The organism is Streptomyces cyslabdanicus (assembly GCF_052663305.1).
Genome location: NZ_JBQRUW010000022.1, coordinates 115120 through 168852 on the forward strand (window position 1 = coordinate 115120; position 53733 = coordinate 168852).

At 70.9% G+C, this 53733-nt stretch carries 58 protein-coding genes, 1 pseudogene and 1 riboswitch (2 of these 60 cut by a window edge); of the genes and pseudogenes, 28 read left to right on the forward strand and 31 right to left on the reverse strand.

Annotated elements, in window-relative coordinates; genetic code table 11:
• The 4 genes from ACTYVM_RS14520 to ACTYVM_RS14535 form a co-directional block, all read left to right on the forward strand.
• On the forward strand, positions 1-535 hold the 3' end of the coding sequence (locus ACTYVM_RS14520; protein WP_445526355.1) for a multifunctional oxoglutarate decarboxylase/oxoglutarate dehydrogenase thiamine pyrophosphate-binding subunit/dihydrolipoyllysine-residue succinyltransferase subunit. The gene continues 3257 nt to the left of window position 1, outside the view; the window shows 535 of its 3792 coding nt (coding positions 3258-3792); its start codon lies off the left edge, out of view; its stop codon occupies positions 533-535.
• Between the two features lie 86 nt (positions 536-621).
• On the forward strand, positions 622-804 hold the full coding sequence (locus tag ACTYVM_RS14525) for a DUF6104 family protein (RefSeq protein ID WP_005312030.1): 183 nt from the start codon (positions 622-624) through the stop codon (positions 802-804).
• A 181-nt stretch (positions 805-985) separates the two neighbouring features.
• A complete protein-coding gene (locus tag ACTYVM_RS14530; protein WP_445526356.1) occupies positions 986-1846 on the forward strand; it encodes a DUF4097 family beta strand repeat-containing protein in 861 nt (286 codons plus the stop codon).
• A 1-nt stretch (position 1847) separates the two neighbouring features.
• Positions 1848-2858 carry a PadR family transcriptional regulator gene (locus ACTYVM_RS14535; protein WP_445526357.1) on the forward strand — a complete coding sequence of 337 codons (1011 nt, stop codon included), beginning with the start codon at positions 1848-1850 and terminating at the stop codon, positions 2856-2858.
• Positions 2859-2894: 36 nt separating this feature from the next.
• On the opposite strand, the gene ACTYVM_RS14540 is transcribed toward ACTYVM_RS14535, so the two are convergent.
• From ACTYVM_RS14540 to ACTYVM_RS14555, 4 genes are all read right to left on the reverse strand, one after another.
• Positions 2895-3461 carry a Clp protease N-terminal domain-containing protein gene (locus ACTYVM_RS14540; protein ID WP_445526358.1) on the reverse strand — a complete coding sequence of 189 codons (567 nt, stop codon included), beginning with the start codon at positions 3459-3461 and terminating at the stop codon, positions 2895-2897.
• Positions 3461-3670 carry a helix-turn-helix domain-containing protein gene (locus tag ACTYVM_RS14545; RefSeq protein ID WP_400029066.1) on the reverse strand — a complete coding sequence of 70 codons (210 nt, stop codon included), beginning with the start codon at positions 3668-3670 and terminating at the stop codon, positions 3461-3463. The genes ACTYVM_RS14540 and ACTYVM_RS14545 overlap by 1 nt, the downstream gene beginning before the upstream one ends.
• A 64-nt stretch (positions 3671-3734) precedes the next feature.
• On the reverse strand, positions 3735-4700 hold the full coding sequence (locus ACTYVM_RS14550; protein ID WP_400029065.1) for a zinc-binding dehydrogenase: 966 nt from the start codon (positions 4698-4700) through the stop codon (positions 3735-3737).
• Between the two features lie 144 nt (positions 4701-4844).
• Positions 4845-6068, reverse strand: coding sequence for an NAD(P)-dependent malic enzyme (locus tag ACTYVM_RS14555; protein ID WP_445526359.1), 1224 nt, complete (start codon positions 6066-6068; stop codon positions 4845-4847).
• Between the two features lie 547 nt (positions 6069-6615).
• Between ACTYVM_RS14555 and ACTYVM_RS14560 the strand changes: the two genes are divergently transcribed.
• Genes ACTYVM_RS14560 through ACTYVM_RS14570 form a run of 3 tightly spaced genes read left to right on the forward strand, consistent with a single transcriptional unit; the run spans position 6616 to position 9361 of the window.
• A complete protein-coding gene (locus ACTYVM_RS14560; RefSeq protein ID WP_445526360.1) occupies positions 6616-7575 on the forward strand; it encodes an ABC transporter substrate-binding protein in 960 nt (319 codons plus the stop codon).
• Positions 7576-7622: 47 nt separating this feature from the next.
• Positions 7623-8558: an amino acid ABC transporter permease gene (locus ACTYVM_RS14565; RefSeq protein ID WP_445526361.1), complete on the forward strand. Its 936-nt coding sequence runs from the start codon at positions 7623-7625 to the stop codon at positions 8556-8558.
• Positions 8559-8608: 50 nt separating this feature from the next.
• Positions 8609-9361 (forward strand): amino acid ABC transporter ATP-binding protein, encoded by a 753-nt coding sequence (locus tag ACTYVM_RS14570; RefSeq protein WP_445526436.1) that lies wholly within the window; start codon positions 8609-8611, stop codon positions 9359-9361.
• Positions 9362-9450: 89 nt separating this feature from the next.
• On the opposite strand, the gene ACTYVM_RS14575 is transcribed toward ACTYVM_RS14570, so the two are convergent.
• Complete coding sequence (locus ACTYVM_RS14575) at positions 9451-10227, reverse strand: class I SAM-dependent methyltransferase (RefSeq protein ID WP_445526362.1); 777 nt, start codon at positions 10225-10227, stop codon at positions 9451-9453.
• 99 nt (positions 10228-10326) lie between these two features.
• On the opposite strand from ACTYVM_RS14575, the gene ACTYVM_RS14580 reads away from it, so the two are divergent.
• Positions 10327-10956: a CGNR zinc finger domain-containing protein gene (locus ACTYVM_RS14580; protein ID WP_400029060.1), complete on the forward strand. Its 630-nt coding sequence runs from the start codon at positions 10327-10329 to the stop codon at positions 10954-10956.
• On the opposite strand, the gene sodX is transcribed toward ACTYVM_RS14580, so the two are convergent.
• A complete protein-coding gene (gene sodX / locus ACTYVM_RS14585) occupies positions 10860-11294 on the reverse strand; it encodes a nickel-type superoxide dismutase maturation protease (RefSeq protein WP_445526363.1) in 435 nt (144 codons plus the stop codon). The genes ACTYVM_RS14580 and sodX overlap by 97 nt on opposite strands.
• Positions 11295-11440: 146 nt before the next feature.
• Between sodX and sodN the strand changes: the two genes are divergently transcribed.
• On the forward strand, positions 11441-11836 hold the full coding sequence (gene sodN / locus ACTYVM_RS14590; RefSeq protein WP_020136639.1) for a superoxide dismutase, Ni: 396 nt from the start codon (positions 11441-11443) through the stop codon (positions 11834-11836).
• A 179-nt stretch (positions 11837-12015) separates the two neighbouring features.
• Here the strand turns inward: sodN and ACTYVM_RS14595 are convergent, their stop codons facing one another.
• Entirely contained in the window at positions 12016-12540 is a 525-nt protein-coding gene (locus ACTYVM_RS14595) for a GNAT family N-acetyltransferase (protein ID WP_445526364.1), read from the reverse strand.
• Positions 12541-12732: 192 nt separating this feature from the next.
• Between ACTYVM_RS14595 and ACTYVM_RS14600 the strand changes: the two genes are divergently transcribed.
• On the forward strand, positions 12733-13284 hold the full coding sequence (locus ACTYVM_RS14600; RefSeq protein WP_445526365.1) for an NUDIX domain-containing protein: 552 nt from the start codon (positions 12733-12735) through the stop codon (positions 13282-13284).
• 210 nt (positions 13285-13494) lie between these two features.
• Here the strand turns inward: ACTYVM_RS14600 and ACTYVM_RS14605 are convergent, their stop codons facing one another.
• Entirely contained in the window at positions 13495-13707 is a 213-nt protein-coding gene (locus ACTYVM_RS14605; protein ID WP_445526366.1) for a hypothetical protein, read from the reverse strand.
• A gap of 56 nt (positions 13708-13763) precedes the next feature.
• Positions 13764-13991, reverse strand: a complete 228-nt coding sequence (locus ACTYVM_RS14610) for a class I SAM-dependent methyltransferase (RefSeq protein WP_445526437.1) — start codon at positions 13989-13991, stop codon at positions 13764-13766.
• Between ACTYVM_RS14610 and ACTYVM_RS14615 the strand changes: the two genes are divergently transcribed.
• Complete coding sequence (locus ACTYVM_RS14615) at positions 13935-14186, forward strand: hypothetical protein (RefSeq protein WP_445526440.1); 252 nt, start codon at positions 13935-13937, stop codon at positions 14184-14186. The two genes, ACTYVM_RS14610 and ACTYVM_RS14615, sit on opposite strands and share 57 nt — an antisense overlap.
• A gap of 159 nt (positions 14187-14345) precedes the next feature.
• Here the strand turns inward: ACTYVM_RS14615 and ACTYVM_RS14620 are convergent, their stop codons facing one another.
• On the reverse strand, positions 14346-15245 hold the full coding sequence (locus ACTYVM_RS14620) for an NmrA/HSCARG family protein (protein WP_445526367.1): 900 nt from the start codon (positions 15243-15245) through the stop codon (positions 14346-14348).
• Here ACTYVM_RS14620 and ACTYVM_RS14625 point away from each other — a divergent pair.
• The 3 genes from ACTYVM_RS14625 (at position 15236) to ACTYVM_RS14635 (ending at position 17158) form a co-directional block, all read left to right on the forward strand.
• Complete coding sequence (locus ACTYVM_RS14625; RefSeq protein WP_445526368.1) at positions 15236-15913, forward strand: TetR/AcrR family transcriptional regulator; 678 nt, start codon at positions 15236-15238, stop codon at positions 15911-15913. The two genes, ACTYVM_RS14620 and ACTYVM_RS14625, sit on opposite strands and share 10 nt — an antisense overlap.
• A 238-nt stretch (positions 15914-16151) precedes the next feature.
• The gene (locus ACTYVM_RS14630) at positions 16152-16559 is read left to right on the forward strand and encodes a helix-turn-helix transcriptional regulator (protein ID WP_445526438.1); all 408 of its coding nucleotides are present in this window, start codon (positions 16152-16154) and stop codon (positions 16557-16559) included.
• A gap of 173 nt (positions 16560-16732) precedes the next feature.
• Entirely contained in the window at positions 16733-17158 is a 426-nt protein-coding gene (locus tag ACTYVM_RS14635) for a VOC family protein (protein ID WP_445526369.1), read from the forward strand.
• A 37-nt stretch (positions 17159-17195) separates the two neighbouring features.
• Here the strand turns inward: ACTYVM_RS14635 and ACTYVM_RS14640 are convergent, their stop codons facing one another.
• The 3 genes from ACTYVM_RS14640 to ACTYVM_RS14650 all read right to left on the reverse strand — a co-directional run bounded on the left by ACTYVM_RS14640 (position 17196) and on the right by ACTYVM_RS14650 (position 20730).
• On the reverse strand, positions 17196-17846 hold the full coding sequence (locus tag ACTYVM_RS14640; protein ID WP_445526370.1) for a GNAT family N-acetyltransferase: 651 nt from the start codon (positions 17844-17846) through the stop codon (positions 17196-17198).
• Positions 17847-18033: 187 nt separating this feature from the next.
• Entirely contained in the window at positions 18034-19185 is a 1152-nt protein-coding gene (locus tag ACTYVM_RS14645) for a family 2 encapsulin nanocompartment cargo protein polyprenyl transferase (RefSeq protein ID WP_445526371.1), read from the reverse strand.
• A gap of 138 nt (positions 19186-19323) precedes the next feature.
• Positions 19324-20730, reverse strand: coding sequence for a family 2B encapsulin nanocompartment shell protein (locus ACTYVM_RS14650; protein WP_445526372.1), 1407 nt, complete (start codon positions 20728-20730; stop codon positions 19324-19326).
• Between the two features lie 222 nt (positions 20731-20952).
• Between ACTYVM_RS14650 and ACTYVM_RS14655 the strand changes: the two genes are divergently transcribed.
• Entirely contained in the window at positions 20953-21870 is a 918-nt protein-coding gene (locus tag ACTYVM_RS14655; RefSeq protein WP_445526373.1) for a 1-aminocyclopropane-1-carboxylate deaminase/D-cysteine desulfhydrase, read from the forward strand.
• 12 nt (positions 21871-21882) lie between these two features.
• Here the strand turns inward: ACTYVM_RS14655 and ACTYVM_RS14660 are convergent, their stop codons facing one another.
• Positions 21883-23478: a Na+/H+ antiporter gene (locus ACTYVM_RS14660; protein WP_445526374.1), complete on the reverse strand. Its 1596-nt coding sequence runs from the start codon at positions 23476-23478 to the stop codon at positions 21883-21885.
• A gap of 76 nt (positions 23479-23554) precedes the next feature.
• On the opposite strand from ACTYVM_RS14660, the gene ACTYVM_RS14665 reads away from it, so the two are divergent.
• From ACTYVM_RS14665 to ACTYVM_RS14675, 3 genes are all read left to right on the forward strand, one after another.
• Positions 23555-23815 carry a UBP-type zinc finger domain-containing protein gene (locus ACTYVM_RS14665; RefSeq protein ID WP_445526375.1) on the forward strand — a complete coding sequence of 87 codons (261 nt, stop codon included), beginning with the start codon at positions 23555-23557 and terminating at the stop codon, positions 23813-23815.
• Between the two features lie 259 nt (positions 23816-24074).
• Positions 24075-24491 (forward strand): ATP-binding protein, encoded by a 417-nt coding sequence (locus ACTYVM_RS14670; protein WP_400029052.1) that lies wholly within the window; start codon positions 24075-24077, stop codon positions 24489-24491.
• Positions 24488-25627, forward strand: a complete 1140-nt coding sequence (locus tag ACTYVM_RS14675; RefSeq protein WP_445526376.1) for an RNA polymerase sigma factor SigF — start codon at positions 24488-24490, stop codon at positions 25625-25627. Before ACTYVM_RS14670 ends, ACTYVM_RS14675 begins: the two co-directional genes overlap by 4 nt.
• Before the next feature lie 85 nt (positions 25628-25712).
• On the opposite strand, the gene ACTYVM_RS14680 is transcribed toward ACTYVM_RS14675, so the two are convergent.
• Positions 25713-26180, reverse strand: a complete 468-nt coding sequence (locus ACTYVM_RS14680; protein ID WP_445526377.1) for a hypothetical protein — start codon at positions 26178-26180, stop codon at positions 25713-25715.
• A 116-nt stretch (positions 26181-26296) separates the two neighbouring features.
• On the opposite strand from ACTYVM_RS14680, the gene ACTYVM_RS14685 reads away from it, so the two are divergent.
• Together ACTYVM_RS14685 and ACTYVM_RS14690 are read left to right on the forward strand one after the other, a co-directional pair.
• Positions 26297-27265 (forward strand): diacylglycerol/lipid kinase family protein, encoded by a 969-nt coding sequence (locus tag ACTYVM_RS14685; RefSeq protein ID WP_445526378.1) that lies wholly within the window; start codon positions 26297-26299, stop codon positions 27263-27265.
• A 316-nt stretch (positions 27266-27581) separates the two neighbouring features.
• Positions 27582-27839, forward strand: a complete 258-nt coding sequence (locus tag ACTYVM_RS14690) for a WhiB family transcriptional regulator (protein WP_016639615.1) — start codon at positions 27582-27584, stop codon at positions 27837-27839.
• Between the two features lie 182 nt (positions 27840-28021).
• Here the strand turns inward: ACTYVM_RS14690 and ACTYVM_RS14695 are convergent, their stop codons facing one another.
• Positions 28022-29488, reverse strand: coding sequence for a sensor histidine kinase (locus tag ACTYVM_RS14695; protein ID WP_445526439.1), 1467 nt, complete (start codon positions 29486-29488; stop codon positions 28022-28024).
• Between the two features lie 619 nt (positions 29489-30107).
• On the opposite strand from ACTYVM_RS14695, the gene nagB reads away from it, so the two are divergent.
• Complete coding sequence (gene nagB / locus ACTYVM_RS14700) at positions 30108-30893, forward strand: glucosamine-6-phosphate deaminase (protein WP_445526379.1); 786 nt, start codon at positions 30108-30110, stop codon at positions 30891-30893.
• 387 nt (positions 30894-31280) lie between these two features.
• Here nagB and ACTYVM_RS14705 read toward each other — a convergent pair whose 3' ends face one another.
• The 4 genes from ACTYVM_RS14705 to ACTYVM_RS14720 form a co-directional block, all read right to left on the reverse strand.
• Positions 31281-32771, reverse strand: coding sequence for a glycoside hydrolase family 3 protein (locus ACTYVM_RS14705; RefSeq protein ID WP_445526380.1), 1491 nt, complete (start codon positions 32769-32771; stop codon positions 31281-31283).
• Between the two features lie 9 nt (positions 32772-32780).
• A complete protein-coding gene (locus tag ACTYVM_RS14710) occupies positions 32781-33632 on the reverse strand; it encodes a carbohydrate ABC transporter permease (RefSeq protein ID WP_445526381.1) in 852 nt (283 codons plus the stop codon).
• Positions 33629-34615: a carbohydrate ABC transporter permease gene (locus ACTYVM_RS14715; protein ID WP_445526382.1), complete on the reverse strand. Its 987-nt coding sequence runs from the start codon at positions 34613-34615 to the stop codon at positions 33629-33631. The genes ACTYVM_RS14710 and ACTYVM_RS14715 overlap by 4 nt, the downstream gene beginning before the upstream one ends.
• 123 nt (positions 34616-34738) lie before the next feature.
• A complete protein-coding gene (locus ACTYVM_RS14720) occupies positions 34739-36025 on the reverse strand; it encodes an extracellular solute-binding protein (RefSeq protein ID WP_445526383.1) in 1287 nt (428 codons plus the stop codon).
• A 464-nt stretch (positions 36026-36489) separates the two neighbouring features.
• Here ACTYVM_RS14720 and ACTYVM_RS14725 point away from each other — a divergent pair, with 464 nt between their 5' ends.
• The 6 genes from ACTYVM_RS14725 to ACTYVM_RS14750 all read left to right on the forward strand — a co-directional run bounded on the left by ACTYVM_RS14725 (position 36490) and on the right by ACTYVM_RS14750 (position 43587).
• Positions 36490-37254 (forward strand): GntR family transcriptional regulator, encoded by a 765-nt coding sequence (locus ACTYVM_RS14725; protein WP_445526384.1) that lies wholly within the window; start codon positions 36490-36492, stop codon positions 37252-37254.
• A gap of 138 nt (positions 37255-37392) precedes the next feature.
• A complete protein-coding gene (locus ACTYVM_RS14730; RefSeq protein WP_445526385.1) occupies positions 37393-37692 on the forward strand; it encodes a DUF3311 domain-containing protein in 300 nt (99 codons plus the stop codon).
• Positions 37689-39299: a monocarboxylate uptake permease MctP gene (gene mctP, locus ACTYVM_RS14735; protein WP_445526386.1), complete on the forward strand. Its 1611-nt coding sequence runs from the start codon at positions 37689-37691 to the stop codon at positions 39297-39299. The genes ACTYVM_RS14730 and mctP overlap by 4 nt, the downstream gene beginning before the upstream one ends.
• 74 nt (positions 39300-39373) lie before the next feature.
• Positions 39374-39886, forward strand: a complete 513-nt coding sequence (locus tag ACTYVM_RS14740) for a GNAT family N-acetyltransferase (protein ID WP_445526387.1) — start codon at positions 39374-39376, stop codon at positions 39884-39886.
• A 62-nt stretch (positions 39887-39948) separates the two neighbouring features.
• Positions 39949-40084: riboswitch (cobalamin riboswitch) on the forward strand.
• Positions 40085-40207: 123 nt separating this feature from the next.
• A complete protein-coding gene (locus ACTYVM_RS14745; protein ID WP_445526388.1) occupies positions 40208-42574 on the forward strand; it encodes a ribonucleoside-diphosphate reductase subunit alpha in 2367 nt (788 codons plus the stop codon).
• Positions 42574-43587: a ribonucleotide-diphosphate reductase subunit beta gene (locus ACTYVM_RS14750; RefSeq protein WP_445526389.1), complete on the forward strand. Its 1014-nt coding sequence runs from the start codon at positions 42574-42576 to the stop codon at positions 43585-43587. The genes ACTYVM_RS14745 and ACTYVM_RS14750 overlap by 1 nt, the downstream gene beginning before the upstream one ends.
• Here ACTYVM_RS14750 and ACTYVM_RS14755 read toward each other — a convergent pair.
• A complete protein-coding gene (locus ACTYVM_RS14755; protein WP_445526390.1) occupies positions 43500-43754 on the reverse strand; it encodes a hypothetical protein in 255 nt (84 codons plus the stop codon). The genes ACTYVM_RS14750 and ACTYVM_RS14755 overlap by 88 nt on opposite strands.
• A 93-nt stretch (positions 43755-43847) precedes the next feature.
• Between ACTYVM_RS14755 and ACTYVM_RS14760 the strand changes: the two genes are divergently transcribed.
• Entirely contained in the window at positions 43848-44813 is a 966-nt protein-coding gene (locus ACTYVM_RS14760) for a helix-turn-helix domain-containing protein (protein ID WP_445526391.1), read from the forward strand.
• A 21-nt stretch (positions 44814-44834) separates the two neighbouring features.
• Here the strand turns inward: ACTYVM_RS14760 and ACTYVM_RS14765 are convergent, their stop codons facing one another.
• From ACTYVM_RS14765 to ACTYVM_RS14810, 10 genes and pseudogenes are all read right to left on the reverse strand, one after another.
• The gene (locus tag ACTYVM_RS14765) at positions 44835-46208 is read right to left on the reverse strand and encodes a bifunctional albaflavenone monooxygenase/terpene synthase (protein ID WP_445526392.1); all 1374 of its coding nucleotides are present in this window, start codon (positions 46206-46208) and stop codon (positions 44835-44837) included.
• Positions 46205-47290: a terpene synthase family protein gene (locus tag ACTYVM_RS14770; RefSeq protein ID WP_445526393.1), complete on the reverse strand. Its 1086-nt coding sequence runs from the start codon at positions 47288-47290 to the stop codon at positions 46205-46207. Before ACTYVM_RS14770 ends, ACTYVM_RS14765 begins: the two co-directional genes overlap by 4 nt.
• Before the next feature lie 291 nt (positions 47291-47581).
• On the reverse strand, positions 47582-48232 hold the full coding sequence (gene def, locus ACTYVM_RS14775) for a peptide deformylase (RefSeq protein WP_400029034.1): 651 nt from the start codon (positions 48230-48232) through the stop codon (positions 47582-47584).
• 141 nt (positions 48233-48373) lie between these two features.
• Positions 48374-49354, reverse strand: coding sequence for a tetratricopeptide repeat protein (locus tag ACTYVM_RS14780; protein WP_445526394.1), 981 nt, complete (start codon positions 49352-49354; stop codon positions 48374-48376).
• 93 nt (positions 49355-49447) lie between these two features.
• A pseudogene (locus ACTYVM_RS14785) lies at positions 49448-50514 on the reverse strand (metal-dependent phosphohydrolase).
• Positions 50511-50945, reverse strand: coding sequence for a hypothetical protein (locus ACTYVM_RS14790; RefSeq protein WP_445526395.1), 435 nt, complete (start codon positions 50943-50945; stop codon positions 50511-50513). The pseudogene ACTYVM_RS14785 and the gene ACTYVM_RS14790 overlap by 4 nt, the downstream one beginning before the upstream one ends.
• Before the next feature lie 216 nt (positions 50946-51161).
• Entirely contained in the window at positions 51162-51473 is a 312-nt protein-coding gene (gene rsrA / locus ACTYVM_RS14795; protein ID WP_400029030.1) for a mycothiol system anti-sigma-R factor, read from the reverse strand.
• A complete protein-coding gene (gene sigR, locus ACTYVM_RS14800) occupies positions 51470-52159 on the reverse strand; it encodes an RNA polymerase sigma factor SigR (RefSeq protein ID WP_400029029.1) in 690 nt (229 codons plus the stop codon). The genes rsrA and sigR overlap by 4 nt, the downstream gene beginning before the upstream one ends.
• A gap of 255 nt (positions 52160-52414) precedes the next feature.
• Positions 52415-53086: an alpha/beta hydrolase family protein gene (locus tag ACTYVM_RS14805; RefSeq protein WP_445526396.1), complete on the reverse strand. Its 672-nt coding sequence runs from the start codon at positions 53084-53086 to the stop codon at positions 52415-52417.
• A 1-nt stretch (position 53087) separates the two neighbouring features.
• Positions 53088-53733, reverse strand: partial view of an SOS response-associated peptidase gene (locus tag ACTYVM_RS14810; protein WP_445526397.1) — the 3' portion only. 170 nt of this gene lie beyond the right edge of the window; the window shows 646 of its 816 coding nt (coding positions 171-816); its start codon lies beyond the right edge, outside the window; the stop codon is at positions 53088-53090.

Below are 53733 nucleotides of genomic sequence, written 5' to 3' on the forward strand. Positions count from 1 at the left end.
GTGGCAGGTGCACAACCCGCACCACAAGCCGCTGGTCGTCTTCACCCCGAAGTCGATGCTGCGCCTGAAGGCCGCGGCCTCGAAGGCGGAGGAGTTCACCACGGGCCAGTTCCGTCCGGTCATCGGCGACGCGTCGGTGGACCCGGCGGCGGTCAGGAAGGTCGTCTTCACCGCGGGCAAGGTCTACTACGACCTCGACGCCGAGCGCCGCAAGCGGGGCGTGACGGACACGGCGATCATTCGCCTCGAGCGCCTGTACCCGCTCCCGGGTGCCGAGCTCCAGGCGGAGATCGCCAAGTACCCGAACGCGGAGAAGTACCTGTGGGCCCAGGAGGAGCCGGCGAACCAGGGCGCGTGGCCGTTCATCGCCCTGAACCTCATCGACCACCTGGACCTGGCGGTCGGCGCTGACATCCCGGCCGGCGAGCGCCTGCGCCGCATCTCCCGCCCGCACGGCTCCTCCCCGGCCGTCGGTTCCGCGAAGCGGCACCAGGCGGAGCAGGAGCAGCTGGTGCGCGAGGTGTTCGAGGCGTAACCGCTCCCGCGCGTCTTACCTGACCGGGCCGCACCCCCTGACCGGGGGTGCGGCCCGGCCGTTTCGGCACACCTATCCTTGACGGCATGTACTTCACAGACCGTGGCATCGAAGAGCTGGAGAAGCGGCGGGGCGAGGAGGAGGTCACCTTCGAGTGGCTGGCCGAGCAGCTGCGGACCTTCGTCGACCTGAATCCGGACTTCGAGGTGCCGGTGGAGCGGCTGGCGACCTGGCTGGCCCGGCTGGACGACGAGGACGACGAGGAATAGGGATCCGCAGGGATCGGCAGCCGTTCGGTGCGGGGCGCCCCTCAGGGGCGCCCACTCGCGTTTTCGGGGGCCATCCCGCGCCTCACCGGAACGTGTGCCTTGACTTCCCGCGAGCGCGATATATCGTGTTTGACAGACGACGCGATATGGCGTGTCGCGTCCAGTCCGGGAGGTCTGCACCATGTCCGAGTGGTCCGTCGGTGAGCCCAGGAAGCTCACCTTCGACGAGTCCGTGACCGTGCTCAACATCCGCATCGTGCACGGCACGGTGAACGTCGTGGGCGCCGACGAGGGTCCGGCCCGCCTGGAGGTCTCCGAGATCGAGGGGCCACCCCTGGTGGTCACCCAGCAGGGCGGGACGCTGACGGTGGCGTACGAGGACCTGCCCTGGAAGGGCTTCCTCAAGTGGCTGGACCCCAAGGGCTGGCGGCGCAGCGCCGTGGTGTCCGTGGCCGTTCCGGCGAGCGCCCGCGTGGAGCTCGGAGTGGTCGGCGCCGGCGCGATGGTCTCCGGGATCGACGGACGCGCCGAGGTCAAGGGCGTCTCCGGGGACACCACCCTGGTGGGTCTCACGGGCCCGGTGCGCGCGGACACCGTGTCGGGGAACGTGGAGGCGCAGGCGCTCTCCGGTGACCTGCGGTTCAACTCGGTCTCCGGCGACCTGACGGTGGTCGACGGCGCCGGTCCCTCGGTGCGGGCGGACTCGGTGAGCGGGTCGATGATCGTCGACCTCGACCCGGCGGGCGGCCCCACCGACGTCAGCCTGACCAACGTCTCCGGCGAGATCGCCATCCGGCTCCCGCACCCGGCGGACGCGCAGGTGGACGCGAACACCGCGAGCGGGACGGTGTCCAACGCCTTCGAGGACCTCAAGGTCAGCGGCCAGTGGGGCGCCAAGCGGATCACCGGCCGCCTCGGTGCGGGCAACGGCCGGCTGAAGGCGACCACCGTCTCCGGCTCCATCGCGCTGCTGCGACGCCCGCCGGCCGAGGACTCCCCCGGCGGCACCGCAGAGGGCGCGAACAACGGGAAGGTGCTCTGAGATGGCTCCCGTCTTCGCGCACGGCCGCCTGCGCCTGTACCTGCTCAAGCTGCTCGACGAGGCCCCGCGCCACGGCTACGAGGTGATCCGGCTGCTGGAGGAGCGCTTCCAGGGCCTGTACGCCCCGTCGGCGGGCACCGTGTATCCGCGGCTGGCCAAGCTGGAGGCCGAGGGCCTGGTCACGCACACCACCGAGGGCGGCCGCAAGGTGTACGCGATCACGGACGCGGGCCGCGCCGAACTGGCCGACCGCAGTGGTGAACTGGCCGACCTGGAGCTGGAGATCCGCGAGTCCGTCGCCGAACTCGCCTCGGAGATCCGCGCCGACGTGCGCGGCGCCGCGGGCGATCTGCGGCGCGAGATGCGGGCAGCGGCGTCCCGGGCCCGGGAGGGCGCCGGAGCCCAGGGCGAGCACGGCAAGGCCGACGACAAGGAGGCCTGGCAGGCCGCCAAGGAGGAGATGCGGCGCGTCAAGCAGGAGTGGAAGGAGCAGGCGCGGCGCGCGAAGGAGGAGAGCCGCAGGGCGCGCCACGAGGCCCAGCGGGCCCAGCGGCAGGCCAAGGAGGCGCAGGAGCGGGCGCGGGCCCAGACGCAGGAGGAGGTGCAGCGCATCGCCAAGCGGATCCAGGACCAGGTGCAGGACCACTTCGACCGGGGCGACTGGCCCACGGGGGTGCGCGAGGGCCTGACCGAACTGGCCAAGGAGTTCGGCGAGTTCGGCAAGGACTACGCCTTCGGCCGCACCGCGCCCCGGCCCGAGCACTCCACGCCCCCCGAGTACTCCACCACCCCGGAGGACTTCCCGGCCGGCTACGAACCGGCCTGGGCGCACGAGGACCTCACCGGCGACCCGGCCCGCGATCTGGACCGCATCCTGGACCGCTTCCGCGACGACATCCGCGACTCGGCCCGGGACCACGGCGTCTCCGCCGACCAGCTCCGTGAGGCCCGCCGCCATCTGTCCACGGCGGCGGCCCACATCGCCTCGCTCCTGCACCGCCCGAAGGTCTGACGGCCCCCGCCCGTCGGCCCCGCGGGCGGCCATCGCTCAACTTGCCGCCCGCGCCTCGCCCCCGCCGTACAGCACGCGGGTCACCGACTCGTAGGTCACACCGTGGTCGGCGAGGGCCTCGGCGGGCACGCCGGGGCGGACGGTCAGGGCGAGGAGGATGTGCTCGTCGCCGATGTGCCGGTCGCGGTGGGCCACCGCCGTGCGCAGGGCCTTCTCGAGCGTCTCCTTGGCACTCCGGCCGAAGGCGCGGCGGCCGGGCCAGGCGCCCTTGCCCTGCCGGTCACCGGACATCGCCCCGACGCCGTGAGCCTCCTCCACCCGGGAGACGATCTCCGAGACGTCGATGCCCAGGCCCGCGAGGGCGTCGGCCTCGGCCCGGGACAGGCCTGCGCGCCGCCGCGCGTCGTGCAGCGCCTGCCGCACGGGCTCCCCGTGCTCGTCGAGCCCCAGCGCCGCCAGCGCGAAGGACCCGCGGCTGCCCTCGCGGTCGAGCAGGGCGAGCAGAAGGTGCTCGGCGTCCACGCTCTGCGCTCCCGCGTCGTCGGCGTACTCCACCGCGCCCCGCACCACGGCCCGGGCGTCCTTCGTGAACCGTTCGAACATCACTGCCTCCCGTACTTCTTGTGCACGGCCTGCCTGCTGACGCCGAGTTGGGCGGCGATCTCCTGCCACGACCAGCCCTGGTTGCGCGCGCTGCGCACCTGTACCGCCTCCAGCTGCTCGAGCAGCCGTCGCAGCGCGGCCACGGCCCGCAGCCCGACCCGGGGATCGCGGTCGCCCGCGCGCTCGGCGAGATCCGTTGCTTCGGTCATGCAGTCAACCTACATTGACATGCAGCACACGTCAACCACAGTTGACAGGCCGGAGCGGCGGGAGTCAGGAGGTGGTGAGCACGACCTTGCCGAAGTGGCTGCCCGACTCCAGCCGTTGGAAGCCCTCGCGGGCCCGGTCGAGCGGCAGCACCTCGTCGATGACGGGACGGACCCCGGTGGCGGCGCAGAAGGACAGCAGGTCCTCCAGCTCGTCCTTGGTGCCCATGGTCGAGCCGACGACCTTCAGCTCCAGGAAGAAGATGCGCGTCAGCTCGGCATGGGACGGCCGGTCGCCGCTCGTGGCCCCGGAGATGACGATCGTGCCGCCGGGCCGCAGCGACTTGACCGAGTGCGACCAGGTGGCCGCGCCGACGGTCTCGATCACCGCGTCCACCCGCTGCGGCAGCCGCGCCCCCGGCTCCAGCGCCTCCACCGCGCCGAGCTCCACCGCACGCCTGCGCTTGGCCTCGTCCCGGCTGGTGGCGAACATCCGCAGCCCGGCCGCCCTGCCGAGCACGATCGCGGCCGTGGCGACACCGCCGCCGGCGCCCTGGACGAGGACGGAGTCGCCGGGACGCACCCCGGCGTTGGTGAAGAGCATGCGGTACGCCGTGAGCCACGCCGTGGGCAGACAGGCGGCCTCCTCGAAGGAGAGCTCCTTCGGCTTGGGCAGGACGTTCCAGGTCGGCACGGCCACCTGCTCGGCAAAGGTGCCCTGGTAGCGCTCGGTGAGGATGGAGCGGGGCTCCCCGGGCCGGACCCCGTACCCGCTCTGTCCGATCACGGAGTGCAGGACGACCTCGTTACCGTCCTCGTCGACGCCGGCGGCGTCGCAGCCGAGGATCATGGGCAGCTTGTCCTCGGACAGGCCCACCCCCCTCAGCGACCAGAGGTCGTGGTGGTTCAGTGAGGCGGCCCTGACGTCGACCGTGCTCCAGCCGGGACGGGCCTCGGGGGCGGGGCGCTCCCCCGTCTCCAGGCCGCTCAGCGGCTGGTCGCGGTCGATTCGGGCGGCGTAGACAGCGAACATGACCTTGACCATAGGGGTGCGCCCCGGCCGGCGGAACCACGCGCCCCTGTGACACTCACCCTCTTGCGGGGCGGGAGAACGCGAACGACGCGGGACAAGACGAACGGCCCCGTCCTCAGTGGACGGGGCCGTTCGGGGGTCGGCTCAGCGACGCGCCACGCCCTCGGCGCGGGCCGCGGCGGCCACCGCCGCGGTCACGGCCGGGGCCACCCGCTCGTCGAACGGCGAGGGGATCACGTAGTCCGCGGCGAGGTCGTCCCCGACGACCCCGGCCAGCGCGTCGGCCGCCGCGAGCTTCATGCCCTCGGTGATCCGGGACGCCCGCACCTGGAGCGCGCCCGCGAAGATGCCCGGGAAGGCCAGGACGTTGTTGATCTGGTTGGGGAAGTCCGAGCGCCCGGTCGCCACGACCGCCGCGTACTTGTGAGCGACCTCGGGGTGCACCTCGGGGTTCGGGTTGGCCATGGCGAACACGAAGGCGCCCTCGGCCATCGACGCCACGGCCGCCTCCGGCACCGTGCCGCCGGAGACGCCGATGAAGACGTCGGCGCCGGCCAGCGCGTCCTCCAGGGAACCGCTGACGCCGGCCCTGTTGGTGAACTCGGCCAGTTCGCGCTTGACCTGCGTCAGGTCCGTGCGGTCGGCCGACACCACGCCCTTGCGGTCCGCGACCGCGACATCGCCGATACCGGCCCCGACCAGCATCTTGGCGATGGCCACTCCGGCCGCGCCCGCGCCGGAGATGACGGCCCGCAGGTCCCCGATCGCCCGCCCGCTCAGCCGCGCCGCGTTGCGCAGCGCCGCGAGGGTCACGACCGCCGTGCCGTGCTGGTCGTCGTGGAAGACCGGGATGTCCAGACGCTCCTGGAGCCTGCGCTCGATCTCGAAGCACCGGGGGGCCGAGATGTCCTCCAGGTTGACCCCGCCGAAGGACGGCGCGAGGCGCACCACGGTCTCGACGATCTCGTCGACGCCGGTGCAGTCCAGCGCGATCGGCACCGCGTCCACGCCACCGAACTGCTTGAACAGGATCGCCTTGCCCTCCATCACCGGGAGGGAGGCTTCGGGGCCGATGTCACCGAGCCCCAGCACTGCCGTGCCGTCGGTCACGACGGCGACCACGGACGACTTCCACGTGTAGTCGTGGACCAGCTCCGGCTGCTCCGCGATGGCGGAGCACACGCGCGCGACGCCGGGCGTGTACGCCAGGGACAGGTCGTCCTTGTCGCGGACGGGCACAGTGGCCTGCACGGCCATCTTGCCGCCGCGGTGCAGCGCGAAGGCCGGATCGAAGGCGTCGAGCGGCTCAGCTCCGCCGTCCTGATCCGTACTGCTGTCGCTGCGAGGATTGACGATCTCCGCTGCCACTTCGTTTTACCCCTTAAGTGTTCATGGTTTGAGGGTTGCCGCTCCTGGTGAAGAGCGGGCGGGACCGCGCACGGACCGTGAGTGATGCCTTCGGCCACTTGCGCGACGGGCGCGCCGCACACGCGCTCCGAGCCCCGGATGAGGGGTGTGAAGAACCTTCTTACCGGACGATCGGCGTCAACGACGAGTCCATAACGTCAAGGTCACATGACGGGGACGCGGCACTTGGCCCAATATGGGGACAACTCGTCGCCGAGTGTCCGACACAGTCGCAACTGCACTCAAACACGATGCCCCGCCGGACCGCATCCTGAGACGAGCCGAAGGTTTTCCGGCCGCAAAAAGGCATTCCCGCAGATGGTCCGGCTTCGCCGGAGCCGCTTCACGCTGTTCGGGGGTCACCCGTTATCCGATTTTGACATGGCGACTCCCCTGAATGGCGCAGCCCGAATGGCAAGATGCGGTCAATCACACGAGGTCGCAACACCCGAAGGTGTGTGTCCTCGTCGACCCGTCGGCAGCTCCATCCATCAGCCGGAGGAACCACATGACCGCACGCTCCACCCGTCGTACGACCGCCGCGCACTCCCGGCTAGCTGCGGTCGGTGCGATCGTGGTCACCGGCGCCCTGATCCTCACCGGCTGCGGTGACCAGACCAAGGACAAGAACAAGCCGTCGGGTAGCGACTCGGCCAACGCGGCCCCGCTGGCCGCCAAGCTCCCGGCACAGATCCGGGAGAAGGGCGTCATCAGGGTCGGCTCCGACATCGCGTACGCGCCGGTCGAGTTCAAGGACAAGTCCGGCACCGTCGTCGGCCTCGACCCCGACGTCGCGGCCGCCCTGGGCAAGCAGCTCGGGGTGACCTTCGAGTTCGAGAACGGCACCTTCGACGCCCTGCTCACCGGCATCCGCTCCAACCGCTACGACGTCGCGATGTCGGCGATGACGGACAACAAGAGCCGTCAGGAGGGCGTCGACCCCAGCACGGGCAAGAAGGTCGGCGAGGGCGTCGACTTCGTCGACTACCTGTCCGCCGGTGTCTCGATCTACACCCGCAAGGGCGACACCAAGGGCATCAACGGCTGGTCCGACCTGTGCGGCAAGAAGATCGCCCTGGAACGCGGCACCATCTCGGAGGACCTCGCCAAGGCCGAGGCGAAGAAGTGCCCGAGCGGCAAGAAGCTCACCATCGAGCCGTTCGACGACGACCAGCTGGCCCAGACCCGGCTGCGCTCGGGCGGCGTGGACGCCGTCTCCTCGGACTTCCCGGTCGCCGCGTACGCGGTGAAGACCTCCGGCGGCGGCAACGACTTCGAGATCGTCGGCCCGCAGGTCCAGGCGGCCCCGTACGGCATCGCCGTCGCCAAGGGCAACACGCAGCTGCGCGACGCGCTCCAGGCCGCGGTGAACGCGATCATCAAGAACGGCGAGTACGAGAAGATCCTCGAGAAGTGGGGCGTCCAGTCCGGCGCCGTGACGGAGTCCGTCGTCAACGGCGGCAAGTGACCGCACACCCGAGCCGCCGCTGACCGTCCCCCTGAGAGGCGACACCCGTGACTGCTGACATCGACAGGACGGCGGGCCCCAAGGACACGCCCCCGGCCGGACCGCAGGCCATCAAGGCCATTCCGGTCCGGCACTACGGGCGGTACGTCACCGCCGTCGTCGCGATCGCGATCCTGGTCGCGATCATCCACGCGTTCAGCCAGGGCAGGATCAACTGGCACGCGATTCCGTCCTACTTCTTCGACCACCGGATCATGACCGGCGTCGGCAAGACCCTGATGCTGACGGTCCTGTCGATGCTGATCGGCATCGTCGGCGGCATCGTCCTCGCGGTGATGCGCCTGTCGAAGAACCCGGTGACCTCGAGCATCGCCTGGTTCTACATCTGGTTCTTCCGCGGCACCCCGGTCCTGGTCCAGCTGTTCGTGTGGTTCAACCTGGGCCTGGTCTTCCAGTACGTCAACCTGATGCCGTTCTACAAGGACTACTGGTCGAACTTCATGACGCCGCTGCTGACGGCGTTGCTCGGCCTGGGTCTGAACGAGGCGGCGTACATGGCGGAGATCTGCCGCGCCGGCCTGATCTCGGTCGACGAGGGCCAGACCGAGGCCGCCCACGCGCTGGGCATGAGCAACGGCAAGACCCTGTTCCGGATCGTCGTTCCGCAGGCGATGCGGGTGATCGTGCCGCCGACCGGCAACGAGGTCATCAACATGCTGAAGACGACCTCGCTGGTGTCGGTCGTCCAGTTCTCGGAGCTGTTCCGCTACGCCCAGGACATCGGCCAGGTCTCCGGTGCCCCGGTGGAGATGTACTTCCTCGCCGCCACCTGGTACCTGATCATGACCTCGGTGCTGAGCGTGGGCCAGTACTACATCGAGCGGTACTACGCCCGTGGCTCCAGCCGCAGCCTGCCGCCGACGCCGTGGCAGAAGGTCAGGGCGCATCTGACGTCCTTCTCCAGCAGGAAGGTCACGGCATGACCGACAAGCTCACCGAACAGGGCGTCACCGCGCGCGACACCGGCGTCGCGATGGTGAAGGCCGAGGGCGTCCACAAGTCCTTCGGCCAGGTGGAGGTGCTCAAGGGCATCGACCTGGAGGTCAGGCCCGGCGAGGTGTTCTGCCTCATCGGCCCCTCCGGCTCCGGCAAGTCGACGTTCCTGCGCTGCATCAACCATCTGGAGAAGATCAACGCGGGCCGGCTGTACGTCGACGGCGAACTCGTCGGCTACCGCCAGCACGGCGACAAGCTGTACGAGCTGCGCGACCGCGAGGTCGCCATGAAGCGCCAGGACATCGGCATGGTCTTCCAGCGCTTCAACCTGTTCCCGCACATGACCGCGCTGGAGAACGTCATCGAGGCGCCGGTCCAGGTCAAGGGCGTGAACAAGGGCGCGGCCAGAGAACGGGCGATGCAGCTGCTGGAGCGCGTGGGCCTGGCCGACCGGGCGGGGCACTACCCCGCGCAGCTCTCCGGCGGCCAGCAGCAGCGGGTGGCGATCGCCCGCGCCCTGGCCATGGACCCCAAGCTCATGCTGTTCGACGAGCCGACCTCGGCGCTCGACCCGGAGCTGGTCGGTGACGTCCTCGACGTCATGCGCGACCTCGCCGAGTCCGGTATGACGATGGTCGTCGTCACCCATGAGATGGGCTTCGCCCGGGAGGTCGGCGACAGCCTGGTCTTCATGGACGAGGGCGTGGTGGTGGAGTCCGGCCATCCGCGCGAGGTCCTGACCGACCCGCAGCACGAGCGCACCCAGTCCTTCCTGTCGAAGGTGCTATAGGCCCAAGGCCCGCAGCAGGACGCGGACGGGACGAGAGGGGCGGTACGGGTATCCCGTACCGCCCCTCTCGCACGTAGCGCGCGGGAGCCCTACTTGAGGGCGAGCAGCAGCGTGTCGGACGGCGAGCACCACACCGGGCGGGCCTCCGCGAAGCCCTGGTCGCGCAGGACGCGCGCGTGCCACGCGGCGGACGGCATGTCGCCGTCCGCGTGCTCGCCGTAGATCTCGAAGCGGCGGGCCGTCGGTCCGGCCAGCACCGGGTCCTTGGCGGCCAGCTGCCACCACTCCGCCCAGTCCAGGGCGCCGGCCCGCTTGGCCTGTTCCATGCGCTCGTGCCGCTGGGCGCGCTCGGCCGCGTTGATCCTGGGGGTGGTCTCGTCGATCATGTGGTCCGCGTTCATGAAGACGCCGCCGTCGCGGACGAGTTCCGCGACCTGGCCGTAGAGGGCGGCGAGAGGTTCGGTGTGCAGCCAGTGCAGGGCCGTGGCGGTCAGGACGGCGTCGTACGAGTCGTACGGCAGCTTCGCCGGCCAGTCGGGGTCCTTGAGGTCCGCGGTCACGAAGGAGACCCGCTCGTCGCCGTCGAAGGTGCCGCGCGCGATGGCGAGAAGCGCCGGGTCGAGGTCGACGCCGGTGCTGGTGGCCCCGGGGAAGCGGGCGAGCAGCCGGGCGGTGATGGTGCCGGTGCCGCAGGCGAGGTCCAGGACGCGCGGGGCGGTGCCGACCAGCGCCTCGACCATGTCGAGCATGATGCGGAAGCGTTCCTCGCGGTCGGGCATGTACCACTCCTGCTGGCGGTCCCAGCTCTCCTGCCAGGCGGCCCAGTCGGCCCCCTCCGCGGTGATGCCCGTCCTCGTGTCCGTCATCGCAGCCCTTCCTGCCCCTGTCACGTAATACCCTTGAAGGCCAGCCGGCTATTACCCGGCCGCTCCCTCGACCATAGAGCGCCTGCGTAAGGACTACAAGTGGAACTGGCCTATTACTCGGATTACGCCGTACGACTCGTCAACAGCGAGGAGCCGGCCCGGGGCAAGGACGCGCTGACCTCGGTCGACGCGGTCCGGGACCTGTTCGGCGCCAACGCTTCCGCGGCCCGCCGCGCCACGGACGCCGATGTCACGCGCTTCCGCTCGGTACGGGCCCGGCTGCGCTCGGTCTTCGAGGCCGCCGACCAGGGCGACGAGACGCTCGCGGTGGCCCTGCTGAACTCCCTGCTGCTGGAGTTCCCGGTGAGCCCGCAGATCTCGGGGCACGACCACCGCGACGAGGACGGCCGCCCGCTGTGGCACATGCACCTGGCGGACCACCCATCCAACGCGACCGCCGGCTACGCGGCGATCGCGGCGATGGGACTGGCGTTCCACCTCACCGAGTACGGCGTCGACCGCCTCGGCCTGTGCGAGGCCGCGCCGTGTCGCAACGCCTACCTGGACACCTCCACGAACCGCTCGCGCCGCTACTGCTCCGACCGCTGCGCGACCCGCGCGAACGTCGCCGCCTACCGGGCCCGCAAGCGTCTGGAGGCCGACCGGTCGGCGAACACGGGCCGGGCCGCCGACAGCGCCCAGCGCACCAGCGCCAGCGGCGAGCGCTGAACACGCCGGCGCGGCCGGTAGCGGAACCGCACCTTGCCCAGGACCAGGTCCTCGGGCACGGTCCCGTAGTCGGTGCTGTCCCCGCCCGCGTAGGCGTTGTCGCCCAGCACCCACCAGCCGCTGTCGCGCCGCTCCGAAGCCCGCTTGACGACCAGCAGGTCCTGCTGGAACGGATGCCGCAGGACCACCACGTCACCGGGCCGGATCCGGGCGCCGTACTGCACCACGAGCCGGTCGCCGTGGTACAGCGTGGGCACCATGGACGGCCCGGTCACCTCGGCCAGCCCGAAGGGCAGTAGGGCGCCTTTGCGCTCGGTCTCCTGCGACAGCTCCGGCATCCCCGGCACCTCCCCGGTCACGTTCCTCCACCAGTCTCAGTCTCACCCCGGACTTTTGTCCTAAGCCCTAGGGGGCACCCGCGAAAACACGCCTGTCAGGGAGTAATGTCCCACCTGAGAAGACGATCACGAGGAAGGATGGCTCCATGCTCTCCCGCCTGTTTGCCCCCAAGGTCAAGGTCAGCGCACACTGCGACCTTCCCTGCGGTGTGTACGACCCGGCCCAGGCCCGCATCGAGGCGGAGTCGGTGAAGGCCGTCCAGGAGAAGATGGCCGCGAACGACGACCCGCACTTCCAGGCGCGCGCCACCGTCATCAAGGAGCAGCGCGCCGAGCTGGCGAAGCACCACGTCTCCGTGCTGTGGAGCGACTACTTCAAGCCCCCGCACTTCGAGAAGTACCCGGAGCTGCACCAGCTGGTCAACGACACGCTGAAGGCCCTCTCCGCCGCCAAGGCCTCCACCGACCCGGCCACGGGTCAGAAGGCCCTGGACTACATCGCCCAGATCGACAAGATCTTCTGGGAGACGAAGAAGGCCTGATCTTGAATCATGCCCGTTGACCTGCGGTTTCCTTGACCGCCTGGTCTTTCGGCCCGCACCCGGTCCGCAGGCCGCCGAGCACGGCGTCCAGGACGGACCGGGTGCGGTCCTCTTCGCCCGGCCCCCACAACCCGTGGTGTCCTGCCGCTCCCGTCCCAGCACGCCGGAGCAGGCGTTTTCTACTCCCCTGCGTCCCGTGCGGACTTTTCGAGCAGCGTGAACGACTTTGGCCTGCCGCCTGGTTGCGGCTTGCCTTCCTTGCGTCCGACAACCTGATAGCCGGCGTTGAGGTAGTACGCGTTCAGGCGTGCGTTGCCGGCCAGGCAGTCCAGAAGTACCAACGTTCTGCCCGCCTCGGCCACACGGCGCTCGGCGACTCGCAGAAGCTCCCGCCCCGTCCCGGGCGGGACGCTGCCGTGGTCGACCATCAGCCGGTGCACGTAGCCGGCCGTCGGCGGCTGCGGCCCCCAGGCGTCCTCGTCCTCCCACCACAGCTCCCAGGCTCCGACCACACGACCGGCAACCTCCGCGAGCCACAGTTCCCCGCTGTGCATGACCCGGCGGAAGTGATCCCCGCCCAGCTCACCGGGCCGCCACTGACCAGTGACGCCCTGGGCCAGCATCCAGCGGGCAGCGCCGTCGCGCAGACGCACCACAGCGGCAAGATCGGCGTCGCGAGCAAGACGGAAGCGTAGATCGTCCACGCCGCGATCTTCGCACAGACGTCCGTATCGACATGCCGCCACGACGGTCACGCCAGTCACGCCGGATCGCCCACACCCGGGTCTCGGCCAGGTGTTCGGCCAGGAGCCCGGTACGGGGGTCAGGCACCAGCGGTGCAAGGTGCCCCGGCACCTACGATCTCGCCCGCCGCGCCAGCGGGACCCTCGCCTAACATGCCCAACAACCCGCCCGACGAAGGGATGACCGTGGTTCAGCCGACAACCGACGATCAGCCGAAGGCCCTCGAGCCGGCCGTGGGATCCATGACCCTGCTGGTCGCCGCCGTCATCGTCCACGACAAGGCCACCCACCGTGTCGTCCTCCTCCAACGCGGCGAGAACGCCAAGTTCGCCCAAGGCATGTGGGACCTCCCCGTCGGTAAGAGCGAGCCGGGCGAACCCATCACCGAAACCGCGGTCCGCGAGCTCCACGAGGAGACGGGGCTCACGGTGAAGTCCGAATCCCTCAAGGTCGCCCACATCATCCATGGCGCCCGGGGCGTGGAGGCCCCCAACGGCTTTCTCACGGTCGTCTTCGTCGCCCACGAGTGGGCGGGGAAGCCCGCGAACCGCGAACCGCGCAAGCACGCTCAGGTCCGCTGGGTCGACGCCGAGGCCATTCCCGAGGACTTCGTGGAGACCACCGCCAGCGCCCTCAATCACTACCTCGAAGGCGGGCACCACCTCAACGGCGGGCCTCAGGTCTCCCTGGACGGTTGGGGCTGACCGGCCTGACCCAGAGAACAGGACCGACCCTCGTTGGATGCCCTCGGTGTTCCCAACGAGGCCGCGCCTCCCGTCCTGCGTCCTCGGTCAGCGCGTCCAGGATCGCGAGACCGATCCCGGCCGTCTCCCTGACCGCCCGGGCCCCCAGGCCCGGACCCAGCCCGCAGAAACGCCACACAGGCGTCCATGAGGTCCGGGTGCGGCCCATTTTCAGCGGCGACAGACGAGGATCCCGCCCAGGCACCTGATCTTGAAGGACCCGTGTCGGGCGATGTGGTCGACAAGGATGGAGCGAGCCCGCTCGATCGTGGCCCCGAAGGGTACGTCGTGCTGTTCCGCCCATGCCCGGCAGGAGGCCATGTGCGCGATGACCGGCTCAGGATCGTAAACCGTGATGGTGCCGGGCAGTGCGATCGTCTCCACCCGATCGAACTCCTCCCCCAGAAAGGCCGGGGCCTTCTCCAGGGAGAAGCGTGCGCTCAGTGAGATCCGGGCCGGACCTCGTCCGGTTCCGAGCACGTCCCGGCAGCCCTCCGCCACAACTCGTCGAGTTCGGCCTTGTCCCGGTCACTGTTGGTGGAGGCGATCACCAACCCGCCACCGGCGACCACTCGGGACAGCTCCCTGACCGCCTGGGGGATGTCCGGGACGTGATACAGCATGTGCATCGCCAGGGCACCGTCGACACCCTCTGTGGCCAGCGGCAGTCGAGTGGCGACAGCGACCGGGACCGGGACGCCGACGAAGCAGCCCCGGTCGGTGACGGCGGCATCGCGTGCGGCGGACAATTCGGGGTCGCGCAGGAGCAGATGACCGCGGGCGAGATCGACATGGGCGGCGAACAGGTCACCGACCGACTGGTCGTCGTCCTCGGCACAGCGGTGGAGAATGCGAGTGTCTAGTGCCCCGGCAGGAGGTCGTATCCGCTGCAGAAGTCAGGGCACCTCGCTGCAGATCTCGACGCGTGGGTGCGACACGCGAAGGCCCCACCCGCTATCACGCGGAACAAACAGGCGAACCGGCAGCACGGCCACACACTCACAACCGCTGAAGAATCGAGGCTAACCGCGCAGGGTGGCCTTGGCCCACACGCGGAAGCTCGTCATCCGTATCCCAAGGCTCGCGGCGAATTCGGGACGCGCGGGCGCAGGGTGCGCACTCATGAACCGCTGTCCCTGGAAGAACGCCGCCATGGGATCCTCCGCACGAACAGGTTCAGGGCTGACGGGAAGCTCGATGTTCGTCCCGAGGGCCTGCGAGCGGAACCGTGCTATATCACGGAAGCTCAGGATGTCACCGGCCAGTTCGAGTTCCAGTCCGTGGAACCGCTGAGGCTCCACGAACGCCGTAGCGGCGGCCGTTGCGATGTCGTCCACCGCGACGAAGGGAAGGTGGACGTCGAGGTCGACGGCGACGAGAAGCCGGTCCGAGGTCATGTCGGCGAAGTAGAACGAGGGCCGGACGAAGTTCTCCATGAACGTGGCCGGCCGCAGGATCGTCCACTGTGGGAAGCCCGCGGTACGCACCAGGTCTTCGACGGCAGCCTTACGGCGATAGTAGTGCCGCGTGTGCGCACCCCAGCGCGCCTCGTCGAATTGCTCGACGTCGACTGTGCCCGCGCCGGAGACCGAGCTGTGCACGAAATGCTCAACACCCGCTGCGCGGGCGGCCCCGACGAGATTGCGACCGTAGCGAATTTCGGAGTCGCCTACAAGATCGTTGACGTTGGGCTGAACCGAGAATACGGCGCTGGCGCCGTCGAGGGCCGTTTTCAGCGACGTCGCATCCTCCAGGTCGCCGCGCACGACAACTGCGCCGAGATCACCGAGGGCGGCGGCGGACTCGGAATCGGGATCCCGCACCAGGGCGTGCACCGGAACGCCGGAGGCGAGCAGCGCACGGACCACAGCGCCTCCCTGATGGCCGGTCGATCCGGTGACCAGCACGAACGATGGTGACACTGACATCGCAATCCTCCCTGAACAAGCCGAACAAGAAGTGGGGTGGCACCCCGTTTGACCTCGGTTACGATATGGGGTGTCCCTCCGGTTGTCTAGGCGAGGTCGAACTGATGGCGAACCCCAAGGTCAGGCCACCGCGGTCGGACTGGCAGCGCAACCACGAACGGCTCGTCACAGTGGCCTCGGTCCTTGTCGCCCGCGACGGAGCTCAGGTCTCGCTCGAGGAGGTCGCACGCGAGGCCGGCGTGGGCTCTGCCACCTTGCACCGGCACTTTTCCTCCCGGCGGGCTCTGCTTGAGGAGGTCTTCCACGACACTGTCGAGCGCCTCCGCGAGCGGGCGAGCGAGCTGGGCGGCGCTGACCCCCGAACGGGACTTGTCACGTGGCTGGAAGAACTAACGATCTGCGCCGCGAACACGCGTGGCCTAGTCGCTGCGTTGGACGCTGGGGCGGACAACTCGCGGCAGAACGAGGACACGTGCCACGCCGTCGTGCGTGAGGCGACGGCGGTCCTGCTGGATCGCGCCCTCGCCGTGGCCGCCGTCCGACCTGAGGTCTCCCCGGACGACCTGCTCACCCTGGCCAAGGCTGTTTCCTTGGTCACCGCGGACGACCCGCCCGCCGCCCGCCGCCTGCTCCACCTCACCCTCGATGGTGTCCGTCCCTGAGCTCAGGCCCAGACCGTTGCGGCAACGATCCGACCGGTCCGGCTGGGACCACCAATCCGGCGAACCTTCCTGGTCACAGCCCTGGTAGGACTCCGTTAGCCAAGAGGCCTGAGCCGCAGTTCGTGCGGTGATCGGCGGTCGGTGCACCACTGCGGGTCGCCGTGGACTGTGAAGGGGTCCGGTCGGTTGTGCGACCGGGCCCCTTCGCCGTGCCGGCGCGTGGCATGCTGGCGGGGTGATGCCCGAAGACCTGGTGCGGTTGCGGCGGGCCCGTGACCGTATGGACCGTGAGTACGCCGAGCCGCTGGACGTGGCCGCGCTCGCGCGGACCGCGCTGATGTCGCCGGGGCACTTCCAGCGCAGCTTCCGGGCCGAGTACGGGGAGACGCCGTACGGGTACCTGATGACGCGGCGCATCGAGCGGGCGAAGGCGCTGCTCAGGCGGGGGGACATGAGCGTCACGGAGGTGTGCCTGGCGGTGGGCTGTACGTCGCTGGGATCCTTCAGTTCGCGGTTCACCCAACTCGTCGGCGAGACCCCGAGCGCCTACCGGGCGCGGTCGCACGACGACAGCGCCGTGATCCCGGCCTGTGTGGCCCGGACCTTCACCCGGCCCAGTCGAGCGGGACCGCGTCCAGCGCCCTAGTGCTGTGACCGGAAGGGTTTGCCGGGAAGCTCGCGGCGTCCGGTGCGGTGCATCGCAAGGCGGAGCATCGCCCGCGTACTGGAGGTACTCGGGTGATGCGACAACGCGGCGAGGTGCCGTGCCGGGCGCCGCGAGCCGGTGAACCTTTCCGGTCGCAGCACTAGCGTGAGGGCATGGATCTCAAACTGCGCCAGTGTTTCATCGCCGTCGACGACCACGACAAGGCGCTCACCTTCTACCGCGACGTGCTGGGGCTGGAAGTCCGCAACGACGTCGGGTTCGAGGGGATGCGGTGGGTGACCGTGGGGTCGCCGCTGCAGCCGGACGTGGAGATCGTCCTGGAGCCGCCCGCGGCGAATCCGGACGCCTCCCCCGCCGACCGGGAGGCCATGGCCCGTCTGCTGGCCAAGGGCATGCTGCGCGGGGTCATCTTCACCACCGCCGACTGCGACGCGCTCTTCGCCCGTGTCCAGGAGTTCGGCGCCGACGTCGTCCAGGAGCCGATGGACCAGCCCTACGGGGTGCGCGACTGCGCCTTCCGCGACCCGGCCGGGAACATGCTGCGCTTCCTGGAGCGGTCGGAGGGTGAGCCGTCCTGAGCCGTACCAAGCCGTCCCCGGTTCGCGGGTCGGCCGGTCAGGACCGGCCCGCGCCGGTGACCGGTTCGCGCCACATCGGCCACATGCGGGGGCCGTCCGGGATGTCGAGGGTGCGGTCGGCGAACGTGAAGCCCAGACGTGCGTAGAGGTTCGTGCTGCGCTCGCTGCTGGCCTCCAGATAGGCGGGCAGGCCCTCGCGGTCGCAGCGGTCGAGGACGTGCTGGATGAGGGTGCTGCCCAGGCCCTCCCCCTGGCGAACCGGCGCGACGCCGATCATCCACAGGTACTCGTGGGCGCGGTCGGAAGGGTGCGACTCGGCCATCAGCCGGGCGATCTCCTCGACCCGCGCGTTGGCCGGGTCGACGCTCTCGCGCAGCCGCACGGCGTCGTCCGCCTCGTCCGCCTCGTCCGGGGCTCCCGGGTCGCCCCCGCCGTCCGGGCCGTCCCCGTCGGCCGCCGGCATCGACAGCCACAGCGCGCACGCCGTGCCGTCCTCGGTCAGGTCGATCCGGCCCTCGGCGAGCACGATGTCGGTGAAGGCGGCCATCAGCCGGTGGTGGGTCGTCCGGCGGTACTCCCGCTCCGGGAAGACCCAGCCGCTCACCGGGTCGTCCTGGAAGGCCTCGTCCAGCAGCCGCACGACCAGTTCCCGGTCGTCTTCCCCCGCCGCCCGGATCCCCACGCCCATCTTCCGCCCTCTCAGCCCAAGTGCCCTTCAGAGTACGGGAGTTGAGACTAGGCGATCAGGGTCGGCCGCGCACACCGCGGGGCGGTCCGGGGCCCGCCGCACCGGAGCCGCCGGTGGCCGTACGGGTCAGGATCCGTACGGGTCCGGCGGCTCCGGGTCCTCCCCCTCCCCCCTCCCCCCGGGCGGGTCAGACGGTGCGTCGAGTCACGAACTCGGCGAGGGCCAGCAGTCCGCCCGCGTTCGCCGGATCCGGCACGGCACGGGCCAGGTCGTCCACGGCCCGGGCCATCCGGTCGGCTGCCTGGGCCTGCGCCCAGTCCCGGCCGCCGGCCCGCTCCACCACCAGCGCCATCTGCTCCTCCTCCCCGTCCCGATGGGGCCGGGCGTACAGCTCGGCCAGTTCGGCGGCGGCCGGGGTGCCGGAGGTCAGCGCGGCGACCACCGGCAGGGACTTCTTGCGGGCCGCGAGGTCGGCGCCGACCGGTTTCCCGGTGCGGGCCGGGTCGCCCCATATGCCGATGACGTCGTCGATCAGCTGGAAGGCGAGCCCCGCCTGCCGGCCGAACGCGTCCAGCGCCTCGACCTCCCTCTCGGCCGCCCCCGCGTACAGGGCCCCGACGGCACAGGCGCAGCCGAGTAGCGCGCCCGTCTTGGCCTCGGCCATGGTGAGCACCTCGGCGAGCGTGACCTCGCCGGGGGCACGCCGTTCCAGGGCGGTGTCCGCCCGCTGGCCCTCGCAGAGTTCGACGACGCAGCCCGCGAGCCGGGCGGCGGCGGCCGATGACGCCGCACACGGGTTCTGCGCGAGCAGCCCCAGGGCCAGCGCCTGGAGCGCGTCCCCGGCCAGGATGGCGTCGTTCTCGCCGAACACCGTCCACGCCGTGGGCCGGTGCCGTCGGGTGGCGTCCCGGTCCATCACGTCGTCGTGCAGCAACGTGAAGTTGTGGACCAGCTCCACCGCCGCCGCGGCCCGCGCCGCCGCCGCCCGCGCGGGCGGCCCGCCGAGCGCGGTGGCCGCCGTGAGGACCAGCGCCGGGCGGATGGCCTTGCCCCCGTTGCCCGCGGCCGGGGTGCCGTCCGCGTGCTCCCAGCCGAAGTGGTAGCGCGCGATCCGGCGCATCGAGGCGGGCAGGGAGGCGACGGCCGCCCGCAGTTCGGGATCGACCGACGCCCGTGAGCGTTCGAGGATCACCGCCGCGTCGTGCCCGTCGGGCGCGGCCGGTCCGCCCGAGCCACCGCCGGCGCGCGTGGGAGGAGGGTCGGCGGAGCCGGGTCCCGCCGGCCGCGCCGCCCCCACGGGGCGGGGCACGCCGGTCGGGCGCCGCGTCGTCTCCGTCATGAACTCAACCAATCGATCCACATCCGATCCCTGGCGAAGAGACCGCGGACGGTGGCACTTCCGCAGCCGGAACTGGGCGCATACCCTCCGGACCTACCCGGCCCGGCGAGCCGGGACACCGGGAGCCGGCCCGCGTGGTCAGCGCCAACGGCCGACCTCGATGTTCTCCAGGACGCCGAGCGCGTCCGGCACCAGCACCGCCGCCGAGAAGTACGCCGTCACCAGGTACTTGACGACGGCCTGCTCGTTGATGCCCATGAACCGCACGGACAGGCTCGGCTCGATCTCGTCGGGGATGCCCTTCGCGCGCAGCCCGATGACGCCCTGGTCGTCCTCGCCGGTCCGCAGGGCGATGATCGAGCTGGTCCGCGCCTCGGTGACCGGGATCTTGTTGCACGGGAAGATCGGCACACCGCGCCAGGTGGGGATGCGGTTGCCGCCCATGTCGATGGTCTCCGGGACCAGGCCCCGCTTGTTCAGCTCGCGGCCGAACGCGGCGATCGCGCGCGGATGGGCGAGGAACAGCTTGGTGCCGCGCCGCCGGCTGAGCAGCTCGTCCATGTCGTCGGGGCCGGGCACGCCGTCGTGCGGGTGGATCCGCTGGTCGTACTCGCAGTTGTGGAGCAGGCCGAAGTCGCGGTTGTTGATCAGTTCGTGCTCCTGGCGCTCCTTCAACGCCTCGACGGTCAGCCGGAGTTGCTGCTCCGTCTGGTTCATCGGCTGGTTGTAGAGGTCGGCCACGCGCGTGTGCATGCGCAGGACGGTCTGCGCGATGCTCAGTTCGTACTCGCGGGGGCTGGCCTCGTAGTCCACGAAGGTGTGCGGGATGTCCGGCTCACCGCTGTGTCCTGCGGCGAGTTCGACCGCCTTCTCCCCGAACCTGTTGGCGTTCTGCTCGGGAGTCGAGACCTGCCGCCGAAGGTGGTCGCGCAGCGATTCGGCGCGCTCGGCGACCTGTTCCACGTCGCGGCGGGAGAGGACGAGGACGGTGCACGCGGTGTCCGCGCGGGCCGTGTACTCCCAGATGGCGTCCGGGTCGAGGAGCGCCTGGTCGCCGAAGTACGCGCCGTTGGCGAGGACTCCGAGGACCTGGTCGTCGCCGTAGGGGCCGGTGCCGACCTTCTGGACCCTGCCGTGCGCCAGCAGGTACACCTCCTCGGCCTGGTTGCCGAAGGAGGCGATCACCTGGCCCGCCTCGATCTCGCGCCGGCGGCAGCGCTGGGCGAGTTCCGAGAGCACCTCGTCGTCCTCGTAGTCCCGCAGCGCCGGCAGTTCGCCGAGTTCGGCCGGGATGACCTCGACGCGGTCGCCGGTCTTCACGAAGGTGATGCGGCCGTCGCCGACGGCGTAGGTGAGCCGCCGGTTCACCCGGTACGTGCCGCCCTGCACGTCGACCCAGGGCAGCATGCGCAGCAGCCAGCGCGAGCTGATCTCCTGCATCTGGGGAACGGACTTGGTGGTGGTGGCCAGGTTCCGCGCGGCCGCGGTGCCGAGGCTCTGCTGCGGCCGGTCCTGCTCTGCGCGGACCTCTTCGCCTACCGACATAGAGAATTGCCCTCCCGCTCATGCCCGGCGCCCTCGGCGCCGTGCATCGATTTGCGTGCGTCAGCCTTCCAGCACGGGGCGTTGTCGTGCTATTACCCGAAAGAGCGGGAATGGATCACTGTGACCACGGGCAGAAATCGCGGATTCCGTTTCTGTGACCAGCGGATTCGCGGTGCCTCGGCGGCCGTGCCGCCGCCCGGGCCGGGCGGGGACAATGGCCGGGTGACCCGCTCCGCCGCCCCCGACCCCGCCGCGCTCTCCCCCCGGCTGCCCTCGCCCCTCCAGGAGGTCGCCGACGACCGCTTCGGCCGTCGCGGCCTGCGGCTGCTGCTCAAGCGCGACGACCTGATCCACCCGGAGCTGACCGGCAACAAGTGGCGCAAACTCGCCCCGAACCTGCGGGCCGCGGCCGGCCGGACGGTCGTCACCTTCGGCGGCGCCTACTCCAACCACCTGCGCGCCACGGCCGCCGCCGGCCGTCTGCTGGGCCTGCCGACGGTCGGCGTGGTCCGCGGCCAGGAGCTCGCCGAGCGCCCCCTGAACCCCTCCCTGGCGCGCTGCGCGGCCGACGGGATGCGGCTGCACTTCGTCGACCGGTCGACGTACCGCCGCAAGGCCGAGCCCGGGACGCTGGCGGCCCTGGTGCGCGCCGCGGGCGCCGAGGAGGCCCATGTGGTCCCCGAGGGCGGCAGCAACGCCCTGGCGGTACGCGGCTGCCGGGCCCTGGGCGAGGAGCTGGGCGAGCAGGCGGACGTCGTCGCCCTGGCCTGCGGCACCGGCGGCACCCTGGCCGGCCTGGCCGGGGGGCTCGCACCGGGCCGGCGCGCCCTGGGCATACCGGTGCTCAGGGGCGGCTTCCTGGCGGCGGACATCGAGGCCCTTCAGGAGCGGGCCTTCGGCGCCCGGCGCGGCACATGGTCGCTCGACGAGCGCTTCCACTTCGGCGGCTACGCCCGTGTCCCCGCCGAACTCGAGACCTTCGCCGAGGACTTCACCGCCCGGCACGGCGTCCCCGTCGAGCGCCTGTACGTCGCCAAGCTGCTGTACGGCCTGGTCGCCCTCGCCGGTGAGGGCGCCTTCCCGCGCGGGACGACGATCGCCGCGGTCGTCACGGGCAGCCCCTTCCCGGCGCCGGCGTGATCCACCCGGCCATCACGCCGCCTCCCGGTAGGCCGCCGCCTCCTCCAGGTCCAGCCTGCGCAGCAGCGTGCGCAGCATCTCGTCGTCGATGTAGCGGCCGTCCCGCAGGCGGACGAACACCTCGCGCTCGGCGCCGATCACGTCCCGGGCCAGCCGGCGGTAGGTGTCGTCGACCGACTCGCCGGTGACCGGGTTGGCCTGGCCGAGCCGCTCCCAGACGGAGTTGCGGCGGCGTTCCAGGACCGTGCGGAGCCGGTCGGCGAGCGGCGGGGGCAGGGCGTTGCGCTCGTCGGTGAGCAGTTCCGCCAGGCGCCGTTCGGCGGCCAGGGACGCCTGGGCCTGCGCGTTCGCCTCGGCCAGGGTCTCCGCCTGCGCGTCGCGGCTGGGGAACCTCAGCACGCGGATCAGTGGCGGCAGCGTCAGGCCCTGCACCACCAGGGTCCCGATGACGGTCGTGAAGGTCAGGAAGAGCAGCAGGTTGCGCTTCGGGAAGGGCGTGCCGTCGTGCAGCGTGACCGGGATCGAGAAGGCGATGGCCAGGGACACCACGCCCCGCATCCCGGCCCACGCGGTGACCATCGCCCCCCTCCAGGTGGGGTTCTCCTCGCGCTCCCGGACCCGCCGGGACAGCAGTCGCGGCAGGAACGTCGCCGGGTACACCCACACGAACCGCGCGGCGACGACCACCAGGAAGACGGCGACCGCGTACCAGGCGGCCTCGGCGCCGGAGTACGCCCCGAGGCCCCTGAGGACGACCGGCAGCTGAAGCCCGATGAGGGCGAACACCGACGACTCCAGAACGAACGCCACCATCCGCCACACCGCCTCCTCCTGGAGCCGGGTGGCGAAGTCGACCTCCCACGCCCGGTGGCCGAGGTACAGGGCGACGGTGACGACGGCCAGGACGCCGGAGGCGTGCACCTGCTCGGCGACGCCGTAGGCGACGAACGGGATCAGCAGGGAGAGCGTGTTCTGCGGCAGCGCCTCCTTCAGGTGGGTGCGCAGCCAGTGCAGCGGCAGCATCAGCACCAGCCCGATCCCGACGCCGCCGATCGCCGCGACCAGGAACTCCAGCACCCCGCCCGCCCAGGTCGCGCCCGCGCCGACCGCGGCGGCCAGCGCCACCCGGTAGGCGGTGATCGCGGTGGCGTCGTTGAGCAGGGACTCCCCCTGGAGGATCGTGGTGATCCGCGAGGGCAGCCCGACCCGGCGGGCCACCGCCGTCGCCGCGACCGCGTCCGGCGGCGCCACCACCGCGCCCAGCACCAGGGCCGCGGTCAGCGGCAGTCCCGGCACCAGCAGGTACACGGCCCAGCCGACCACGAAGGTCGCGAACAGCACGTACCCGACGGAGAGCAGCGCCACGGGCCGCAACTGCGCGCGCAGGTCGAGGTAGGAGCTCTCGATGGCGGAGGTGTGCAGCAGCGGCGGCAGCAGCAGGGGCAGGACCACGCCGGGGTCGAGGGCGTAGGCGGGGACCCCGGGGATGTAGGAGACCGCCAGTCCGGCCGCGACCAGCAGCAGGGGCGCCGGCACGGGGGTGCGCCGGGCGGCCCCGGCGACCGCGGCACTACCCGCCACCAGGAACAGCAGCGGCGTCACGTCCATGGTCCTCGCCCACCCATCGTTCGTAGCCCGGCGCTTTCCGCGCGGTCACTCCCACGCCCGTCGTAATCTGGCAATCATGAAACAGTGCACGCACGCCGGCGCGCTGCCGCACCCGGAGCCCGAACCCCGGAGCGACACGTGTCCGGAGTGCCTGGCGGACGGCACGCATCCGGTGCAGCTGCGGCTGTGCCTGTCCTGTGGCCACGTCGGATGCTGCGACTCCTCGCCGGGACAGCATGCGACCAAGCACCACAAGGACACCGGGCACCCGGTGATGCGGACCTTCGAACCCGGCGAGGACTGGCGGTGGTGCTTCGTGGACCACGTCCTCGTATGACCAGGACGACCGGAATGGGGGACGGTTCGACCGTCTGACGTCTGGGTACGTCAACCCGGCGCCCGCCGTTCCCATTTGGGCCCGCAGACCTCTAGCCACGGAGCGTATCCGTAGCTCTACTATGAGTGACAGCAAGGGGTCGGGGTCCCGGGACAGAAAGGCCGGGCGCGCGGTAGCGTCACCGCTGAACCATGTAGCGCGTTGTCCCGGGGGAATGCCCCCCGGCCCTGAGAGAGCTTGTACCACCTTGGAGGTGAGGGTGTCCCAGATCGCAGGCGAGCCCGCGGCGAACCAGGACTTCGTGGAGGTCCGGCTGCCGGCTGCGGGTGCCTACCTGTCGGTGCTGCGGACGGCCACGGCCGGTCTCGCGGCCCGTTTGGACTTCACCCTCGACGAGATCGAGGACCTGCGCATCGCGGTGGACGAGGCCTGCGCGATCCTGCTCCAGCAGGCCGTGCCCGGCTCGGTGCTCAGTTGCGTCTTCCGGTTGGTCGACGACTCGCTCGAGGTCACCGTCTCGGCCCCGACCACGGACGGTCACGCGCCCTCGCGGGACACGTTCGCCTGGACCGTCCTGTCCGCTCTCGCGGGCAAGGTCTCCTCCGCCGTGGACGACGACAAGACCGTGTCGATCAGCCTCTACAAACAACGCGGCGCGGGACCCGGGCCGACGTGAGGAACGGGGACGGGCCGGTGCGGGACGAAGAGCGCGGCACACGGGAGATTCCGGCCGAGGACGGGACTCCGGCGCGCGCGGACGGGGCCGGAGCCGCGGGCGGGGCCGCCCGGGGCGGCCCCGCCGCGGCCCGGCACGCGGCGGACGGTATCGACGGCATCCCGGAGCAGGCCAGGCCGCACCCGGAGGACGAGCCGCTGGTCACCGGCCACGGCGGTCCTCCCCCTCACGGGGACTCCCCCCGTTCGAGCGAAGGCGAGAACCCGGGGAAGGAGGCGAGGGCTCGGGGAAGGGCGACGGGCGGGACGATGAGCGAGCACGAGCGAAACTCCGAGGTCGCGACGCGGGCCGCACCGGTCGTGCACAACACGCGGCACGACGCCCAGGACCGCAGTGGCGCGCGTGCGATGTTCGTGGAGCTGCGCTCCCTGCAGGAGGGCAGCCCGCAGTACGCCGAGCTGCGCAACCAGCTGGTCCGCATGCACCTGCCGCTCGTCGAGCACCTCGCGCGCCGCTTCCGCAACCGCGGCGAGCCGCTGGACGACCTCACGCAGGTCGCCACCATCGGTCTGATCAAGTCGGTCGACCGCTTCGACCCGGACCGCGGCGTGGAGTTCTCGACGTACGCGACTCCGACGGTCGTCGGCGAGATCAAGCGGCACTTCCGGGACAAGGGCTGGGCGGTGCGCGTGCCGCGCCGGCTCCAGGAGCTGCGCCTGGCGCTGACCACCGCGACGGCCGAGCTGTCCCAGCTGCACGGCCGCTCCCCGACGGTGCACGAGCTCGCCGAGAAGCTCGCCATCTCCGAGGAGGAGGTCCTGGAGGGCCTGGAGTCGGCCAACGCCTACTCCACACTGTCCCTGGACGTCCCCGACACGGACGACGAGTCCCCGGCGGTCGCGGACACCCTCGGCGCCGAGGACGAGGCGCTGGAGGGCGTGGAGTACCGGGAGTCGCTGAAGCCGCTGCTGGAGGACCTCCCGCCGCGCGAGAAGCGGATCCTGCTGCTGCGCTTCTTCGGCAACATGACCCAGTCGCAGATCGCGCAGGAGGTCGGCATCTCCCAGATGCACGTCTCCCGGCTGCTGGCCCGCACACTGGCCCAGCTGCGGGAGAAGCTGCTGGTGGAGGAGTAACAGGAGCAAGCAGGAGTAAGCAGGAGTAAGGGGGGGCAGGGTCGCGGGGACCGGGCCGGCCGGGGCGGAGGCCGGCCGTTGCCGGCTACCGCTGCCCGGTCTCCCCGGCCCGGCCAGGGCCCTTGATGCCGAGGGCCGTGGTCGTCTCCGGGTTGACGAGCAGCACCAGCGCCGTGACGGCCACCACGGCGAGCGCGATGCCGGCCGGGATGGCCGCGCCGTCGGACCGCAGCAGGGTGTAGGCGACGGGCAGCGCCATGATCTGGGTGATGACCGCCGGTCCCCGGCTCCAGCCGCGGCACAGCAGCAGTCCGCGGGCGGCGAGCAGCGGCAGCAGCGCGAGCACGAGCACCGTGACACCGCCGGTGACGCCGGTCCACCGGTCGCCCTCGTGGCCGGTCAGGGCTGCGACGAGCATCCAGATCCCGCCGACCACCAGCACGAGCCCTTCCAGCGCGGCCAGCGCCGCCGCGTACGTCAGCCGCCGCGGGCGCGGACCCGGGGCGTCCGTGCCGTCCGTGGTTCTGGGGGTGCGGTTACGCTCACTGCTCACCCCAGCAGGGTAGCCCGCGCGGCCCGGACCGCCGTGTGCAGGCTCACGGCCCGCTCTCTTACCCGATCCCTACCTCGGGGTGGGGCGGGTACCACCCGGTAGGTACGCTGCACCTCATGCGTGCACTTCTCGTGGTCAATCCGGCGGCTACCACCACAAGCGCACGTACGCGCGACGTCCTGATCCACGCGCTCGCCAGCGAGATGAAGCTGGACGCGGTCACCACCCAGTACCGCGGCCACGCCCGTGACCTGGGCCGGCAGGCCGCGGACAGCGACGACATCGACATGGTGGTGGCCCTCGGCGGCGACGGCACGGTCAACGAGGTCGTCAACGGCCTGCTGCACCGCGGCCCGGATCCCGCGCGCCTGCCGCGCCTCGCGGTGGTGCCCGGCGGTTCCACCAATGTCTTCGCCCGCGCCCTGGGCCTGCCCAACGACGCCGTGGAGGCCACCGGCGCGATCCTGGACGCCCTGCGCCGGGGCAGCGAGCGCACGGTCGGCCTGGGGCTGGCCTCAGGCACGCCCGGCACCGACGACGCGGCGGTGCCGGAGCGCTGGTTCACCTTCAACGCCGGGCTCGGCTTCGACGCCGGCGTGGTCGGCCGGGTGGAGCAGCATCGCGAGCGCGGCAAGAAGTCCACGCACGCCCTGTACGTACGGCAGGTGGTCCGCCAGTTCCTCGGGGAGCAGAGCCGCCGGCGCGGGACGATCACCCTGGCGCGGCCCGGGGAGGACCCGCTCACCGAGCTGGTGGTGGCCATAGTCTCGAACACCTCGCCGTGGACGTATCTCGGCAATCGCCCGATGTACACGTCACCTAAGGCCTCGTTCGATACCGGGCTCGACGTGCTCGGTCTCAGCCGCCTGTCCACCGCCGCGGTTGCCCGGTATGGCACCCAGTTGCTCACTTCGTCCCCCGAGCGCGGACCCCGGGGCAGGCACGCCGCCTCCCTGCACGATCTGAGCCGCTTCACCTTGCATTCGAAGGTCCCGCTCCCCCTCCAGATGGACGGTGACCACCTGGGGCTGCGAAAGAGCGTGACGTTCACAGGCGTTCGCCGTGCACTGCGTGTGATTGTGTGAGTAGAAGGGCCCAAAGTCCTTTCACTCGAACGTTTAGGCAAGGATCCACCCCATGGAAGTACGGCTGTGACCTAGTCGACACCGAGGAATCAAAAAAAACTTTCCGGAAGGGGTTGTATCCGCCGCCGAGGTTTGCGAGTCTCTACGTGGCGATCGGGACGGCCCACCACACAGGCCCCAGAGATCACCGGAACCCCTCTTCACATCACAGGACCACACCAGGGAACCTGGCAGTCGGCCCTTCCCTTGTTGAGGGATTCGTGAAAGCGTTCACATTCACAAGCAACCGCACGTCACACCAAGAGAGGTAGCAGCCATGGACTGGCGTCACAACGCCGTTTGCCGCGAGGAAGACCCCGAGCTGTTCTTCCCCATCGGCAACACCGGTCCTGCGCTGCTGCAGATCGAGGAAGCCAAGGCCGTCTGCCGTCGCTGCCCGGTTATGGAGCAGTGCCTGCAGTGGGCGCTCGAGTCCGGTCAGGACTCCGGCGTCTGGGGTGGTCTCAGCGAGGACGAGCGCCGCGCGATGAAGCGCCGCGCCGCCCGCAACCGGGCTCGTCAGGCCTCCGCCTGACCACAGCCACCCCGCTGACAGCCTGAGCTTGGCGGCGCGTACAGCGAGTACGCATCTCCCGCCCCCGAGCCGCAGCGCGCAGTACCCCCGATGCGCACACAGGACGCAACGAGCGACTGGCCTCGGACCGAGTTTCGGTCCGAGGCTCTTTGCTGTGCGGGCCGCTTGTGTCGCCGCGCGGGCTACTTGTGCGGCTGCACCGGAATGTCGAGGATCACGCGCGTGCCGCGCTCGGGAGCCGGAACCATGTCGAAGGTGCCGCCCAACTCCCCCTCGACCAGGGTCCGTACGATCTGCAGACCGAGGTTGCCCGAGCTGTGCGGGTCGAAGTCGCCGGGCAGGCCCACGCCGTCGTCCTGGACGGTGACGAGCAGTCGGGCCTCGCGCGAGGTGCCGCCGCGGACCGCGGAGACCTCCACCGTCCCCGTCTCGCCCTCACGGAAGCCGTGTTCCAGGGCGTTCTGAAGGACCTCGGTCAGCACCATCGACAGCGGGGTGGCGACCTCGGCGTCCAGGATCCCGAAGCGGCCGCTGCGCCGGCCGGTCACCTTGCCCGGGGAGATCTCGGCGACCATCGCCAGCACCCGGTCGGCGATCTCGTCGAACTCCACCCGCTCGTCCAGGTTCTGGGACAGCGTCTCGTGCACGATGGCGATCGACCCGACCCGGCGGACCGCCTCCTCGAGCGCCTCCCGGCCGCGTTCGGACTCGATGCGCCGGGCCTGAAGCCTGAGCAGGGCCGCCACCGTCTGGAGGTTGTTCTTGACCCGGTGGTGGATCTCCCGGATCGTCGCGTCCTTGGTGATCAACTCCCGCTCACGGCGGCGCAGTTCGGTCACGTCCCGGAGCAGCACCAGCGAACCTATGCGTGTGCCCTTGGGTTTGAGCGGGATGGCCCGGAACTGGATCACCCCGTCCTTGGCCTCGATCTCGAACTCCCGGGGCGCCCAGCCGCTCGCCAGCTTCACCAGCGCCTCGTCCACCGGGGCCCGGGAGGGGGCGAGTTCCGCGGTGGTCTGGCCCAGGTGGTGGCCGACGAGGTCGGCGGCGAGGCCGAGGCGGTGGAAGGCGGAGAGCGCGTTGGGCGAGGCGTACTGGACGATGCCGTCCGCGTCCAGCCGGATCAGGCCGTCGCCCACGCGCGGCGAGGCGTCCATGTCGACCTGCTGGTCCGGGAAGGGGAAGGAACCGGCGGCGATCATCTGTGCCAGGTCCGAGGCGCTCTGCAGATAGGTCAGCTCCAGCCGGCTCGGTGTACGCACGGTGAGCAGGTTGGTGTTGCGCGCGATGACGCCGAGGACGCGCCCCTCCCGCCGCACCGGGATGGACTCGACGCGGACGGGCACCTCCTCGCGCCACTCGGGGTCGCCCTCCCGCACGATCCGGCCCTCGTCGAGCGCGGTGTCCAGCATCGGGCGGCGGCCGCGCGGGACGAGGTGGCCGACCATGTCGTTCTGGTAGGAGGTGGGGCCGGTGTTGGGCCGCATCTGGGCGACCGAGACGTACCGGGCGCCGTCCAGGGTGGGGACCCACAGGACCAGGTCGGCGAAGGAGAGGTCGGAGAGCAGCTGCCACTCCGAGACCAGCATGTGCAGCCACTCGAGATCGGAGTCGTCGAGCGCGGTGTGCTGGCGTACGAGTTCGTTCATGGAGGGCACGTCTGCGAGCGTACCCGGGCGTTTGTACGGTCCCGAAACACCCGGAGGCGGCGGGCCCCGAAGACACCCGCGGGCCGCGGCGCCTGAGAGGGACCCTCAGCCCTCCCGGCACCGCAGCCCGGAGCAGTATCGGCCGTGGGCGTGCGGTCCCGGTCGGCCGAAGGATGAGGAACCGGGGCAGTCAGGGCAGAGAGCTCCGGGTCCTCGGTCCGCCTTCCTGTGCGGGGAAGACGGAGGCTCGTGCGTTCACCTGTCGTGCGCGGACGGTGCCGCGCGCGGGCGCTGTTCGAGACGTCTCACAGCATTCTGGACTAGACCACTTGGTCTGTCCATGCGCGGGACGAGGTTGTTGTTTTTTCTTCCGCGACCGACGATCGGCCGGGACGGGCCGGCCGGATCTCCCGGCGCGCTGCACGCAGCGTAGCCCGCCCGGTTCGACGGTGGGGCCGAACAGGGGAAACAGAGGGGAACAGGGGTCGGGCGCGCGGGCGGACGAGCGCGGCACACAGGGGCCCGACTCTGTTAGATTGGGCTCGGATTGGTCTAAACCACATGACCCTCGTAACCGGGTCCGTCCCCTTCAGATCCTCCTCAGATCGGCAGGCCCAGCGTGGAAGTTGTCATCGTTCCGGACGCCCGAGCGGGCGGCGAACTCATCGCCGAGGCGATGGCGCAGCTGCTCCGGCGCAAGCCCGACGCCCTGCTCGGCGTGGCCACGGGCTCCACTCCTCTGCCCGTGTACGAGGCACTGGCGGCCAAGGTGCGCTCCGGTGCCGCGGACCTCTCGCGGGCGCGGATCGCCCAGCTCGACGAGTACGTGGGGCTGCCCGCCGACCACCCCGAGTCCTACCGTTCGGTACTGCGCCGGGAGGTGCTGGAGCCCCTCGGCATCGGGATGGACGCCTTCCTCGGGCCCGACGGCACCTCCGAGGACGTCCGCTCGGCCTGCGCGGCCTACGACCGGGCGCTGGCCGAGGCCGGCGGCGTCGACCTGCAACTGCTCGGGATCGGGACCGACGGGCACATCGGGTTCAACGAGCCGTGCTCCTCGCTCGCCTCGCGCACCCGGATCAAGACCCTGACCGAGCAGACCCGCGTCGACAACGCGCGCTTCTTCGACGGCGACGTCGAGCAGGTGCCGCACCACGTGATCACGCAGGGCATCGGGACGATCCTGGAGGCCCGGCACCTGGTGCTGCTGGCCACGGGCGAGGGCAAGGCGGACGCGGTCGCGGCGACCGTCGAGGGGCCGCTGGCCGCGGTCTGCCCCGCCTCGGCGCTTCAGCTCCACCCGCACGCGACGGTCGTCGTCGACGACGCCGCCGCGTCCAAGCTGAAGCTCGCCGACTACTTCCGCCACACGTACGCCAACAAGCCGGACTGGCAGGGCATCTAGTGTCGCGGCGGGCGACGTTTGCCCGTCAAGGAGCGGCGTCCGGTGCGTGCTCTCGGTGTGCCGGCCGGAAGTCCTCGTACTGGATGTACTCGGGCTTTCGGCCGGTGCGGCGAGAGGGCGTGCCGGGCGTCGCGACCGGGCAAACGTTGCCTGTCGCGGCACTAGGGCCTCTCGTTGGGATCATGCCGGGCTGATCCGAACGAAAGACCCCAGCCACTCGCGCGGCCCGATCCACGGCGAAGCCGGCCACCCCGCAGGGGGCGGCCGGCTTCGCCGTGTCGACTGCCGCAGGACTCCGCGCGGAAGGGCGGACACCTCTCCGAGCCCTGGCCCTCCGCCCTGACCCTCCGGGGGACATCCCCCGGCCGGGGACTCGGCGGCCGCCGTTCACTCGCCCGTGATGACCTCCGCCGCCGCCCGGCCGCAGACGCGGGCCGCGCCGTGGGTGGCGATGTGCAGGGCGCCGCGCGGGGCCGCCTGGGGGACGCCCATCTCGACGACCACCGTGTCCGGCCGGGCCGCGAGCAGGGTGTCCAGGGCGGCCGCCATCCAGGGGTGGCGGTGCTCGTCGCGGACGACGGCCACCACACGCCGGGTGCCGGCCTCCTGGAGCGCCGCGCGGCCCGCGTCCTCGCCGGCGAAGCTGCCCGTCCGGGTGCCCGGCAGGAGACGGCAGAGCTCGGCTGCCACGCCCCACGGGGTCTCGTCGCCGACCGCGATGTTGGCGACGGGGGTGAGGGCGGCGACGTAGGGCGGCTCCGTGAGCGGGGTGAAGCCCTCCGCGGCGGTGACGCGCAGCGCGCGCCGGGCCGCCCGCAGCCCGACCTCCGGGTCGGCGGTGCCCCGCGTACCGGCCGGGTCCGCGGCCGCGGCGGCCCAGCGGGCGAGGGCGCGGACCCGGTCGGCCGCGTCCGCCAGCCGTTCCTCGGGCAGCTCGCCGGAGCGGACCGCGGCGACCAGGGCGTCGCGCAGGCCGGTCACGGTCCCTTCGTCGGCCAGTCCGCCGCCGACGCAGATCGCGTCGGCTCCGGCGGCGACGGCCAGGACGCTGCCGCGCCGGATGCCGTAGTGGTCCGCGATGGCCCGCATCTCCATGCCGTCGGTGACGATCAGGCCCTCGTAGCCGAGTTCGCCGCGCAGGAGGTCGGTCAGCACCCGGCGGGACAACGTTGCCGGAAGGTCCGGGTCCAGGGCCGGCACCAGGATGTGGGCGCTCATCACGGCCTTGCTGCCGGCGGCGATCGCCGCGCGGAACGGGGCCAGTTCGCGCTCCTGGAGCACCTCGGCGTCCACGTCGATGCGTGGCATCGCGTGGTGGGAGTCCACGGCGGTGTCACCGTGCCCGGGGAAGTGCTTGGTGCAGGCGGCGACACCCGCGGACTGGAGGCCGGTGACATAGGCGGCGGTGTGCCGGGCCGCCAGGTCGGTGGCGGCACCGAAGGACCGTACGCCGATGACCGGGTTGCCGGGGTTGGAGTTGACGTCGGCGGAGGGCGCCCAGTTGAAGTTCACTCCGCACTCGGCAAGGCGTCTGCCGAGTTCGCGCGCGACGGCCTCGGTCAGCTCCACGTCGTCCACGGCGCCCAGTGCGTGGTTGCCGGGGAAGCTGGAGCCGGTGCGCACCTCCAGGCGGGTGACGTCGCCGCCCTCCTCGTCGATGGCGACCAGGACGTCCTCGCGTTCGGCGCGCAGTTGGGCGGTGAGAGCGGCCAGTTGTTCGGGCGAGGCGATGTTCCGGCCGAACAGCCCGACCGAGGACAGCCCCTCACCGAGGCGCCGGAGCAGCCAGTCGGGGGCCGTGGTCCCGGTGAAGCCGGGCTGGAGGACGGTCAGCGCGTCGCGGGTGATTGTGTCGGTACCGCTGGCGATTGTCGTCATCGGGTGGCGTTATCCCTTCACGGCGCCCGCGGTCAGGCCCGCGGCCATCTTGCGCTGGACGAGCAGGAACAGGACGACGATCGGTATGGCCATCATCGTGGCCCCGGCCATCATCGGGGCGTATTCGGTGCCGTGCTTGGTGGTGAAGTTGGCGAGCCAGACGGTCGCGGTCTGGCGCTCCTGGCTGAGCAGCATCAGGGCGTACAGGTACTCGTTCCAGGCCTGGATGAAGCCGTAGACCGAGGTGGCGACCAGGCCGGGGGCCAGCAGCGGGAAGACGACGCGAAGGAAGGCGCCGGTGCGGGAGCAGCCGTCGACCATGGCGGCCTCCTCCAGCTCCCGGGGGATGTTGACGATGAAGCCGCGCAGCGTCCACACGGTGAAGGGGAGGATGAAGGTCAGATAGGTGAGGAGCAGACCGGTGAGCCTGTCGTACTGCCCGAGGTCGTTCAGCAGCAGGAAGATCGGGATGATCATCGCGATCAGCGGCACCATCTGCACCGCCAGGATGCCCACGATCACGACCTTTCGGCCGCGGAAGGCGAAGCGGGAGATGGCGAGCGCGGCCAGCATGCCCACGGCCACGCCGATCGCCACCACCGACAACGACACGATCAGGCTGCGGCCGACGGCGCCCCAGAAGTCGGCGATGTTCAGCGCCCGGCGGAAGTTCGCCAGGGTGAGCCCCGTGGGCAGCAGGCTCGGGTCCGGGTCGATGGCGTCCTTGGCCGGCTTGAACGCGGTGTTGAGCATCCAGTAGAAGGGGAAGCCGACGGTGACGAAGACGAGCAGGCCGAGCAGGTTCCAGCCGAGCCTCCCCCTCCGGCGGCGGGGAGCTGCGAGGGTACTCGTCCCGCTCATTCGACTTCTCCGATCTTCAGCATCTGGCGCATGTACACGGCGACCACGCCGAGCAGCAGCAACACGGTGATCAGGGCGATCGCCGAGCCCTGCGCGTAGTCGTTGACCACGAACGCGCGGTCGTAGGAATAGGTGTTGAGGACCTGGAACTCCGCCTCGGGATGGCCGCCCCGCATCACGAACACCTGCGGGAAGACCCCCATGTCCCAGATCACCGACAGGGTCGTGAGCATCACGATGATCGGCTTGAGGATCGGCAGGGTGACATGGCGGAAGACGCCCCAGGCGCCCGCACCGTCCAGCCGTGCGGCCTCCTCCAGCTCACTGGGCACCTGGGTCAGGCCCGCGCTGAGCGTGATGGTGACGAAGGGCACGGCGCCCCACACCACCAGCAGCATGATCACGGCCAGTCCCTCGGGGCCGCTCGCGAACCAGTTGTGGCCGACCATGTCGACCCCGGGCAGCCTGCTGAGCAGCGCGTTGAAGACGCCGTAGTCGGAGTCGAAGAGCCACTTGAAGACGGTGGTGGCCACGATGACGGGCATGCCCCAGCTGGCCACCAGCACGATGTTGATCAGGACCTTCACCCAGCCGGACACCCGCTGCAGCAGCAGCGCGAGCGCCATGCCGCCGACCATGGTGAGGACCACGCAGCCGACGGTGAGGACGATCGTGCGCAGGACGACCGCCCAGAACTCGCTGTCGCCGAGCACGTTCCGGAAGTTGGCGAACCCCACCCATTCGGCCGGCTGGAAGCCCCACAGCTGCGACTGGCCGAACGTCTGGAAGGAGACCGTGACCAGGCGCGTCAGCGGATACGCCATGACCAGGGCCAGGACGAGCAGGCAGGGTGCGAGCAGCAGCCATGGGGTCGCGGCCCCACCGGAGGTGCGCTGTCCCCGCGGCCGGTCGGGGACGGCGGGTGGCGGTGCCTGCCGCGGTGGCGGCACCTTGGCAGGGGTGGTCGTGTCTGCGGCACTCATCGCGCGCTCCTCAGCGATCCCTCAGGTCGTACGAAGGCCAAGCCCCGTACGACCGTGCGCGGGCCGGCGCACGGTCGTACGGGAAGCAGGGCCCCACTGTGGTCGCAGGGCCCCGCGATCCTGTCACTTGGTGTTGATCACCGCGTCGATCGCGGCGTCCGCCTCCTTGGCGGCCGCCTCGACCGACTTCTTGCCGGTGCCGATGTTCTGCAGCATGGTCTGCAGCACCTGGGCCTTCTCGACCTGACCCCAGCCCGGGGCCATCGGGACGAACCAGTTGGACTCGGCCGCGGTGGCCGGGACCGCCGTCGCGGGGTCGTCCTTCAGCGTCGCGAGGTCGGTCTTGTTGTTGGGCAGGTTGCCCTTGTCCATCAGGCCCTTCTGGCCGGACGGGCCGGTGAACGCGTTGATCCACTCGGCGGCGAGCGCCTGTGCCTTGGACTTCACCGGGACGGCGAGGTCGGAACCGCCCAGGAAGACCGGCATGTTGCTGCCGGACGGGCCGGGCATCACGAAGTTCTCGTTGTTGTCCTTGAGCTTGCCGGTCTTGTCCTGCTCCGGGTCGGACGCGGCCGCGCCCTCCCAGGCGGCGCCGAAGATCATGCCGGACTTGCCCTGGCCGTAGACGATGTAACGGTCGGACTCGTCCTTGGTCTTGTCGCCGTGCATGTACTTGTCGACGACGTTCTTGAACTCGTTCAGGCCCTTGAGGGACTCGGGCGAGGAGAGATCGGCCTTCCACTGGCCGCCCTCCTCCTTGGCGATGGAGCCGCCGGCGTCGTAGACGAAGGACATGGCCGCGTACCAGTCGCGCGTGGGCTGGTACCAGGCGCTGAACTTGTCGCCCTGCTTCTTCTGGACCTTGTCCAGGTCGGCCGTGAGCTCCTGGTAGGTCTTCGGCACGGACTTCACGCCGGCCGCGGCGAAGACGTCCTTGCGCCAGTTGGCGACCCGGCCGCCCGCGTAGTAGGGGACGCCGTAGGTCTTGCCGTCGTACGTCACCGAGGCCTTCAGGCCGTCCAGCCAGGCGTCGGAGCCCGTGAACTTCGCCTTGTCGACGGGGGCGAAGGCCCCCTTGACCATGTAGCTGAGCATCTCGGTGTTGCCCATCTCGACCACGTCGGGGGCCTTGTCGGTGGCGAGAACCGCGTCGAGCTTGGCGTTCTTGTCCGGCCAGCCGTAGTACTCGTGCTTGATCTTCAGACCCGGGTGCTTCTTCGTCACCGCGTCGTCGGCCGCCTTGACCAGCTCGGGCCAGTTGTTCTGCGCGTCCACGGTGAGCCAGACGGTCAGTTCCTTGGCGTCGGCGCCGCCCTTGTCCGAGCTCCCGCCGTCCTTGCCGCCCCCACACGCCGCGACGGAGACCATCATGCCCGCGATACCGATCGCGGCTACCAGCTTGCGCTTCACGCCACCCTCCTCAGGGATGCCACAAACCCCCCTGCCTCCCCGCGGTTGAGCGACATCCGAGCGTCGGCGCGTAACCGCCCGTGGGGCCGGGACCTGGACCAATGGTGTAGACCAGTAGGGGGAGCTTGGCCCAGACCAATAGGGCTGTCAAGAGTGCGCCGACCCGCTCAGGTGGTCCGTTATGGGACCGCGATATGCAGGGACCTTTCATTGTTCGTCCGGCAAAATGGACGCTCGCGTTCCACTGGACCAGGGGCGACCGTACGCCACCCGGAGGCCGCGCCGGCCAGGTGGACCACCCGCCCGGGCCGGGATGATGGACTAGACCAGCCGGAGTCACGACGGTATACAGAGGAGATCACGGAGCGTACGGGTGACCGCCCGGCACGCGAAGCCGTGCCACGATGTGAGCCGGGGCCGATGGGACGTCGGCCGCTTCGGCACCGAAGCCGGGAAGGCGGAGCATGAGCACCGACGTCAGCAGTGCGGAGAACGAGGGTGGGGCGACCGTCCGTACCGCGCGCGTGCCCAAGTACTACCGCCTGAAGAAGCACCTGCTCGACATCACCCAGACCCTGCCGCCCGGCACTCCGGTCCCGCCGGAGCGCACCCTGGCCGCCGAGTTCGACACCTCGCGCACCACGGTGCGGCAGGCGCTTCAGGAACTCGTCGTCGAGGGCCGGCTCGAGCGCATCCAGGGCAAGGGCACCTTCGTCGCCAAGCCGAAGGTCTCCCAGGCGCTGCAACTGACCTCCTACACCGAGGACATGCGCGCCCAGGGCCTGGAGCCGACCTCGCAGTTGCTGGACATCGGCTACATCACCGCCGACGACCGCCTGGCCGAACTGCTCGACATCACCGCCGGGGGGCGGGTGCTGCGCATCGAGCGGCTGCGCATGGCCAACGCCGAGCCCATGGCCATCGAGGCCACCCACCTGTCGGCCAAGCGCTTCCCGGCACTGCGGCGCAGCCTGGTGAAGTACACCTCCCTCTACACCGCCCTCGCCGAGGTCTACGACGTCCATCTGGCCGAGGCCGAGGAGACCATCGAGACCTCGCTGGCCACTCCGCGCGAGGCGGGCCTGCTCGGCACCGACGTGGGCCTGCCGATGCTGCTGCTCTCCCGGCACTCCGTGGACCGCGAGGGACGGCCGGTGGAGTGGGTGCGGTCGGTGTACCGCGGGGACCGCTACAAGTTCGTGGCACGGCTCAAACGCCCGCAGGACTAAGGGCGTTGGGGGAGTAAGGATCTTGTGGCGGTTCCTCGGCGTCATGCGCACGAGGGATTCCGCACCCGTGGCACCGTGACCTAGATTGCCTGCGCACCGCACGCTCGCCGGTGATCAGCTAGGGGACGGAGTCGCCACATGTCGAATGCCCCGGAAGCCACCAGAGCGGTGGTGACGCCTTTACGGGTCGCCATCGCCCTCTGCCTCGCCGCCCCCTTCGTGGCGCTGCTGTGGGTGGGGTCGTACGCGAAGACGGACCCGGTGTTCATCGGGATCCCCTTCTTCTACTGGTACCAGATGCTGTGGGTGCTCCTCTCCGCGGCCCTGACGATGACCGCGTACCGGCTGTGGCAGCGTGACCAGCGCGCCACCCGGGCCCCGCAGGCGGCCCGGACCGCCGACCCCGCCACGGCCGAGGACGGGGGTGCGGTGAAGTGAAGGACGGTGTCAACGGCGTCGCGCTCGGCGTCTGCGTCTTCTTCTTCCTGCTCGTCACGGTCATGGGCTTCCTGGCCGCGCGCTGGCGCCGGGCCGAGAACGAGCACAGCCTGGACGAGTGGGGCCTGGGCGGCCGGTCGTTCGGCACCTGGGTGACCTGGTTCCTGCTCGGTGGCGACCTGTACACCGCCTACACCTTCGTCGCCGTGCCGGCCGCCGTCTACGCGACGGGCGCGGCGGGCTTCTTCGCGGTGCCGTACACGATCCTGGTGTACCCGCTGATCTTCACGTTCCTGCCGCGGCTGTGGTCGGTGTCCCACCGGCACGGATACGTGACCACCTCGGACTTCGTCCGCGGCCGGTTCGGCTCCAAGGGCCTGTCGCTGGCGGTGGCGCTCACCGGCATCCTCGCGACCATGCCGTACATCGCGCTCCAGCTCGTCGGCATCCAGGCCGTGCTCGACGTGATGGGCGTCGGCGGCGGAGAGAGCACCCACTGGTTCGTGAAGGACCTGCCGCTGCTGATCGCCTTCGGTGTGCTGGCGGCGTACACCTACTCGTCGGGGCTGCGCGCGCCCGCGCTGATCGCGTTCGTGAAGGACACCCTGATCTACCTCGTGATCGCGGTGGCCATCATCTACATCCCGATCAAGCTGGGCGGCTTCTCGGAGGTGTTCGCCAAGGCGGGCCAGAAGTTCACCGAGACGGGGTCGGGCTCTCTGGTGCCGGCGGCGGCCGGCCAGTGGACCTACGCCACGCTGGCCCTGGGCTCCGCGCTCGCGCTGTTCATGTACCCGCACTCGATCACTGCGACGCTGTCCTCGCGCAGCCGGGAGGTGATCCGCCGCAACACCACGATCCTGCCGCTGTACTCGCTGATGCTGGGCCTGCTCGCGCTGCTGGGCTTCATGGCGATCGCGGCGGGCGTGCAGGTGAAGAACGGCCAGCTGGCCATTCCGCAGCTGTTCGAGAACATGTTCCCGGACTGGTTCGCGGGCGTGGCGTTCGCGGCGATCGCCATCGGCGCGCTGGTGCCGGCGGCGATCATGTCGATCGCGGCCGCGAACCTGTTCACCCGCAACATCTACAAGGACTTCCTCCGCCCGCACGCGACACCGAAGGAGGAGACCCGGGTCTCCAAGATCGTGTCGCTCCTGGTGAAGGTGGGCGCGCTGGTGTTCGTGCTGACCATGGACAAGACGGTCGCCATCAACTTCCAGCTGCTCGGCGGGATCTGGATCCTTCAGACCTTCCCGGCCCTGGTCGGCGGCCTGTTCACGCGCTGGTTCCACCGCTGGGCGCTGCTGGCGGGCTGGGCGGTCGGCATGGTCTACGGCACGGTCGCCGCCTACGGGGTCGCCTCGCCGACGCAGAAGCACTTCGGCGGCTCGGCCAAGGAGATCCCGGGCCTCGGCGAGATCGGCTACCTCGGTCTGACGGCGTTCGTGCTCAACGCGGCCGTCGTGGTGGTCCTGACGTTCGTGCTGAGGGCGGTCAGGGCGCCCGAGGGCGTGGACGAGACCCGGCCGGAGGACTACACGGCGGACGCCGGCGACCCGGGCGTCGAGGTGGAGCTCCCGCCGACCACGGCGGCGGCCCCGCAGTAGCACCGGGCACCCCGCGGGCCGCCGGAGAGAAATCCGGCGGCCCGCGGCCGGGCCCGTGCGGCACACTCGGGCCCATGGACTTCGCGATCCGGCCGGTGGAACCCGGCGAGTACGGCACGCTCGGTGAGATCACCGCCCAGGCCTACCTCCAGGACGGGCTGCTGGACTTCGGCGAGAGCGACGGATATCTCGTCGAGCTGCGGGACGTGGCCAAGCGGGCGGCCGCGGCCGAGGTGCTGGTGGCGGTGGCGGTGGCGGACGGGAAGGTGCTCGGCGGCGTGACCTTCGTCCCCGGCGCCGGTCCCATGGCCGACCTCGCCGGCCCCGGGGAAACCGAGATACGGATGCTCGCGGTCGCGCACGCGGCGCGCGGCAGAGGAGTCGGCGAGGCCCTCGTACGGGCCTGTCTGGACCGGGCACGCACCGTGGAGGGCTGTGTCCGCGTGGTGCTGTCCAGCCAGAGCTCCATGCGTACCGCCCACCGCGTCTACGAGCGCCTGGGCTTCGTCCGCACGCCGGGGCGGGACTGGAACCCGCTCCCGGAGCTGGACGACATCGCGCTGCTCACCTACGAGTTGACATTCTGACACGCTCCGGAGTCGACGCGGCACAACATATGGGGGTGCCCGACTCACTCAGCACAAGATGTATGCTCGTGCTCACTGTCGCCGCAGGGGAATCCGGTGCGAATCCGGAACTGTCCCGCAACGGTGTACTCGTGCGCATATGCCCCATGGGCCGCCACGAGCGTCAGTCCGAGGACCTGCCGACAGCGCGCCCGGCCGTCCGGTCCGGGTGCCCTGACGTCCGGGCCTCGCGGAATGGGCTGGTGGGCGCGGCGCCGCGTGCGCTCGTGTGCTGCCCCCTGCCCTGTGCGAGGCTCCGTGCCGAGCGAGGGAGAGCTCCACGTGACCATCGCGCCAGCCGACCCGGTTTCAGTCACAGCCACGGAAACCGACGGTCCAGGTGCCGTACTGCTGCGGACCCTGACCGAGCTGACCGCCGACCTCCCCGACGCCGACCCCGGCCGGGTCGCCGCCGCCGCGCTGCGCGGCCGGTCGGCGCGGGCCGACGAGGCCGAGTTGCGTGAGCTGGCCACGGAGGCGGCCGCCGGGCTCATCTCCGAGGACCCCGCCTACTCGCGGCTGGCGGCCAGGCTGCTGACCCTCACCATCCGCGCCGAGGCCGCCTCCCAGGGCGTCGCCTCCTTCACCGACTCGGTCACCGTGGGCCACCGCGAGGGCCTCGTCGCCGACCGGACCGCGGAGTTCGTACGCGCCCACGCCGACCGCCTGGACGCGCTGATCGACCGGGCCGCCGACGACCGCTTCGGCTACTTCGGCCTGCGCACCCTGCACAGCCGGTACCTGCTGCGGCACCCGATCACCCGCAAGGTGATCGAGACGCCCCAGCACTTCATGCTGCGGGTCGCGGCCGGCCTCGCGCAGGACGACACCGCGCGGTCCGTCGACGAGGTCGAGGCGCTCTACGGGCTGATGAGCCGCCTCGACTACCTGCCCTCCTCCCCCACGCTCTTCAACTCCGGCACGCGCCACCCCCAGATGTCGTCCTGCTACCTCCTCGACTCCCCCAAGGACGAGCTGGACTCCATCTACGAGCGCTACCTCCAGGTCGCCCGGCTGTCCAAGCACGCCGGCGGCATCGGCATCGCCTACTCCCGCATCCGCTCGCGCGGTTCGCTGATCCGCGGCACCAACGGGCACTCCAACGGCATCGTGCCGTTCCTGAAGACCCTGGACGCCTCGGTGGCCGCCGTGAACCAGGGCGGCCGGCGCAAGGGCGCCGCCGCGGTCTACCTGGAAACCTGGCACTCCGACATCGAGGAGTTCCTGGAGCTGCGCGACAACACCGGTGAGGACGCCCGCCGGACGCACAACCTCAACCTCGCGCACTGGGTCCCGGACGAGTTCATGCGCCGGGTGAACGCCGACGGGCAGTGGTCGCTGTTCTCCCCCGCGGACGTGCCGGAGCTGACCGACCTGTGGGGCGAGGAGTTCGACGCCGCGTACCGCGCCGCGGAGGCCCGGGGACTGGCGCGCAAGACCATGCCGGCCCGCGAGCTGTACGGCCGTATGATGCGCACCCTCGCGCAGACCGGCCAGGGCTGGATGACCTTCAAGGACGCCGCCAACCGCACCGCCAACCAGACGGCGCAGCCCGGTCACGTCGTCCACTCCTCCAACCTCTGCACGGAGATCCTGGAGGTCACCGACGACGGTGAGACGGCGGTGTGCAACCTGGGGTCGGTCAACCTGGGCGCGTTCGTGGCCGGCGGGGACATCGACTGGGAGCGGCTGGACGAGACCATCCGCACCGCCGTCACCTTCCTGGACCGCGTGGTCGACATCAACTTCTACCCGACCGAGCAGGCGGGGCGCTCCAACGCCCGCTGGCGGCCGGTGGGCCTGGGCGCCATGGGCCTCCAGGACGTGTTCTTCAAGCTGCGGCTGCCCTTCGACTCCCCTGAGGCCAAGGCCCTGTCCACCCGTATCGCCGAGCGGATCATGCTCGCCGCGTACGAGGCGTCGGCCGACCTCGCCGAGCGCAACGGCCCGCTGCCCGCGTGGGAGAAGACCCGTACGGCCCAGGGTGTGCTGCACCCCGACCACTACGACGTCGAGCTGACCTGGCCGGAGCGCTGGGCGGCCCTGCGCGAGCGGATCGCCGCCGTCGGCATGCGCAACTCGCTGCTGCTCGCCATCGCCCCGACCGCCACCATCGCCTCGATCGCGGGCGTGTACGAGTGCATCGAGCCGCAGGTCTCCAACCTCTTCAAGCGTGAGACGCTCTCCGGGGAGTTCCTGCAGGTCAACTCGTACCTGGTGGACGACCTGAAGGCGCTCGGCGTCTGGGACGCCCGCACCCGCGAGGCACTGCGCGACGCGAACGGCTCGGTGGCCGGCTTCGCCTGGATCCCCGAGGACGTGCGGACGCTGTACCGCACGGCGTGGGAGATCCCGCAGCGCGGTCTGATCGACATGGCCGCGGCGCGCACCGCGTTCCTGGACCAGTCCCAGTCCCTGAACCTGTTCATGGAGACGCCGACCATCGGCAAGCTCTCCTCGATGTACGCCTATGCCTGGAAGCAGGGCCTGAAGACGACGTACTACCTGCGCTCCCGCCCGGCGACCCGTATCGCCCGCGCGGCCCGGGCCCAGACTCCCGCCACCGTCCCTGTCCAGCAGGCGGCGCCGGACGCCGACGCGATCGCCTGCTCCCTTGAGAACCCCGAGTCCTGCGAGGCCTGCCAGTAATGACCAGCGAGACCAAGAACCTGCTCGACCCCGGCTTCGAACTGACGCTCCGTCCGATGCGCTACCCGGACTTCTACGAGCGCTACCGGGACGCCATCAAGAACACCTGGACGGTGGAGGAGGTCGACCTTCACTCGGACGTCGCCGACCTCGCCAAGCTGAGCCCGGCCGAGCAGCACCTGATCGGACGGCTGGTGGCCTTCTTCGCCACCGGTGACTCGATCGTGGCGAACAACCTGGTGCTGACGCTGTACAAGCACATCAACTCCCCCGAGGCGCGGCTGTACCTGTCCCGCCAGCTCTTCGAGGAGGCCGTCCACGTCCAGTTCTACCTGACGCTGCTCGACACCTACCTGCCCGATCCCGAGGACCGCACCGCCGCCTTCGCCGCGGTGGAGAACATCCCCTCGATCCGGGAGAAGGCCGAGTTCTGCTTCAGGTGGATGGACTCGGTGGAGAAGCTGGACCGGCTGGAGACGAAGGCGGACCGCCGGCGCTTCCTGCTCAACCTCATCTGCTTCGCCGCGTGCATCGAGGGCCTGTTCTTCTACGGCGCCTTCGCCTACGTCTACTGGTTCCGCAGCCGCGGCCTGCTGCACGGTCTGGCCACCGGCACCAACTGGGTGTTCCGCGACGAGACGATGCACATGTCCTTCGCCTTCGACGTGGTGGACACCGTGCGCAAGGAGGAGCCCGACCTCTTCGACGACGAGCTCCAGCAGCAGGTCACCGACATGCTGCGGGAGGCCGTCGAGGCCGAGCTCCAGTTCGCGCGCGACCTGTGCGGTGACGGCCTCCCGGGGATGAACACCGACTCGATGCGGCAGTACCTGGAGTGCGTCGCCGACCAGCGCCTGACGCGCCTCGGCTTCGCCCCGGTGTACGGCTCCGAGAACCCCTTCTCCTTCATGGAGCTCCAGGGCGTTCAGGAGCTGACCAACTTCTTCGAGCGGCGCCCGTCGGCGTACCAGGTGGCGGTGGAGGGCACCGTCGACCTCGACGAGGACTTCTGAGCCTCGTCGAGGATCTCCCCGGCCTCCCGGTCCTCCTGGGCCTGACGGATCCGGTGGTCGGCACGTCGGTCGTGGACGATGCCGATCACCGACGGCAGGACCATGAGGACCAGGAGCCCCAGGACGAAGAGCATCGAGATCAGGCCTTGCAGCTGTGTCGTGGTCATGGACACCACTGTGGCGCCGGGTACTCCTCACCGTGAGTGGCAGGACTGCCGTACACCTTCAAAATCCTGCCACCGCGGGGGCACACTGGCCCCATGCTGAAGAACGTGGCCACCGTGCTGCTGGACGGAGTGCACCCCTTCGAGCTCGGCGTGGTCTGCGAGGTGTTCGGACTGGACCGCAGCGACGAGGGGCTGCCGGTGTACGACTTCGCGGTCGTCTCCGCGGAGGGCCCGGCGCTGCGCACCCATGTCCCCGGCCTCACGGTCTCGACGCCGCACGGGCTGGACCGGCTGGAGGAGGCCGACCTGATCACGGTGCCGGCCGCCGACGCCGTCACCTCCCGCGGCTACCCGCCCGAGCTGCTGGCCGCGCTGCGCCGGGCGGTGGACCGGGGCGCGCGGGTGCTCAGCGTCTGCTCGGGCGTCTTCGTGCTGGGCGCCGCCGGCCTGCTGGACGGGCGGCGCTGCGCGGCGCACTGGAGGCACGCGGACGAACTGGCCCGGCGGTTCCCGCGGGCCGTGGTCGAGCCGGACGTGCTGTACGTGGACGCGGACCCGGTGATCACCTCGGCCGGCACCGCGTCCGGCATCGACGCCTGTCTGCACATCGTGCGCAAGGAGCAGGGCCCGGAGGTCGCCAACAGGATCGCCCGGCGGATGGTGGTGCCCCCGCACCGCGACGGCGGGCAGGCCCAGTACGTCGAGCGGCCGCTGCCGAAGTCCTCCTGCGACACGGTGGGCGAGGTGCTGGTCTGGATGGAGGAACACCTGGACCACGAGGTCACCGTCGAGCAGCTCGCCGCCCGCGCCCATATGTCGCCGCGTACCTTCGCCCGCCGCTTCCAGCAGGAGACGGGCACCACTCCCTACCGCTGGCTCCTGCGCCAACGCGTGCTGCTGGCACAGCGGTTGCTGGAGGGGACGGACGAGACCATGGACACGATCGCGGATCGTACGGGGTTCGGGACGGCGGCGGCGCTGCGGCACCAGTTCGTCCGCGCGCTGGGCACCACCCCGAACGCCTACCGGCGCGCGTTCCGGGGCCCGCGGGCCGCCTGAACGCGCGCCGCGCCGCTCATCTCACCCTAGCACCCGCCCCACCCGCACCCGCTTCTGGCGCAGCGTGATGCCGACCCGGGGCGTGCCGTTCGACCCGGGAACCTCCTCGAAGCGGAACCTCGTCGCCACCGCGGCGGTGAACAGACTCAGAAGCGCCATCGAGAAAAGGTCACTTGGGCACTTGCGGTTACCCACACCGAACGGGCTCATGGCGTATTTCGGTACGTCCTTGGCGCGTTCGGGAAGCCAGCGGTCGGGGTCGAACTCCAGATTGTCCGGATACGAGCGCCGATCACGCTGGACGGCGTACGGGCTGTAGATGATGTCCGCCCCGGCCGGAATGCGATAGCCACCGAGTTCGGTTTCGGCCACCGCCCGCCGCGTCAATACCCATACGGCGGGCCGCAAACGCATCGTCTCCACGACGACATTGTTGGTGTGCGTGAGCCCGCGGATGTCGTCGAATCCGACGGGGCGGCCGCCGGTCACTGATTCGACCTCCGCGCGGATCCGGTCGCCGTGTTCCGTGTGTATCGCGAGCACCCGGAGCAGCCACATGATCGTGGCGCCCACCGTTTCACTGCCCGGGGTGAGTATCGCGACCACCTGGTCGTGGATCTCCTGTTCCCCGATGGGCTCGCCATTGTCGTCCTTCGCCGTCAGCAATGCCGTCAGCACATCGTCCGGATTCCGGCCGGACGCCCGGCGCTCGGCGATGATCTCGTCGACGAGGCGGTGCAGATCGGCGAGCGCCCGGTTGAATGCGAGGTTGGCCGGCAGCGGCAGCCGGTACAGCGGCCCGAGCGGCACCACCATCCGCTGGTACATGCCGCGGAAGACGGTGGCCAGCGCGTCGCACAGCCGGTCGGCGCACTCGTCCATGTACGGACCGCGGAGCAGGCAGCGGGCCGCGACGCGCACCGCGATCCGGAAGGCCTCCGAGGCGCAGTCGATCGTCCGACCGGGCTGCCAGCGCTCGGTCAGCGCGTGCGCCTCCTCCTCCATGACCGGCTCGTGGGCGGGGATGGCGTCGAGCCGGAAGGCGGGCTGGATGGTGCGGCGCTGGCGCCGGTGCAGCGCGCCGTTGGAGGTCGCCACCCCCTCCTTGCCGACCAGGCCCTCCAGGGACTCCCACAGCGGGCCGGAGATGATGCAGTCGGGGCTGAGGGCCACCGCGCCGGTGAGGGCGGGCGTGGTGACGGCGTACACCGTCTTCGGGCCGAGCCTGAGCCGGACCACGTCGCCGTGGTCGCGCAGTTGGGGCATGAAGGCCAGCGGATCGCGGACCAGTCTCAGACCGTGGCCGAGAAGTGGCACCCCGCCCCCGGCCACCGGTGGCTCGTGCGGCCCGGGTGCGGGGCGCCGGGTCGCGGACCGCGCCGACGCGGCGGTCATTTCCCGCCCGCCCCCTCGTCGTCGAGGTACGGGGGTGTGGCCGGGTCCTCCCAGTCGTCGACCGTGTACCGGCCGGACTCGAGGTGGAACCAGTAGATGGAACTGAACCAGTTCCGCATAGTGCCGAGGCAGGTCCGCACGGCGGCACTCAGTTCCTTTCCCTGTACCGTGCCGTCCGCCAGGCCGTCGGCGAAACGTAATCCCTCCTGTTCCGCGACGAGGAATTCGGATACGCATTCCTCGAGGCGCCCGCGCATTTCCGCGACAGCCTCCTCGAGGCTCAGCCCGTCGTGCTTGACGAGACTGATCCCGAGGTTGTGCACCTCGCCGCCCGCTATTTCCTTGGACAGTGAGCACAGATCATTGAACCAGGCGGCGAATTCCTGACTGAGCAGCGCGGGACGCCGGTACGCGGGGTTCTTCCGGACCGCGTCCGGCAGTTCACGGCCGGCGCACGCCTCCAGCAGATCGGTCCAGATCCAGTGCGCGAAGGTGAACCGGCGCAGCGCGAGGTATTCCTCGACCGTGGGCACGACGTTCCCGGTGCGGTTGTGGAATTCCCGGTCGTAGGCGTCGATCACCGCGTGGAAGTGCCGTGCGAAGCGGGCGTTCCACCGTGCCGACAGGAACGAGTAGAACCGCAGCACGCTGTCCGCGAACCCCGCGACCAGGGGGTCCTCGTGGTGCAGGTGATCCTGGGGGGAGTCCAGGACCGCGTGCATCGTGCGGCACAGCCGCTCCCAGGCGGCGGGCCGGCCGTGGACGACGTCGCGGTCCTGGCGGTCGTCCCAGAGGAAGAACCACGCGGCGAAGTCCGCTATCGCCTGGATCACCTCGTCGGGGGCACCGATGTAGTACCCCGCCATGAGGCCGGTGTAGCACAGGCTGTCGGCGTGTTCCTCCACCTTGTCCGCCGACATGAGCCGCTTTTCCAGCAGCCAGCCGCGCGTGTTCTCGTGGAGTTGGGGCCAATACCCGTGCAACTGCCTGGGGAACCCCTCCTCGATCACCGGAAGTGCGAGCGATGGTGGGACCGTGACCGCCGTCGTCGTCGCTGTGGTGCTGTATGGGAAAGCTGGCACGAACAAACCCCTCTCAGCCGCCGGTGGCGCACACCTCTTCCGTTGTGCCGGGCGCACGCCGTCGCGTATCCCCGCACCCCCATTCAGCACCACAACTGACCGTTCTGGGAATGGATTTGCCGCCTTCGCCACCCCGGGATGCCGAGAATCTCCCCTTGTGTGACTGATTACGAATCACCAGGAGCGCACAAGGGATCGAATGCGTGACGGACACACATACGGCGCCCGACCGGATGTTCCGGTCGGGCGCCGTACGCACGGGCCACTCGCGCCCCAACGGGCGGCAGGGACTCAGTCGTTGGCCACCACGGGGTAGCGCGGCTCGTTCTCGGCCATCTGCCGCAGCGCGTCCTTGCGTTCCCGCTTGGAGAGCCGGTCGATGTAGAGGTAGCCGTAGAGGTGGTCCGTCTCGTGCTGGAGGCACCGCGCGAAGTAACCGGTGCCCCGGACCTTGATCGGGTTGCCCTTCTCGTCCTGCCCGGTGACCTCGGCGTAGTCGGGGCGGGCGAGCGGCGCGTAGGCGGTGGGCACGGACAGGCAGCCCTCGTTGCTGTCGTCCAGACGGCGCCGCTCGGCGGGCAGCTCGACCAGCTTGGGGTTGCAGACGACCCCCACGTGCCGGGCGCCCTCGTCGTCCGGGCAGTCGTAGACGAAGACCTTCAGGTCCACGCCGATCTGGTTGGCGGCCAGGCCCACGCCCTCGGCGGTGCGCTGGCTGGCGAACATGTCCGCGACCAGCTGCTGGAACTCCTCGCCGAAGTCGGTGACGTCCCTGCACTCCTTGTGCAGCACGGGGTTCCCGACGACCGTGATGGGCCGGGAGGTACCGCGCTCACACCAGGCCGCCTCGCGCTCCTCGCAGTCCTCCGAGTCGACGACGTACCCCTCGTCGTCCACGGGGAGCACGCCCGCGTGCTGCTGATCGGTGTCCTGCTGCGCCATGACCGACGTACGCCTTCCTGACAAGAACGGGGAGTGAACTCTGCTACAGGGTACGGGGCCCGGAGCCCCGACCGGGCCCGGGAGTGTCCGATATGCGACTGTGCCGCGAGGACTCGGCCGGCCCACGCCGGGCCGACGCCCTCAACACACCTCTTCCAGATCCCGCCAGTCCCGCGAGTCCGGGCTGTCGGCCACCCACCCGTCCAGCAGCCCGCGGACCAGGGACGCCGGAGCGGCCACTCCGCACTCCCGCTCCGGCACCCACAGCTGCCCGTCGGTGCGGTGCCCGAGCGGCCCGGGGTGCCCCGGCTCGCTGTGGTCGTGCGGGTCGAGGTGCACGCCGTCGCCCTCGTCGGACGGCATCCGCGACTCCGAGCACATCCGGCACAGCAGCCGCACGGACGACGACCAGTCCTCGGCGGCGAAGCCGGCGTCGCCGGCGAGCTGCTCCAGCGCGTCCCGGTCGGCCTCGGTGGCGGCCTCGAGCAGGACCACCCAGGTGGGCACCGGAGAGGGCGCCCACAGCTCGATCTCGTCGAAGACGGGGTAGGTATGGCCGGCCGCGGTGGTGCGCTCCCCGTGGGGCACCCCGTCGTGCAGCACGACCTCGCCCCAGCGCCGCCCCGAGGAGGGCAGCGGGATGGACAGCACCTCGATCCGCGCCGGGTCCAGGCGTCGTCCCCAGACCACCTCGGCCTCGCCCTCCGGCGACAGCCGCACGGCCGCGCTGCCCAGCTCCATGCCCGTCGGCTCCCCCGCGGCGGCCGCGCCTCCGGGCACCTTCAGGCCGTACGCCTGCCACGCCCGCCGGGCCAGCGGCCAGTCCTGGAGGGCGGTGGCGGCGATGCCGACGTTCCACCAGTCGGGCGCGCCGGTCTCCTTCTCCAGCAGGGCCACGGCCCGCAGGCCCGCCGCCCTCGCCTGCTCCCAGTCGTGCCGGAACTTGTGCAGCAGGGCGAGGTTGAACCAGGACTCGGCCAGCCAGGGCTCCAGGTCGGCGGCCCGTGTCAGCAGCGCGCCCGCGTCCTCGTACCGGCCGTCGCCGATCAGGGTGAACGCCCGGTCGGTGGCCTGCCGCCAGGAGGCGGAGGGCCGGTGCCGTCCCTTGCCGAAGATCCTCACGATTCCCGCCTGCCAGTTCCGTCGAGTGGGCCGGCTTCTGCCCCGGACACCCTCTCATTCGCATCCAACCACGTACGACTGGAGGGAGGCTCATTACCCATGGGTTAACCCCTCGCCGGGAAGAACCGGAAGCACCGGGCCCTCCCACGACAGCACCCGGCCCAGCGACTCCACCACCTCGGGGGCGTACACGCCGGCCCCCGCAAGCCGCAGTTCCTCCAGGGCCCTGAGCGGGCCGCCGGGCCCGACGTCGCGCGCCTTCTCCTCGTAGGCGTTGACGGCCCGCACGATCCGCGCGGGCAGCGACTGCTCCCGGCAGGGGTCGGCCTGCCGTTCCACCACCACCGCGACCCGGGCGTCGACCCCGGTCTGCCGCACCACGGCCCCGCCGAGCAGCGCGATCCGCCGCTGCTCCTCGGCGGGCAGTCCCGCCTGCCGGTAGGTCCTCCGCACGGCCGCGTACCGCCTGAGGGAAAGCTGGGTGAGCAGCGGCGGCAGCGAGAACACGGGCAGCGCCCACAGTCCGGCCACGGCGACGGCGAGTGCCATGACCGCGCCGGTCGCGCACACCGCCGAGCCGACCCCGAGCAGGCCCCGCAGTTCCTCCCGCAGCAGCGGGCCGAACGGCCACCGGGTGCGGCAGTGCGCCTGCGCGGCGGCGGGCACGGCGCCGCACAGCGCGGTGAGCACCAGGAGCGCGAGCAGCAGCAGGGCGTACGCCGGACCGACCCATCCCCGGAACACCCCTTTGCCGTAGAGGGGTTGGAAGCAGGCGGCGGCGAAGGCGACGGTGAGGATCCGCCGCGCCAGGTGGTCGGGCGTCCACCCGCGCCCGCGCGCGATGTCGCGATGTGCGGCACGCCGCCCAGGAGGCAGGCGGCGAGCACCACGGCGACGACCTGGCAGGCGCCGTGGTGGCTGGGCCGGCCGGCGCCCTCGCCCAGCAGCGCGTACGACAGCGCCCCGGCTGCGCCGAGCGGCGCGGCCTCCCGCGACCCGGACCCGGTCCACCGGGTGAGCTCGCCGACGAGGACCAGCACCCCGAAGGCGAGGGCGGCGCCGCGCTCCGCGAGTCCGGTCCACAGGGTGACGGTGAGGGACAGCAGGGCGACCAGGACCGCCGAACCGCGGATGAGGAGCAGCAGGAGGCGTCGGCTCATCGACGGGTTTCCGGCCGACCGCCCGCGGACCGCCCCGGCCCGCCACCGGCACCGCGGTCCTCGGCCGCGTACGACCCCGGCGGCGGGACGGGCTCGTCTCCCCCTCCGGGCACCGCGGCCGAAGCGACGACGGGGGTGCCCTGCGCGCCGCCGGGAGCCGCCGACGACGGGCCCGTGACGGCGCGGAACGGCGCCGGCGGGGCGACCGCGGCGGCGGCCGGCGGCAGCAGGAAGGCGGCCGCGAGCAGGACGGGGTGGAAGAGCCCGGCGAGGCCGCGCCGGGCGAACCGGCCGCACCCGGCGTACACCGCGGTGAGCAGGGCGACCGGCCACCAGGGGGTGTGCGTCACCGGCAGCGGCAGCAGACAGGCCAGGGCGCCGAGGACGGCACAGGCGACATACGCACGGGCCCGCGGTGGAACCGCCTCCATGCCGCCCCCCGCCCCTCCCCGGTCATGCCTGTCCGCGGTGGGAGCGTAGGGCGCACAGCGGGGAGCCCACGGGCCGAAGACCCGGGGATTAGCACGTTCGGGTGAAGAGCGTCCGGGCCGGCGCCTGAAGCGGGTCCGACGCGTGTGCGAGCGCCGGGTGCGCGCACAGGAGGCGCGGGGAGTCCGGCGGGGCGCCGGACGGCCCGGCGCGGCGGGTCAGGACTCCTGCGGAGTCACCGGTGCCGCGGTCACGTCGTGCTCGGGGACGGCCTGGCCGGAGCGGATCAGATCGAGCCGCCCCATGACCTTGGCACGCAGGTCGGCGGGGACGTCGTCATGTCCGCAGCACCGCTTGACCAGCTTCTTCACGGCCTGTTCCAGGCCGTACTTCTCCAGGCACGGCGAGCACTCCTCGAAGTGGTGCTCGAACTTGTCACGATCGACGTCCGGCATCTCACTGTCGAGGAACTCGTAGAGGTGGTCGAGTACCTCACTGCAGTCCGTCTCGTGCGGGTCTCCGCAGCTCATGAGCCCGAGCCTTTCGCTTCGTTCGACTCCCCGGCGCCGGCCGGGACCAGTCCGCGCTCGCGGGCGTAGTCCTCGAGCATGCCGCGCAGTTGACGACGGCCCCGGTGCAGCCGGGACATCACCGTCCCGATGGGTGTCCCCATGATGTCCGCGATCTCCTTGTACGCAAAGCCTTCCACGTCCGCGAGGTAGACGGCGATGCGGAATTCCTCGGGGATCGCCTGGAGCGCTTCCTTCACGTCCGAGTCGGGCAGGTGGTCGAGCGCCTGCGACTCGGCGGAGCGCAGACCGGTCGACATGTGCGACTCGGCGCGGGCGAGCTGCCAGTCCTCGATCTCCTCGGCGGCGCTGCGCTGCGGCTCGCGCTGCTTCTTGCGGTAGGAGTTGATGAAGGTGTTGGTGAGGATCCGGTACAGCCACGCCTTGAGGTTGGTGCCCTCACGGAACTGGTGGAAGGACGCGTACGCCTTGGCGTAGGTCTCCTGCACCAGGTCCTCGGCGTCGGCCGGGTTGCGCGTCATGCGCAGCGCCGCCGAGTACATCTGGTCGAGGAATTCCAGCGCGTCCCGCTCGAAGCGCGCGCTGCGCTGGGCGGTCGACTCCGCGGACGCCCGCGCGCCCCGGCCCTCGGGCTGCTCCGCCTGGCCGTTGTCGGCCCCTGCGTCGGTACCGGGAACCGGACCCACCTCCTCAAGCGACGTCGTGGCACCGAATGCGGTTCCACTCGAATCGGAGGATAGACGACGACCCGTGCCTGCCGCCGCTCGAACAGGAGCGGTCCGCGCCGCGTGCAGCACCGTCCAGTCCAGGTCAGTGCGGCTGCTGCGGCTCGGGCAAACAGTCGAACCCATGCGGCGGACTCCCTCTCGTGTGACGTCGGCGCCGTGAGCGGCACTTCTGCCCGGCTCAACAGCGGTGGTCCACCAGGCATTCCCCGGGGGTCACGTCAGTGACGCGGTCCACTGGGCGACGGCGTCGGTGATGGTCTCCAGGGCCTGGTCCTGCGTGATCGGCGCCCGCTTCGGGACGGCGAAGCCGTGGTCGCCGTACGGCACCTCGACGAGCCGGTGGGGACCCTTCGGGAACTCCTCGGGCCTGCCGAACGGGTCGTTGCCGCCCTGGACGACGAGCGTGGGCACCCCCGCGCCGAGCAGTTCGTCGGCGCGGGACTTCTCGGGCCTGCCCGGCGGGTGCAGCGGGAAGCTGAGGGCGAGCACGGCGTACGCGCCGAGCTCGGTCGCCGTACGGCAGGCGACGCGCGCCCCGGCGCTCCGGCCGCCCGCGACCACCGGCAGCCCCGGCCCGGTGAGGGCGGGCCACAGCCCGCGCCAGCCGGCGTCCAGCGTCCTCGGCGCGGGCGCCACCTTCTTGCCGGCCACCCGCCAGGGCTGCTCGACCAGCGCGACGGTGACCTCGTGCCCGGGGAGCACGCGGGCCAGGGCCTGGAGGTCGCGGGCCTCGACGCCGCCGCCGGCTCCGTGGCTCACGGCGAGCACCAGGCGTGCGCCGGGGGCCCGGTGCCAGGTGATCCGGGCCGTGCCGGCCTCCGTCCCGACGGTCTCGCTCACACCGCTCACGTCACTCAGGTCGCTCACGTCGCTCACGTCGCTCACATCAGAAGAGTGTGCCCTCTTCCGGCGCCGCGAGCTCCTTGAGCAGGTCCGGTCCGTTGTTGCGGACGCTGCTGACGGCCGTGGACACCGGGTAGGCGCGCATCAGGCCCGAAGGCGGCGGGGTGAGCAGCCCCCGCAGGTCGTCGGGGTCGGTGCGGGCCGGGTCCAGCCAGGCGTCCCAGCGGTCCGGGGTCAGCATCAGCGGCATCCGGGGGTGGATGTCGGCCAGCGAACGGGGGCCCTCGGCCGGGGCGACCGCCAGCGGGGTCCGCTCCGCGTCCGTGGTGATCACCGAGCAGGTCACCCACCAGGCCCGCGGATGGTCGTCGGGCAGGGTCCGGTCCCGCCAGAACTCGTAGAGCCCGGCCATCGCGAAGACCGAGCCGTCCGCCGGGGTCACGAAGTAGGGCTGCTTGCGCGGCCGCTTGCGCCTGCCCTCGACCTCCAGCTCCCGTTCCTCGGTGCCGGTGACCCACTCGTAGTAGCCGTCGGCGGGCACGACACAGCGCCGGGCGGCGAAGGCACGCCGGTACGACGGCTTCTCGTGCACGGTCTCCGCGCGCGCGTTGATCATCCGGGCGGCGCCCTCGGGGGACTTCGACCAGGACGGCACGAGCCCCCACCTCAGCTTCCGCAGCTGGCGAACC

What these genes read in the sequence shown, in the direction of transcription:
- ACTYVM_RS14525 (WP_005312030.1), top strand. Translation starts at nt 622, where the DNA reads ATGTACTTCACAGACCGTGGCATCGAAGAGCTGGAGAAGCGGCGGGGC.
- ACTYVM_RS14530 (WP_445526356.1), top strand. Translation starts at nt 986, where the DNA reads ATGTCCGAGTGGTCCGTCGGTGAGCCCAGGAAGCTCACCTTCGACGAG.
- ACTYVM_RS14535 (WP_445526357.1), top strand. Translation starts at nt 1,848, where the DNA reads ATGGCTCCCGTCTTCGCGCACGGCCGCCTGCGCCTGTACCTGCTCAAG.
- ACTYVM_RS14540 (WP_445526358.1), bottom strand. Translation starts at nt 3,461, where the DNA reads ATGTTCGAACGGTTCACGAAGGACGCCCGGGCCGTGGTGCGGGGCGCG.
- ACTYVM_RS14545 (WP_400029066.1), bottom strand. Translation starts at nt 3,670, where the DNA reads ATGACCGAAGCAACGGATCTCGCCGAGCGCGCGGGCGACCGCGATCCC.
- ACTYVM_RS14550 (WP_400029065.1), bottom strand. Translation starts at nt 4,700, where the DNA reads ATGTTCGCTGTCTACGCCGCCCGAATCGACCGCGACCAGCCGCTGAGC.
- ACTYVM_RS14560 (WP_445526360.1), top strand. Translation starts at nt 6,616, where the DNA reads ATGACCGCACGCTCCACCCGTCGTACGACCGCCGCGCACTCCCGGCTA.
- ACTYVM_RS14570 (WP_445526436.1), top strand. Translation starts at nt 8,609, where the DNA reads ATGGTGAAGGCCGAGGGCGTCCACAAGTCCTTCGGCCAGGTGGAGGTG.
- ACTYVM_RS14575 (WP_445526362.1), bottom strand. Translation starts at nt 10,227, where the DNA reads ATGACGGACACGAGGACGGGCATCACCGCGGAGGGGGCCGACTGGGCC.
- sodX (WP_445526363.1), bottom strand. Translation starts at nt 11,294, where the DNA reads ATGCCGGAGCTGTCGCAGGAGACCGAGCGCAAAGGCGCCCTACTGCCC.
- sodN (WP_020136639.1), top strand. Translation starts at nt 11,441, where the DNA reads ATGCTCTCCCGCCTGTTTGCCCCCAAGGTCAAGGTCAGCGCACACTGC.
- ACTYVM_RS14600 (WP_445526365.1), top strand. Translation starts at nt 12,733, where the DNA reads ATGCCCAACAACCCGCCCGACGAAGGGATGACCGTGGTTCAGCCGACA.
- ACTYVM_RS14625 (WP_445526368.1), top strand. Translation starts at nt 15,236, where the DNA reads ATGGTGACACTGACATCGCAATCCTCCCTGAACAAGCCGAACAAGAAG.
- ACTYVM_RS14630 (WP_445526438.1), top strand. Translation starts at nt 16,152, where the DNA reads ATGCCCGAAGACCTGGTGCGGTTGCGGCGGGCCCGTGACCGTATGGAC.
- ACTYVM_RS14635 (WP_445526369.1), top strand. Translation starts at nt 16,733, where the DNA reads ATGGATCTCAAACTGCGCCAGTGTTTCATCGCCGTCGACGACCACGAC.
- ACTYVM_RS14640 (WP_445526370.1), bottom strand. Translation starts at nt 17,846, where the DNA reads ATGGGCGTGGGGATCCGGGCGGCGGGGGAAGACGACCGGGAACTGGTC.
- ACTYVM_RS14645 (WP_445526371.1), bottom strand. Translation starts at nt 19,185, where the DNA reads ATGACGGAGACGACGCGGCGCCCGACCGGCGTGCCCCGCCCCGTGGGG.
- ACTYVM_RS14650 (WP_445526372.1), bottom strand. Translation starts at nt 20,730, where the DNA reads ATGTCGGTAGGCGAAGAGGTCCGCGCAGAGCAGGACCGGCCGCAGCAG.
- ACTYVM_RS14660 (WP_445526374.1), bottom strand. Translation starts at nt 23,478, where the DNA reads ATGGACGTGACGCCGCTGCTGTTCCTGGTGGCGGGTAGTGCCGCGGTC.
- ACTYVM_RS14665 (WP_445526375.1), top strand. Translation starts at nt 23,555, where the DNA reads ATGAAACAGTGCACGCACGCCGGCGCGCTGCCGCACCCGGAGCCCGAA.
- ACTYVM_RS14685 (WP_445526378.1), top strand. Translation starts at nt 26,297, where the DNA reads ATGCGTGCACTTCTCGTGGTCAATCCGGCGGCTACCACCACAAGCGCA.
- ACTYVM_RS14690 (WP_016639615.1), top strand. Translation starts at nt 27,582, where the DNA reads ATGGACTGGCGTCACAACGCCGTTTGCCGCGAGGAAGACCCCGAGCTG.
- ACTYVM_RS14695 (WP_445526439.1), bottom strand. Translation starts at nt 29,488, where the DNA reads ATGAACGAACTCGTACGCCAGCACACCGCGCTCGACGACTCCGATCTC.
- ACTYVM_RS14705 (WP_445526380.1), bottom strand. Translation starts at nt 32,771, where the DNA reads ATGACGACAATCGCCAGCGGTACCGACACAATCACCCGCGACGCGCTG.
- ACTYVM_RS14710 (WP_445526381.1), bottom strand. Translation starts at nt 33,632, where the DNA reads ATGAGCGGGACGAGTACCCTCGCAGCTCCCCGCCGCCGGAGGGGGAGG.
- ACTYVM_RS14715 (WP_445526382.1), bottom strand. Translation starts at nt 34,615, where the DNA reads ATGAGTGCCGCAGACACGACCACCCCTGCCAAGGTGCCGCCACCGCGG.
- ACTYVM_RS14725 (WP_445526384.1), top strand. Translation starts at nt 36,490, where the DNA reads ATGAGCACCGACGTCAGCAGTGCGGAGAACGAGGGTGGGGCGACCGTC.
- ACTYVM_RS14730 (WP_445526385.1), top strand. Translation starts at nt 37,393, where the DNA reads ATGTCGAATGCCCCGGAAGCCACCAGAGCGGTGGTGACGCCTTTACGG.
- ACTYVM_RS14740 (WP_445526387.1), top strand. Translation starts at nt 39,374, where the DNA reads ATGGACTTCGCGATCCGGCCGGTGGAACCCGGCGAGTACGGCACGCTC.
- ACTYVM_RS14750 (WP_445526389.1), top strand. Translation starts at nt 42,574, where the DNA reads ATGACCAGCGAGACCAAGAACCTGCTCGACCCCGGCTTCGAACTGACG.
- ACTYVM_RS14755 (WP_445526390.1), bottom strand. Translation starts at nt 43,754, where the DNA reads ATGACCACGACACAGCTGCAAGGCCTGATCTCGATGCTCTTCGTCCTG.
- ACTYVM_RS14760 (WP_445526391.1), top strand. Translation starts at nt 43,848, where the DNA reads ATGCTGAAGAACGTGGCCACCGTGCTGCTGGACGGAGTGCACCCCTTC.
- ACTYVM_RS14765 (WP_445526392.1), bottom strand. Translation starts at nt 46,208, where the DNA reads ATGACCGCCGCGTCGGCGCGGTCCGCGACCCGGCGCCCCGCACCCGGG.
- def (WP_400029034.1), bottom strand. Translation starts at nt 48,232, where the DNA reads ATGGCGCAGCAGGACACCGATCAGCAGCACGCGGGCGTGCTCCCCGTG.
- ACTYVM_RS14790 (WP_445526395.1), bottom strand. Translation starts at nt 50,945, where the DNA reads ATGGAGGCGGTTCCACCGCGGGCCCGTGCGTATGTCGCCTGTGCCGTC.
- rsrA (WP_400029030.1), bottom strand. Translation starts at nt 51,473, where the DNA reads ATGAGCTGCGGAGACCCGCACGAGACGGACTGCAGTGAGGTACTCGAC.